Origin of the sequence: Polaribacter sp. Q13 (assembly GCF_016858305.2) — a bacterium.
Taxonomy (GTDB): domain Bacteria; phylum Bacteroidota; class Bacteroidia; order Flavobacteriales; family Flavobacteriaceae; genus Polaribacter.
This window is the reverse complement of record NZ_CP074436.1, coordinates 942747-1000417: the sequence shown is the minus strand read 5'-3', so window position 1 is coordinate 1000417 and position 57671 is coordinate 942747. Positions and strand designations below refer to the sequence as shown.

Sequence of the window (57671 nt, the reverse complement as noted above, 5' to 3'; positions counted from 1 at the left end):
TTTGCTTTATTATCAATCTGTTAAATATATAATAAGCCATCAAACCTGTAACTGCAGCAGGTAAAATATAAGCAACACTTTCTATTAATCTTTCTTCCATAAATTAAAGTAATTTTAAAGAGTACAAATATAGAACTCCTAAAAAGATTGCAATACCAAAACTTAATAAAGTACCAATTAAAATGTATTCTGTTAGTTTTCTGTCTTTAGATGACGTTAAATCTCCAAATCTAAAAACGGATTTTGCAGCCAATAAAAAACCAATAGCTTCCCAATGATTGGTAATTACAAAGGTAAATACAAACAATCGTTCTAAAATACCAATATAGCGTCCGGCTTTTGCCAGAGAATCATCGTTTTCTTTTTTATTTTCCGGATTCCATTGGGTAATAATTATTTTTATAACAATAGAAGAAACAAAAATTACCAGCAGTAAAAATACGATCAATAATAAAATTGGATCTGTTATTAAGCTTTTTGGTGATAAAGAAAAATCAACATAAAAAGAAGTAGCAAAAGCTAATAATAGTAGATGTAGTATTTGATCTATAAAAAACCAAATTCGTTTTGTGTTCTTTTTTTGAAGATAGAGTTTTAAAAGATCTATCAAATAATGAGAACAGATAATTAACAGAAAAGCAAGCCAATACTTTTTAAAATTAAACTGAAGTATCAGTACTAAAAATAGGGCATGAAGTGCAATGTGATAATATAATTTTACAGATTTGACTTTCTTTTCTTCTTTGTTTTTAACCCATTTTTCTGGTTGAAAAACAAAATCTCCTAAAATATGTGCCAACAAAAATTTTAAAAATAAGAGCATTTTATAAATGTGTTTTTTGATTGATAATTTTTCTAAAACGTTTTTCTAGTTTCATAATAGGTTCAAATCCAGCACGTTTTTGGCGTTCGCTAACACGTCCTTGTGTAATTCCTAAAATAGCAGCAATTTCATTCTGCGTACTGTTTTCCGATTCTAAGGAAATTTTAAATACTTCAGCAGAGTTTTTTGTCCAGGAATCCATAGTTAATAAGGCTAAATCAAAAGCTATATTTAGTTCTGCATCAACTTCTTGCCAAGGTGTTTTTATAGCAATAGTTTGCTTTTTTAAATACGTATCAAACGCATAACCAGAGTTTATGAAGGCTTCACCGTTAGAGGCCGTAACTTCTGGAGTATTAAATTCTTTTTCTCCAATTCCTATTCCAATTCTAACATCTATATCTACAGTAGCTTTTAAATGAGATTTCAACTTTAAAGCTGCGTAAAAAGCATTTTCACAATTTTCTATTTCTAATTGAAAACTATCTCCTCTGTAAATCTGCCAATATTTTGGCGAATCACCAAAAGTACTTAACACTTCTTTTAGCGTTTCTAACCAAAAATTATCATCCTTCTTTCTAGAATTGATGATGTCACCTGTTAAAATACTAGTCATTTTTGAATCTTAATTTTTAGCTAATATATCATTTATTAGGCTAAATAACAAAATTATCTGTCTGTAAGCAGATATTTTAAATTATCTGTCTATAGGCAGATAATTGTGTTTATCTGTTCTTAGGCAGATATAGTTGGGATTCTTATGTAAAAATTGTGAATAAATAGTATTCGTCTTCTTTTATAGAAACGAATAGTTTGGTTAATTTCACACTTTCAAATTCCTTTAAAATAAACTATTGAGCACATATTTAGATTCTTTAAACGAAGCACAGAGACAAGCTGTCTTACAGAAAGATGGACCCATGATTATTATTGCGGGTGCGGGTTCTGGTAAAACACGTGTATTAACCTATAGAATTGCGCATTTAATGCAGCAAGGCGTAGATTCATTTAACATTTTATCGCTTACATTTACCAACAAAGCAGCCAAAGAAATGAAGGCAAGAATTGCTGGTGTTGTAGGTAATAGTGAATCTAGAAACCTGTGGATGGGAACTTTTCACTCCGTTTTTGCTAGAATTTTACGAACTGAAGCAGATAAATTAGGGTTTCCAACTAATTTTACAATTTACGATTCTCAAGATTCTGTTCGGTTGATATCAGCCATTATAAAAGAGAAGAATTTAAATAGGGAACAATACAAACCAAAACAGATTTTAGGAAGAATTTCTTCCTTTAAGAACAGTTTAATTACGGTAAAAGCCTATTTTAATAATCCAGATTTACAAGAAGCAGATTTACACGCAAGTAGACCAGAAGTTGGTAATATTTACAGAACTTATGTAGACAGATGCTTTAAAGCAGGAGCAATGGATTTTGATGATTTATTGTTAAGAACCAATGAGTTATTAGCCCGTTTTCCAGAAACTTTGGCAAAATATCAAGACCGTTTTAGATATATTATGGTAGATGAGTACCAAGATACCAATCACTCTCAATATATTATTGTGAGAGCTTTGGCAGACAAATTTGGAAACATTTGTGTGGTTGGAGACGATTCTCAGAGTATCTATAGTTTTAGGGGGGCAAATATTCAGAATATTTTAAATTTCCAGAAGGATTATCCAGAAGTAAAAACCTTTAAACTAGAGCAAAATTATCGTTCTACAAGTAATATTGTAAACGCTGCAAATTCTGTAATCGAAAAAAATAAAACAAAATTAGATAAAGAAGTTTGGACCTCTAATGATCCTGGAGATGCTATAAATGTAATGCGTACTATTTCCGATGGAGAAGAAGGTCGTTTTGTGGCACAATCTATTTGGGAAAACCAAATGAACCATCAATTAACTCCAGATGATTTTTGTGTATTGTATAGAACAAACTCACAATCTAGAGCTATTGAAGATGCCTTACGTAAAAAAGGAATTGAGTATAAAATCTATGGAGGGATTTCCTTTTATCAAAGAAAAGAAATCAAAGATATTTTATCATATTTACGTATTTTAATCAACCCAAATGATGAAGAAGCGTTAAAAAGAATTATCAATTATCCTGCTAGAGGAATTGGTGCAACAACCATAGATAGGTTAACAATTGCTGCTAATCATTATAAAAAATCAATTTTCGATATTATTAAATATATTGATAAAATAGATTTAAAAATAAATGCAGGAACTAAAAATAAGCTCCGTAATTTTATGACGATGATGCAAAGTTTGCAAATAGAATCGCAAACTAAAAATGCCTTTGAAATTGCAGAAACGGTAGTAAAAAAGACCTTATTAATAAAAGATTTAGAAAAAGACGGAACGCCAGAAGCAGTTAGTAAAGTAGAAAACGTTCAAGAGCTTTTAAACGGAATTAAAGACTTTATTACCGATAAAATTGAAGAAGGTGGAGATACCTCTTTAACTACTTTTTTAGAAGATGTGGCTTTGGCTACAGATTTTGATGCTAAAAAAGATGATGATAAACCCTCTGTTTCTTTAATGACCATTCACCAGTCTAAAGGATTGGAATATATGTACGTGTACATTGTTGGTTTAGAAGAAAACTTATTTCCTTCTGCAATGAGTATGAATACTAGAAGTGAGTTAGAAGAGGAGAGAAGATTGTTCTACGTGGCCATAACAAGGGCAGAAAAAGTGGCTTATTTAAGTTATGCGCAAACTCGTTATAGATGGGGGAAATTGGTAGATGCAGAACCAAGTAGGTTTTTAGAAGAAATAGATGATCAGTATCTAAATTACATTACACCAAAAAGTACAAATCCAGCAATTAATAATTTTGTTGATAAAAGTATTTTTGATGATGCTCCAAAAGGAATTCGTTTTCAAAAACCAATTCAACGTAAAAAAATGGAGCGTGATTTGGTGAAGAAAAAAGAGATTGTTATTCCTAAAAACTTAAAAAAAGTATCTCAAGCAACCTCAAAAGCAAATTTATTTGACAGCAATATTGTGGTTGGTAATTTTGTAGAGCACAATAGATTTGGAACGGGAGAAGTAATTGCTCTAGAAGGAAATGGACCAAATAAAAAGGCAGAAATTAAATTTGGTACGGTTGGTAAGAAGAAATTATTGCTACAATTTGCTAAATTAAAAGTGATTGGTTAAAAATCATCCATAAAACTAAAAATAAATTGTTATTTTGCAACGTTAAATAACTACAAACTATAATTTGTCAGTTCTAGTATCATAATTTTTAAGTGTGATGCATCGAGAACACTTCTCAAAAATAAATAAATGACATTCGATTTAGAATACAATTCAGAAAGACCGTTAATGATAATACCAGAATACGGCAGACATATACAAAAATTAGTAGACCATTGCTTAGCATTAGAAACTAAAGAAGAACGCGATAAAATGGCGAGAGCTATTGTAGATGTAATGGGTAATTTACAACCCCATTTACGCGATGTTCCAGATTTTAAACACAAACTTTGGGATCAACTATACATCATGGCAGATTTTAAATTAGATGTAGAATCTCCATATCCTCAACCGTCTAAAGAAGAATTACAAGAAAAGCCAGAAGGACTGCCTTATCCAAAATCTGCATCAAGATATCGTTACTATGGTAACAACATTCAAACAATGATAGATATTGCTTTAAGCTGGGAAGAAGGCGAGAAAAAAGAAGCTTTGGTATTTACCATTGCAAATCACATGAAAAAGTGTTACCTTAATTGGAATAAAGATACTGTGGATGACGCCGTAATTTTTAAACATTTATATGATTTATCTGATGGTAAATTAGATTTAAGAGAAACAGATGAGGCACTTGCTGAAAGTAAAAACCTATTAAGAAAACCACGTACACAAGGTCAGGGAGCTTCTAAAACTACTTACAAGAAACCACAACACAGTAATCAAAATAAAAATAGAAAAAGATATTAGTATATGGCATCATTTAAAATTGAAGGCGGTCATAAATTAAGCGGGACCATTACTCCGCAAGGAGCAAAAAACGAAGTTTTACAAATACTTTGTGCAGTGTTATTAACACCAGAACGAGTGCTTGTAAATAACGTTCCGGATATTATTGATGTCAACAAACTAATTTTTATTCTAGGAGAATTAGGTGTAAAAGTAGAAAAGTTAAGTAGAAATTCTTACGCTTTTCAAGCGGATGAAATCAATTTAAAATATCTAGAATCTGCAGAGTTTAAAAGAGACGGAAGTTCTTTACGAGGTTCTATTATGATAGTTGGACCACTTTTAGCACGTTTTGGTAAAGGGTACATTCCAAGACCAGGAGGAGATAAAATTGGTCGTAGACGTTTAGATACCCATTTTGAGGGTTTTATACGATTAGGTGCAAAATTTAGATATAATAAAGAAGAGCATTTTTACGGAGTAGAAGCCAAAGAGTTATTTGGTGTAGAAATGTTATTAGATGAAGCCTCTGTAACAGGAACCGCTAATATTTTAATGTCGGCTGTTTTAGCTACCGGAACCACAAAAATTTACAATGCAGCTTGTGAACCTTATATTCAACAATTATGTAAAATGTTGAATTTGATGGGAGCAAAAATCTCTGGAGTAGGCTCTAATTTATTAATCATAGAAGGAGTAAAAGCTCTTGGTGGTTGTGAACATACTGTTTTACCAGATATGATTGAAATTGGTTCTTGGATAGGTGTTGCTGTAATGACACGATCTGAATTAACCATAAAAGATGTAAGTTGGGAAAACTTAGGACAAATACCAAATGTATTTAGAAAATTAGGTGTTCAACTAGAAAAAAGAGGTGATGATATTTATATACCTGCACAAGAATCTTATAAAATACAAAATTTTATAGATGGTTCTGTCTTAACGGTTGCAGATGCTCCTTGGCCTGGGTTTACACCCGATTTATTGAGTATTGTTTTGGTAATCGCTACACAAGCAAAAGGAACTGTTTTAATACATCAAAAAATGTTTGAAAGCCGTTTGTTTTTTGTTGATAAATTGATAGATATGGGCGCAAAAGTAATTTTGTGTGATCCTCATAGAGCTACTGTAATAGGTATGAATTTTGAAAGCTCGTTAAAAGCTACCAAAATGACATCGCCAGATATTAGAGCAGGAATCTCCTTATTAATTGCAGCATTATCTGCAAAAGGAACAAGTATTATAAATAATATAGAACAGATAGATAGAGGGTACGAAAATATTGAAGCTCGTTTAAAATCTATTGGTGCTAAAATTGAAAGAATTGCTGATTAAGAAAAGTTTTTTATTCATTTAAAATTACTTTTATATTATGATAAGAAGTTTGTGGAAAGAAGAGTGGAAAGATGTTAAATTTGATGAGAAAATTTCTGATGTAAAAAAATTTAAGATTTCCAATTACGGAAGAGTACTTTATTGTAAAGACGATAAAGAGTTTTTAAGAAAAAAAAGTTTTATAAATGGTTATGAAACTATTTCTGTAAAACAAGCTCTAAATAATAAACATACTAGTAGGTATGTACATAAATTAGTTGCTCAACATTTTTTAGAAAAAGAAAATGAAGAGCAAGTTTTTGTCTTACATATAAATTATGATAAAACAGATAATACCATTCAAAATTTAAAATGGGCATCAAAAAGAGAAAAAGAGTTGCATCAATTTAAAAATCCTGTGTTTGTAGAATCTATAAAGAATAAAAAAACTAGTTATAAGCTTACAGAAGGAAAAGTGAAAATTATTAAAAGGCAACTTAAAAATAAAAGAACAAGAATAACCATGATTGCCAAACGATTTGGAGTCTCGGACATGCAAATTCACAGAATTAAAACGGGTGAAAATTGGGGACATGTTGAAATTTAAAAATATAAAAAATAGTGTCAATCTGACACTATTTTTTTGTTGGCAACGTTTTTGCGTTTTAATTGAAGATATTTTAACGAATACTAAGATAATGAGTAAGAAAGATAACATCCAAGAAGAAGAAATAAAAAACGAACAAGAAACTGTTCAAGTTGAAGAAAATCAAGAGGTTGAGGCTGAAGTTGTAAAAGAAGAGCCAACACCGGAAGAGTTACTTCAAGCTGAAAAAGAAAAGTTTTTACGTTTGTTTGCTGAGTTTGAAAACTATAAAAAAAGAACATCCAGAGAAAGAGTAGAATTATTTAAAACTGCTGGACAAGAATTAATGACATCTTTACTGCCAATTATTGATGATTTTGAGCGTGCACTGACACATATCGAAGATGATAAAGAAGCAGAAGAATTAAGAAAAGGTGTTTTATTAATTTATCAAAAATTCTACAATACTTTAGAGCTAAAAGGATTGTCTAAAGTAGAAACCAATGCTGGTGATACTTTTGATGCTGAAATTCATGAAGCAATTACACAAATCCCTGCTCCGACAGAAGATTTAAAAGGGAAAATAATTGATTGTGTAGAAAAAGGATACAAATTAGGTGATAAAATTATTCGTTATCCAAAAGTGGTAATCGGACAGTAAGTTACAATTAACAATGTACAATTACCATTGATCATTGATTACTGTTAATTGATAATTGAAATAAAAATGGCAAAACAAGATTTTTACGAAATATTAGGTCTTTCTAAATCTGCAACTCAGGCAGAAATTAAGAAAGGGTATAGAAAAATGGCTATTAAATATCATCCAGATAAAAACCCTGATGATAAGGCAGCTGAAGAAAATTTTAAAAAAGCTGCAGAAGCTTATGAAATTTTAAGTGACGAAAACAAAAAAGCACGTTATGATCAATACGGTCATGCTGGTTTCGAAGGTCCACAAGGTGGTGGCGGTTTTGGCGGCGGCGGTATGAATATGGATGACATATTCAGTCAGTTTGGAGACATCTTTGGCGGCGGAGGCGGCGGTTTCGGAGGAGGCTTTGGTGGTTTTGGCGGTGGCGGTGGTCAACGACAAGCAAGAGTTAAAGGGAGTAATATGCGAATTCGTGTAAAACTTACTTTAGAAGAAATTGCCAAAGGAGTTGAAAAGAAAGTAAAAGTTAGACGTAAAGTACAAGCAGATGGTGTAACGTATAAAACGTGTACTACCTGTAATGGTTCTGGACAACAAATGCGAGTAACCAATACTATTTTAGGTAGAATGCAAACAGCTACTACTTGTGGTACTTGTTCTGGTGCTGGAGAAATTATTAATAGTAAACCAGCAGGTGCAGATGCACAAGGTTTAATTACTAAAGAAGAAACTGTTTCTATTAACATTCCGGCAGGAGTTACAGAAGGAGTTCAATTAAAAGTAGGAGGAAAGGGTAATGAAGCTCCTGGTAAGAATTCTATTGCTGGAGATTTATTAGTTTTAATAGAGGAAGTTCAGCATGAAACCTTAAAAAGAGAAGGAACAAATATTCATTTTGATTTATATATTAATTTCTCTGAAGCTGTTTTAGGTACAAGTAAAGAAGTAGATACTGTTACAGGTAAAGTAAAGATTAAAATTGATGCTGGTACGCAATCTGGTAAAATTTTAAGACTAAAAGAAAAAGGTTTACCAAGTATTGAAAGATATGGAACGGGAGATTTTTTAATTCACATTAATGTATGGACTCCACAAGAATTAAATAAAGAACAAAAGCAATTCTTTGAAAAAATGTCTGATAATGATAATTTTAAACCAAGTCCTAATAAGTCAGACAAGTCTTTTTTTGAAAAAGTAAAAGACATGTTTTCTTAATAAAGTGTTAAAGTATTTTTAAAATAGTGACTTTTTTTAAATACGTTATTTTAATACATATATTTAATATATATTTGCAGTGTTGCTGATTTTATCGGCAACACTTTTTCTTTTTCATAGCAATTTTTCCCACTCATTTATGAGTGGGTTTTTTTTATGATGAAAGAAAATATTAATATAATATAGAAATTGCAGACTTATCTTATCGTCACGCTTCGGCGTGTAGGAAAGTCCGGACACCAAAGAGTATCATAGCGGATAACATCCGTCCAACGAGAGTTGAGGACCAGTGCAACAGAAAGAATGTACAGTTAGGCTGTAGTGAAACCAGGTAAACTCTATGAGGTGCAATGCCATGTATATTAGAGCTTGAGAGCTACTCGCTCGATTCTAAAGGGTAGGCAGATTGAAGTTACGAGTAATTGTAACTCTAGATAAATGATAAGAACCTTTTTAAGGGACAGGATTCGGCTTATTAGTCTGCATTTTCTATAATTTTATTAAAACTTCAGAATTAATCAATAAAAGCTACTTTTTATTGATTAATATTCAGTCTTTTACAGAATAACTTTTTTTTATTTAGTAATTGGAGCAATCTATTATTTATCTTTTAATTTTGATATAAAAAATGTAAGTTTGTCAGACTATAATTAACAAACAATTTTACGGTAGGTTTTTAAAATTAAAAGGCTTGCTGTAACTAAAGATTTCTTTCATGAGTATTTATAAAGACTACCTTAAGCAGATAGAAGAACGAAAAGATCAGGGACTTCATCCACAGCCAATTGATGGTGCAGAATTATTAAGCAAAATCATTGAGCAAATTAAAGATTTAGATAATGAGTACAGAGAAGATTCTTTGAACTTTTTTATCTATAATGTTTTACCAGGAACTACCAGTGCTGCTGGTGTGAAAGCTAAATTTTTAAAAGAAATTATTTTAGGTGAATCAATCGTAAAAGAAATTACAACTTCTTCTGCTTTTGAACAATTATCTCACATGAAAGGTGGGCCTTCAGTAAAAGTTTTATTAGACTTAGCTTTAGGAACAGATATTGCTATCGCAAAACAAGCTGCGGATGTTTTAAAAACACAAGTTTTTCTTTATGAAGCAGATACTGCTCGTTTAGAAGAAGCGTATAAAAATGGAAGTGAAATAGCTAAAGATATTATAGAAAGTTATGCGAAAGCAGAATTTTTCACAAAACTTCCAGAAATAGATGAAAAAATAGATGTAGTAACATTTATCGCAGGAGTAGGTGATATTTCTACAGATTTATTATCTCCAGGTGGTGATGCACACTCTCGTTCAGATAGAGAATTACACGGTCAGTGTTTATTTGAACATAATAAAGAACAACAAGCCGAATTAAAAGCAGTACAAGCACAACATCCTGATAAAAGAGTGATGTTAATTGCAGAAAAAGGAACAATGGGAGTTGGATCATCAAGAATGTCTGGTGTAAACAACGTAGCATTATGGACAGGTATTAAATCGAGTCCTTATGTACCTTTTATTAATATTGCTCCGGTAATTGCTGGTACAAACGGAATTTCTCCTATTTTTTTAACAACTGTTGGTGTAACAGGTGGTATTGGTTTAGATCTTAAAAACTGGGTACAACAAAAAGATGCTGAAGGAAACACGATTCGTGATGAAAATGGAGATCCAGTATTAAAAGAAGAGTATTCTGTTGCAACAGGTACCGTTCTTACAATTAATACAAAAGAGAAAAAATTATACAACGGAGATAAAGAGTTAAAAGATATTTCTGCAGCATTTACACCACAAAAAATGGAGTTTATGAAAGCAGGTGGTTCTTACGCTGTTGTTTTTGGTAAAAAATTACAAACATTTGCTTCTAAAGTATTAAACATTGATGTTGTGCCAGTATATGCAGCATCAAAAGAAATTACTGTAGAAGGACAAGGATTAACTGCTGTTGAAAAAATATTCAATAAAAATGCGGTTGGTACAACTCCAGGTGCAGTTTTACATGCAGGTTCAGATGTTCGTGTAGAAGTAAACATTGTAGGTTCTCAAGATACTACAGGTTTAATGACTTCTCAAGAATTAGAGATGATGGCTGCTACAGTTATTTCTCCAATTGTAGATGGAGCATACCAATCTGGTTGTCATACAGCTTCAGTTTGGGATGATAAATCGAAAGCAAACATACCAAGGTTAATGAAGTTTATGAACGACTTCGGTTTAATTACTGGTCGTGATCCTAAAGGAAAATATTTTCCAATGACGGATGTTATCCATAAAGTATTAAATGATCTTACAGTAGGAGATTGGGACATTATTATTGGTGGAGATTCTCACACACGTATGTCTAAAGGTGTTGCTTTTGGAGCAGATTCAGGAACCGTTGCTTTAGCTCTTGCTACAGGTGAGGCTTCTATGCCAATTCCAGAATCAGTAAAAGTTACTTTTAAAGGAGAAATGAAATCTTATATGGATTTCCGTGATGTTGTTCACGCAACTCAACAACAAATGTTAAAACAATTTGGTGGAGAAAACGTATTCCAAGGAAGAATCATTGAGGTTCATATTGGTACATTAACTTCAGATGAAGCATTTACATTTACAGATTGGACTGCAGAGATGAAAGCAAAAGCTTCTATCTGTATTTCTGAAGATGATACTTTAATTGAATCTTTAGAGATTGCTAAAGGTCGTATCCAAATCATGATTGATAAAGGAATGGACAATGCAGGTAATGTTCTTAAAGGTTTAGTAGAAAAAGCAGAAACTAGAATTGTAGAGCTTAAAACGGGTATTAAACCATCTTTAAGACCAGATGCAAATGCGAAGTATCATGCAGAAGTTGTGATTGATTTAGATGAAATTTCAGAACCAATGATTGCAGATCCAGATGTAAATAATGATGACGTTTCTAAACGTTATACACATGATAACATCAGACCATTATCTTACTACGGAGGAACTAAAAAAGTAGATTTAGGATTCGTAGGATCTTGTATGGTTCACAAAGGAGATATGAAAATTTTAGCTCAAATGTTAAAGAACATAGAAGCACAACATGGTAAAGTAGAGTTTAAAGCACCTTTAGTTGTTGCGCCTCCAACATACAATATTGTAGATGAGTTAAAAGCAGAAGGAGATTGGGATGTTTTAGTAAAATATTCAGGTTTCGAATTCGATGATAGCGCACCAAAAGGATTAGCACGTACAAAGTATGAAAACATGTTGTATTTAGAGCGTCCAGGTTGTAACTTATGTATGGGTAACCAAGAAAAAGCAGAACCAGGAGATACAGTAATGGCAACATCTACACGATTATTCCAAGGAAGAGTTGTAAAAGATGATGGAGAGAAAAAAGGAGAGTCTTTATTATCATCAACACCAGTTGTGGTGCTATCTACAATTTTAGGTAGAACACCAACATTGGCCGAATATGAAAAAGCAGTAGATGGTATTGTTTTAACGAAGTTTAAACCTTCAACAAAACAATTAGTTAGATAATCTAAAATCTATAAATTATATTAAAAAGTCTGAGTTTTATACTCAGACTTTTTTTTGCTCTTATTTATTTAATATATTAATATACGTCTTTAATAAGGATAACCTATTTAAGGTTTTTGGGGGTTACCACGCCAAAAAAGGCGCGGTCGGGCTTTTTGTTACAATCTTTTTGTTCATGCTTCTCAAAAAGGATTTTCACTTCAATCCCTAACCCAAGCTATTAGCATTTATTGAAGTAATTGTTTATTCCGATTAACTATTTCCATCCAAATCGAGATTCGGTTAAATCCCAATGCTAAAGCATTTGTAAGTCTTCTAGTGTATCTGAGATACACCAAAATGCTTTTATCGTACCTTATAACAAAGACGAAAGTATTCTTCATTGGGCTATAAAACTCAGTATAAAGAAGAACAAGAATTTTATCAAACCAAAAATGTAGTATGGATCTTAAAAAATTTGTTCGCTTTTTTACTGCAAGCCCATCAAGGTAATTCACTAAAATGGATATCACTTCAAACTTTTTAACTTTTTTCTCTGGATTTCCATTTTGTTTTTACAACCACTAATGAAAATGGTTGTAAAACTAGGATAGAAACTAACTTAGTTCTATTCCTTTTTTATAATGGCATGGATTTTTTGATAAAATTTATTGGAAAAGCGTACTGTCTCGCAATTCTTCCCACTTTGATTTTTCCCAAGCTACTGGGGGTGGAAAACCGGAAGATTCCTTAAAATATTCCTTGGCCATAACTTTGACAGTATCTGGGAATCGTTCTGCAAGGTTGTGTGTTTCAGCGGGGTCATTTTTTATATTATATAGTTCCACAACAGGCCCTCGACCCTCCATATTGTCATAATAGATCCCTTTTTCCAAAATGCCGGTATATCTCAACAAATAATCACCTTTGATCACTACCCAGGCCGGAGGGGCAAATTTTTGTTCGGTCCCATGAGTCTTGGTGGATTTAGTGATTAAATATCCCCATCGATAAGAATGTATGCCAGCCCAAATCAAATGATCATGAATTGGTTTTTCTCCTTTTCCCATAAGGATGGGCAGAAGACTTTTCCCATCTATTTTATTTGGAACTTTTAAGCCAGCCGCATCAATGGCTGTAGGTAAAATATCCATTGTAGAAACCAGTTGTCCCGAACGCTTGGAATTGTGTATTCCACTTGGCCAATATATAAACATTGGAACCCTAAAACCTCCTTGGTAATAATTGCCTTTAGTTCCCGAGAAAGGCGTATTCCCAGGAAGAGGAGATCCCGATTTGAAACCATCATAAGAACCGCCCGCCATGGCTCCATTATCTGAAGTAAAAATGATGATCGTGTTATCAAGGGCGTTTTTGGACTTGAGAAAATCTACTATTCGTTTTACATTGGTGTCCACAGCATTTATATGGGCATAAAAATTATTCAGTGTATAGGAATCGGATTTAAACTTGTTAAAGTATTTGGCAGGAGCTTTGGGTTCGACCGAATCGTGAACAGCGTGGTAGTGCAAATCCACATAGAACGGTTTATTGCTCGCAACAGATTCTCTGATAAAGTTCAATGCCTTATCCGTAAAAACATCAGTGTTATAACCTTTCTGTTTTTCAGCATGTTTAAAATTTTCCCATACAAGATTGGAATTATAGTATTGGCTTGCCCAATAATTATAGCCGAAATAATAGTCAAAACCATTGTTCAGAGGGTTTTGCTCGTCCACCACAGATCCCATATAACCACTTTTATCAATTTGAGCATATACTTGCGGTTGTGATTGTTCCAAAACATAAGGATTTAGATTCTCCTCTAAACCATTTTTTCGAAGAATATCATTTAAAATTTTGTCGTTTCTTCTTCCTATATGCCATTTTCCAATATGCGCGGTTTTATAACCATTCTTTTGTAATATTCCTGGTAGAAGCGTGCCTGGTGTAAACCCTTTTTTATCAACATCTTCTATGATATACATACCGTATTTATTTTGATTGTTACCAGTCAATATACCCATACGTGATGGAGCACAAACATTACTAGATGTATAGGCTTTGGTGAAAATTACACCGTCTTTTGCCAAAGTGGACAATGTTGGAATTGCAGTTTTTGAGAATTCTAGGGATTTATCTACGGAATACCCTTGCAGGCTGTCTACTAAATGAACAAAATAAGGATCAAAATCTCCTGTCGTAATTGTATCGTTATTAACACCAAATTGTCCATAACCCAAATCATCCATCAAGATGAACAAGACGTTAGGCTTTTTTTCTATGGTTTCTGAGCAACCATAGATAAGAACAAGAACAAGTAGAGATATAAACTTAAAGATTTTTTTAAAATAGATAGCTTTCATGATTATATGATTTTTTACACAGCAAGATACAAAATTTAGATAATATGATTGAGATATATTATAAAAAGTAAAAAATAGATGTGTGAATATATTTTCATAAAATTTTTAAAACAAGTAGGGTAAATGAAATCAAGTTTGTATTACAATTGATTTCTAAAAGAAAAACCTATTATGATAAGAAAAAAGTTTTTTTCAAGAGTTAGTTTTTGCCCTTTAGATTCTTTAATGGGAGCTTTTTATACTGGTTTAGATTCAAGTTTTAATACTTTTAAAACGAATGGCTTTTCCACTACAACACTTGTTTGTATATCTCCTTAGACAATTCTCAGAATTAATATTTCAATTTTCATTACATTGTTAGCAAAGGCTTAAATGTGATTTTATATTGATTCTGCCAATCAATTTTTAAAATCATATTAAACCAACAATTAGAATACTGGGTTTATTACATATTTATTTCAATAAGCTCGTTTAATGTTGATTTTAATGAGCATAAATTAAATACCTAAAAAATGAAAAAAATAGTAATCATAGGCGTTTTAGTGACTATTCTTTTGGGGGTTTCAAGTTTCCATCAAAATTCTTTATTTCACTATCAGTATTAAATCTTTTCTAAGTAGAATTCAGTTATAAAACTAGTAGATATTTTGTACCTTAGTCTACTCATAAATTATTAACAACTAAATTATATATAAATCTTATGGCATTTGATATTAATATGATTAAAAAAGTGTATTCAAACGTTGTAAAACGTGTAGATGCAGCTCGAGAACTTACAGGAAAACCTTTAACTTTAGCAGAAAAGATACTGTACTCACACTTGTGGGACAAAACATCTAACAAAGCATTTGTAAGAGGTAAAGACTATGTTAATTTTGCACCAGATAGAATTGCATTGCAAGATGCAACTGCACAAATGGCATTATTACAATTTATGCAAGCAGGAAAAAGTAAAGTTGCAGTGCCAACAACAACGCATTGTGATCACTTAATTCAAGCTAAAAACGGGGCAAGTTCAGATTTACAAACGGCTTTAAATACTAGTAATGAGGTTTTTAACTTTTTAGAATCTGTTTCTAATAAATACGGTTTAGGATTTTGGAAACCAGGTGCAGGAATTATTCACCAAGTAGTTTTAGAAAATTATGCATTTCCTGGAGGAATGATGATTGGTACAGATTCTCATACTGTAAATGCAGGTGGTTTAGGAATGGTAGCAATTGGAGTTGGTGGTGCAGATGCCGTAGATGTAATGGCAGGTATGGCTTGGGAATTAAAGTTTCCTAAATTAATAGGAGTAAAGTTAACCGGAAAACTATCTGGTTGGACAGCACCAAAAGATGTAATTTTAAAAGTAGCAGGTATTGTTTCTGCAAAAGGAGGAACAGGTGCTATTGTAGAATATTTTGGAGAAGGAGCAACTTCTATGTCTTGTACAGGTAAAGGTACCATTTGTAACATGGGAGCCGAAATAGGTGCAACTACTTCTACTTTTGGTTATGATGATTCAATGGAGCGTTATTTACGTGCAACCGATAGAAGTGATGTTGCAGATGCGGCAAATAAAGTAAAAGAATATTTAACTGGTGATGCAGAAGTGTATGCTAACCCAGAAGAATATTTTGACCAAGTTATAGAAATTAATTTATCAGAATTAAGTCCTTTATTAAACGGACCTTTTACGCCAGATTTGTCTACAAAAGTAGGTGCAGATATGACAAAAGCTGCTAATGATAATGATTGGCCATTAAAAGTAGAATGGGGTTTAATAGGTTCTTGTACCAACTCTTCTTATGAAGATTTATCGAGAGCATCTTCTATTGCGCAACAAGCTCTTGATAAAGGTTTAAAAATAAAATCGGAATTAGGAATTAATCCAGGTTCTGAAAAAGTTAGATATACTGCAGATAGAGATGGTATTATTGGCATTTTCGAAAAATTAGATGCGAAGATATTCACCAATGCTTGTGGACCTTGTATTGGGCAATGGGCTCGTTATGATGATCCAAAAAATGCGCCAAAAAACTCTATAATTCATTCGTTTAATAGAAACTTTGCAAAACGTGCAGATGGTAATCCTAATACACATGCTTTTGTAGCATCACCAGAAATGGTTGCAGCTGTAGCAATTGCAGGTCGTTTAGATTTTAATCCAATGAAGGATACCTTAATAAACGAAAACGGAGAAGAAGTAATGCTAGATGAACCAACAGGATGGGAATTACCACCAAAAGGTTTTGAGGTAAAAGATGATGGATTTTTAGCTCCAGAAGAAGATGGGAGTGGAGTGGAAATTAAAGTAAATCCAACTTCAGAAAGATTACAGTTATTAGAACCATTTACACCTTTAGGAAATGATTTAACAGGGGTTAAATTACTAATAAAAGCATTCGGAAAATGTACTACAGACCATATTTCTATGGCGGGACCATGGTTGCGTTATAGAGGTCATTTAGATAATATTTCTAACAACTGTTTAATTGGGGCCGTAAATGCATATGGTAAAAAAACAAACTTTGTTAAGAACCAATTAACAGGTGAGTTTGGTGGTGTGCCAGATACTGCAAGAGCATATAAAGCTGCAGGAATTAAAACTATTGTGGTAGGAGATCATAATTATGGAGAAGGTTCTTCTAGAGAACATGCGGCAATGGAGCCAAGACATTTAGGTGTTGCTGCTGTTTTAGTAAAATCTTTTGCTCGTATTCATGAAACCAACTTAAAGAAACAAGGAATGTTAGGTTTAACATTTGCTAATGAAGCAGATTATGATTTAATTCAAGAAGATGATACGTTTAACTTTTTAGATTTAAATAAATTTGCTCCAGGTAAACCTTTAACTATAGAGGTTGTGCATGCAGATGAATCTAAAGATACTATTATTGCAAATCATACCTATAACCAAGGACAGATTGAATGGTATAATGAAGGTTCTGCTTTAAACTTAATTAAAAAGGAGAACGCAGAATAAAGTTTATAAATCTTAATTTTAAAAAGCGTTAATTGAAAAATTAGCGCTTTTTAATTTTATAACAAAAAGTATGATAAAAAATAAAAGTACAATAAAGAATATCGTTTATGTAATAATAATTGGATTGTTAATTATACCAAAAACAAGACAACAAATTCAAATAGGTTTGCAAACAGTTATTGCAAAATTAAGTCCAAGTATAGAAAAAGCAGATGAAGCAAAATTAGTAAGTGGTTATAATTGGAAGTTGATAGATTTAGAAGGCAATACCTATAATTTTAATGAAGCAAAAGGCAAAGTTATATTGGTGAATTTTTGGGCAACTTGGTGCCCTCCTTGTATTGCAGAAATGCCTTCAATTCAAGAATTGTACACAGATTATAGTGATAAAATTGAATTTGTTTTGGTGTCTAATGAAACACAAGAAGTTATAAATTCTTTTTTGAAAAAGAAAAATTACAATTTTAAAACCTATAGACCTTTAACAGCACCTCCAACAACCTTTAATGTAAAAAGTATTCCAAGAACTTTTTTATTAAATAAAGAAGGTCAAATTATTATAGATGAATCTGGTGCTGCAAATTGGAATAGTGAAAAGGTTAGGGCTACTATAGATGAATTGTTAAAATGATGGAGTTTACTCTTTATTTAAATCAGAATTTATTAAAAAAGTAGTTATTCGGAATGTATAAAAATTTCGTCAAACGTTTTTAAATCATATTGAAACCTTTAAGAAAATGCATTATATTTTAAGTCTTTAAATATAAAACTTTTGATGTATTTCAAAAGTTTTTTTGATCTCTACACAAACTATGAATATAGAAAAATTCAATCATTTATTAAATCAAATATCAAAAGAACCAATACAAGTTATTGATTCAAATATTGCTATTGAAGGTTATGTGCCAATAGCTATTTCATCAAAAAATAAAGATTTATTAAAATTTGATATTTCATCTTCCACTGCGTGGGAAAAATATTTAGAAACCTTTCTAGCTAAAAATAATGCTAAAGTAGCTTTTGGAGGCTATTTAGAAAAAAGAAATATTTATGACAGAAGTGATTATTTTAAAAATCAATCTAAAGAAAAACAGCGAAATATTCATTTAGGAATTGATTTATGGTGTAAAGAAAACACCAAAGTGTTAGCGGCTTTAGATGGTGAAATTCATAGTTTTAATTTTAATAATAATTACGGAGATTATGGTCCAACAATTATTTTAAAGCATCAATTAGAAAATGAAATTTTCTATAGTTTATATGGACATTTGTCTTTAGCTTCTATAGAAAATATAATGATTGGCGATACTGTTTTACAAGGAAATTGTATAGGATATTTAGGAGATTCATCTGTAAATGGAGAGTATGCACCACATTTACATTTTCAAATTATTAGAAATTTAGAAGATAATTATGGTGATTATCCTGGAGTATCATCCGAAGAAAATATTGAGTTTTATGTAAATAATTGTCCGAACCCTAATTTATTATTAAAATTGAAGGCGTAATTGCTTGTTTTCTGTAAGTAATTCCTTAATTTATAGACTTATTGAATAACAAAAATTAAAATATTTTTTTATGAATAACTTATGGTTTTTTGATAACGTAAACCTGTTCAACTTACTTTGTCCGCATAAATTTAAAGAATATAAAAAGGGGCATTCTTTTGATGCTTATAAAAAAAGTGATTACATCTATTTTGAAGAAGACGCGGCAAGTAAAATTTACCTTATAGAAAAAGGAAAAGTTAAGTTAGGGTACTATAATGAAGATGGTACGGAGGTAGTGAAAGCTATTTTAACAAAAGGAGAGTTGTTTGGAGAAAAAGCCATTTTAGGTGAAGAAACAAGAAATGAATTCGCTCAATCGGTGGATGCTTCTACTTCAATCTGTCCGATAGGAGTAGACACTATGCACGATTTAATGCGTGATAATAAAACTTTTAGTTTAAAAATTTATAAGTTTTTAGGACTTCGTTTTAAAAAGCTAGAAAGACGATTACAATTAATTTTATTTAAAGATTCTAAAACTAGGTTTTTAGAATTTATGAAAGAATTATGTGAAGAGTTTGGCCATGATTGTGAAAAAACAGGAGATAAAATAATAGAACATCCTTATACACAAAAAGATATAGCTTCATTAATTGGTACTTCTAGATCTAACTTAAATGTATTAATGAATGAATTAAAAGAGGAAAATATTATCACTTTTAATAGAAAAGAAATAAGATTACTTCAAAAAATAGCATAAGTGTTAGCTAGCTAACATTTCAGTACTTATTAAACTTATAATTTTGTCATCAACATTAACATAAATATTAATAAGATGAAAAAAATTTTAAATTTAGCAATCGCAATTGCAATCGCAACAACATTTGTAGCTTGTAGCGATGATGACAACAACAGTACTTTACCAACAACAGGAGATTTAACAGTAGATTTTACAGGTTTAGAAGCATTAGGTGCAGATTATGTGTATGAAGGATGGTTAATTGTAAATGGAAGCCCAGTAAGTACTGGTACTTTTACAAGTGTTACTTTTCCACAAACATATACTGTTGCAATAGATGATTTACAAGCGGCAACAACATTTGTTTTATCTATTGAGCCAGCAGGTGAAACAGGAGCAGATGCGTTAGCACCAGCAGCAACTAAGATTTTAGCAGGAGATTTTTCTGGAAGTTCTGCAAGTGTAACTTCAGCAGGTATTGTTGGAGATTTTAGTACTTCTTGGGGTAAATATATTTTAGCAACACCAACAGATACTGATAGTACAAATGAAGCAAGTGGAATTTGGTTTTTAGATAACGCGAACCCTCCAGCAATTGCAGGTTTAGGTTTACCAACTTTGCCTGATGGATGGAAATATGAAGGATGGGTGGTTTTAAACGGAACACCAGTTAGTACAGGTACATTTACAGATGTAAATGCTGCAGATGATAATGCTGCAACTTCACCTTATAAAGGATCTGCAGGAAATGGACCAGGTTATCCTGGAGAAGATTTTGTTACAGGATCTGCTGCAGGAGTAGATTTTCCAACAGATTTAAAAGGAGTTACTGTAGTTATTTCTGTAGAGCCTAGTCCAGACAATAGCCCAGCACCTTTTACTTTAAAACCTTTAGCACATGAAGTTCCTGCGGATGCAATGAACGGTACGGTAATAAATATGGGATCAGGACCACAAGTATCTTTAACGGGAAGTGTAATAAGATAACAGAAAAAAATACAATCTACTATTATGTTAATGGTTGATTTATTTAAAGGGTAATTATTTTTTAATAATTGCCCTTTTCTGTATAAAAAGGACTAAATATTATTATAAGGAATGAACTTTTATTGTTGTCTAACTTATTGAAATTCGTTCTTCATAAGAATCTAAAATAACTTAAGATTGACAAAAAAAATCATTTTATATAACCTCTTTTCTGTTTTTATTTTCGGTTAAAATTTATAGTAAATTGCTTTATTTTAGAACTTCATCAATAGTTTTTAAAATGATATTACAGCCTTTTATAATTTCTTCATCAGAAATATTCAAAGGAGGCGTAATTCTCATGGCTCTAGTTTCAAATAATAAAAAGAATAGAATTAAACCGTTCTCTAAACATTTTAAAACTACCTTTTCATTTAATTCCGCAGTTTCTAAAATAGCAGCTAACATGAGTCCTCTTCCTCTAATTTCTATAATGGAAGGATGTACCAAATGTTTTCTAATAAGCGCTTCTTTTCGTAAAGATTCTTTAATAAAGTTATTTTCAGTAATTTCTTTTACAGTGGAAACACCTGCGGCAGCAATTACCGGGTGACCTGCAAATGTAGAAATATGTCCTAATTTAGGATTGTCTTTTAATAAGCTCATTTTTTGGAAATCAGCAATAAATGCGCCAATTGGCATTCCGCCCCCTAAACCTTTGCCTGTAATTACAATATCTGGAATTACATTATAGTTTTCGAATCCCCAGAACATACCTGTTCTACCAATTCCTGTTTGTATTTCATCTAAAATTAATAACGCTCCAACTTCTAAACAACGTTGTTTTACTTTTGATAAAAAACCATTTTTAGGCTCAATAAAGCCAGCTCCACCTTGTATGGTTTCTAAAATAACAGCAGCAGTTTTAGTGGTAATTTTATCAATTTCATCGTCATTATTGAATTCAATAAACCTTGTTCCGGGAATTAAAGGTCTAAACGCTTGGTTTTGTTTTTCTACCCCAGAAACGCTCATAGAACCCATTGTGTTTCCATGATAAGAATTTTTGGCAGCAATTATTTCGGCTCTATTGGTAACTCTTTTGGCTAATTTTAAAGCGCCTTCTGTAGCTTCTGTTCCAGAATTTGTAATGTAAACTGCGTTTAGATTCTCAGGAGAATTTTGTGCTAATAACTTACATAATTCTACTTGTGGTTGCTGAATAAATTCGCCGTAAACCATAACATGTGCATACGCATCTAATTGGTTTTTAATAGCGTCTGTAACTTTTGGATGATTATGACCTAAGCTATTTGCAGATACACCTGCCACGAAATCTAAATATTTTTTACCAGAAGTGTCGTAAATATAACTTCCTTTTGCTTTGGCAATTTCTATAGCAAATGGGTGAGGTGAAGTTTGTGCTTGGTACTTAAAAAAATCTGTTTTCAAGATTATTGTTTTTTAGGAGATCTATTAGGTTTAGGCTTTCCTTTTGTTTTTACTTTCTTTTTTTTATCAAGATTAACAGAAGGTTTTTTGCTTTTTACTTCCTCTTTAAGAGGTTTTTTACTTTTATCATCATGTATAAAAATATCTTCCATTTTTTTTGGTTGTTCATCTTCTCGCCAAATAAAACCTTTTAGCTTTCTAACATCATCTGGTAGTTTAGATGGAGGATAGGTGTTACCATCAGATTTTTTTAAATATTTGATAGTTTCAATCTGTCCTTGTTCTAAAGTGAATTCGATATTACTAGATATTTCTTTAGTAATCGTTTCTAAAACTTGAGTATCTTCATTTCTGTTGAAATAAACAGATTCGGCATTTCCTTTAACCAAAAGTAAGTGCAATTTATTCTCTCTAAACTTCCCAAACATATTTCTACCTTTAATTTGGTTGAAATCTTCTTTAGAAATAGAATCTTTAGAAACGATAAAAGAGTTATTTAATACTTTTAAAGAATCTAATTTTTCTGTTTCTACATTAGAAAGTAAATGAATGGTATCTCCTGTAATTTGATTTTGATCAGACCAAATTACCGGATTTTTAAACATTCTGGTTAATCCATTTACTTGATTTGTATGTATAGAATCGCACTTTCCTTGTAAATCAGATTTAAAAATTTTTACATTATGATAGATTCGTACAATTCTTTTATCAGGTTTGCCTGTAACTAAAATAGTATCTCCATGAATAAACATAGAATCTTTGTCTATAATAGAAATGGCTAAGGCTTTTTTAATAATATACAATGAATCTTTCAATTCAAATATTTCTGCGTAATTTCCTCTTGTTATAAAATTCTGTACAGTATCTATAACTTGAATATTATTGGTTGCAGAAGCAAAACCTTTTCTTTTATCATAATACAAACTATCACCTTCTACAGTCCTTTCTTTTAAATAGAGTTTTGCGTTTTTTACAAAATGAGAAACATCTGTTTTTGTATTATAAAACCCTTTTTCACAATAAATTCTATTGTCATTTTGGGTATTTGTTATCGTAGACGGACCGTATAAATATGCAATTCCAGAGTTGGTATAATAGTCTAAATGATCAGATTCTAAGTGATGTTCTGGGTTTACAACAGTAACCCTTGTGGTTGCAGTGAATTTTTTATCGGCTAAATAAAAATTTCCATTTTTACTTTTTAAAGTATTTGTTTGGTCTTTTATGGTAGCGTAACTTCTGTAATATAATTTTTGGTTTAGTCTGTCAAAATGCAACGTATCTGTTGTTAAGGTCATTGTTGGATCTTTTAAAACCACATTTCCCCAAGAAAGAGCCTGCATAGAATTGGCATCGTAATCTGTATAATTACTAGTCTGTGTTATGGTATCTCCTTGTTTAATCAACACATTTCCAATGGCTTTAAAGAAGTTTTTATCTTTATAGTATAATGCTTGTTGGCTGGTTAAAATAATTCCATCGTGAATCATTTTAACGTTTCCAATTAACAATGTTGCTCCAGGATATTTTTCTTCATCAGCTTCTTGCTGTTCGGCATAATATTCAATTTTTCTTTTTTCTTGCGAAAAAGAAACGAAGGATGAAATAACAAGCAATAAAAAAAGGATTCTTTTCAAAATAATGAATTTATCGCAAAAATAATGAAAAGAAAATGGCTACCTATTAAAGAAAAGTGAAAATTAGTTGAAATAAATTTAGGAAAGGAAAAGTAAAGATTGTTCTAACTTTTTTGCTTTCGGAAATAATATATTATTTTCTATATGAATATGATTATTTAATAATTCTTCAAACTGTTGTAGCTTAAGATACAGTACTTTAAAAGAGATGCAAGCATTTTCTGGTATTTTGTAATTATTAGTTAATTCAGCAATTTTCTTAAAAGTTTTACTTACTTTTTCGTGATCATCTTCTATAACTTCAATAGGTTCATTTAAAGGTGAATTACTAGTATTAATTACAATCTTTTTATTTTTAGCATTTATAAGTTTCTTAATATATGGAAAAATAGTGCTTTCTTCATTTTTCATGTGCTCAAGAATACCATCTGCTATTCCTTGTATTAAAAGATTAATTTCTATGAGTTCTTTATATTCTTGCCCATAAATATTAGCTACTTTTTTACCATATTCTTTTAAGAATAGTGTATTTTCTTCTTTGTATTCGTGTTGTATTTTTATTAAAAAATCTATTAAGAAATCTAATTTCCAAGAATTATAATCTTTTAAATAATAAACCTTATTATTCACCGCTTTTAAATCTCTAATAATATGTTTTAAATTGGTGTTTTTTTCTTCACAAGCTTTATACAAAAGCATGTTTCCATGAATACTAAAATCTATTTTATATTTTTTTAAAACAGCTGCAGTATTAATGTTTTCTATAACAATAGTAGCAACACTTTTATTCATTAGAGTTATCACAATAAGAGACTTAGAATTTATTACAAAATTGATGTAGTTTTTAAGAATAAAAAATGACTTTTGTCACTAATTTAAATAATTATAATTTTTTTTGTAAAAATGATATGATTTTCGGAAAAGTAAGCGTTAAATGATGAATAAATTACATTTTAATAAAGTTTAAGACCGGAAGAAATATATTTATTATTATAGATATAATTTGGTTTCTATGATTAATATAATTTTAAGTTAATGTAATTTGCAGCAAAATTAAAATTTAATGAAATCACCTTTTTATTTAACAAAAGAAGAAATGCAGTCTTATGGCTATAAAATAGTAGATATTATTGTAGACCATTATATAGAAGAAGAAAGTAAAAAACCAGTAATTAAAGCTTCTAGAAAAGAAATGGATACAATGTTTTTAAGCGAAGCTCCAGATAATGCAACTCCTGCTGATGAAGTTTTAGATTTTGTGTCTAAAAATGTATTACCAAATAGTAATATATCTACGCATCCTAAATCTTTTTCTTTTGTGCCAGGCCCAAGTAACTTTATAAGCACTATGGCAGACTCTTTAGCAACTGGATTTAATATTTTTTCTGGTGGATGGATTGTTTCTCCGGCTGCAGCAGAGCTAGAAATTGTTACTTTAAATTGGTTGTTAAAAATGTTTGATTTTCCTGTTACAAAAGGAGGAGGGATTTTTACAAGTGGTGGTTCTATGGCTAATTTAACAGCTTTAACTACGGCTAGAAGAATAAAATGTGGTGATGATTTTTCTAAATCCATTATTTATTTATCAGACCAAGCACATTCTTCAAATATTAAAGCAATTGGGGTTTTAGGTTTTAAAAAGGAACAAATAAAAATAATTCCTACAGATTTAGAATTTAAGTTTAGTATGAATAAACTTAAAAATGAAATAGCGAAAGATAAGTTAGAAGGGAAAAAACCATTCTGTATTATCGCTTCTGCAGGTACTACAAATACAGGTACTGTAGACCCTTTAGATGATTTAGCAGATATTTGTGAAAAAGAAAATCTGTGGTTTCATATAGATGGTGCTTACGGTGCTGCCGCAATTTTATCTAAAAAAGGTAGTAGAGTTTTACGCGGAATAGAACGTGCAGATTCTTTAACAGTAGATCCTCACAAATGGTTTTTTCAACCTTATGAAATTGGTTGTTTATTAGTAAAAGATGCCTCTTGGTTAAGTAATACATTTAGTGAAAAACCAGAGTATTTAAGAGATATTGAAGGGAATGAGTCTGAAATTAATTTTTATGATTACGGAATTCAATTAACAAGAAGGTTTAGAGCTTTAAAATTTTATATGTCTATAAAAACATATGGTTTAAATGCTTTTAAGAAAGCAATTTCTTACAACATAGATTTAGCAGATCAAACAGAAGATATTCTTAGAAGAAGTAAAAATTGGGAAATTGTTTCTCCTGCTACTTTAGCAATTATTAATTTTAGATATAATCCGTTAAATAAAGACTTAACAGAAGAAGAATTAGATCTTTTAAATCAAGAAATTTCTACGAGAGTAGTAGATTCTAGAGAAGCATTTTTAGTAACTACAGTTTTACAGAACCAGATTGTAATTAGAATGTGTTTAATCAATCCTAAAACTACTTTAAAACATGTTACAGATACTTTAGATCAATGTGAAGAATTTGCTAGACAGGTTCTTTTAGAGTGGAAAAAGTAGGTTTTATATTAGAAATAAATATTCCTAAAACTCCAATTGGCATAAATGCAGAAATGAGTACTAAAACAGTATAATAATTATTGATAATTGAAAACTGTTGCCAATTGCAAAAACCTTTGTAGAAGATTAATATTTCAGAAAAAATAAAACCAAATAAGTACAGATACATCCAAACTTTTGGTAATTTTAAAAGTTTGTTTTGATGTAAAAAAAAGAAGATACTTAAACTAATAATTCCTAAAAAGACAAGGTGTAAATATCCTATAACAAAATCTCTTATTTGATAGGATAAGGTTGCAAAATAAGGAATTACTGTAAGAGTTTGCATCAGAATTTTTAAAGAAAATAACACGAAAATAAAGCTGATTAATCGGTAGAAAAAAGGTGTTATTTTCTCTTTTAAAAATGTTTTTTGAAGCTTTACTATTTGATAAAACTGTATTAAAGTAATTAGTTGAGTAATTGCACCTAATGCTGCTAATATATAAATAGTTAAAGGTGGTTTTATCCAAAGAAAAGATAAGGCTAAAGTAAAGATACAACTGAATACCATCCATCTAAAAAAAACAATCATTTTATTCTTTAAAATTGTTTTATTATTTTTTTCTAGAAAAGAGAAAAAAAGTCCCAGTAAACAAAAAATAAACCATCCATTATATTGAAAATGTAAATAGAAATAAATAGCATTTTTATACCAATGAGAAGTGCTTCCTAAGGTGTTCATAATAATTCCTAAAGCCCAAGGGCCAATGCTAGAAATAATCATAAAAATAAGAGCAGCATTTATAAATTTGAAAGCATAACTGTCTTTATTAAAATTATTGTTTTTTCTAAAGAAAGCATAAAACCAATAAGAGCAAAGTATAAATAGTGTAGAAAAAATGATGGAAAAAAGTGCATAACCCGTTATCGGGAAACTGAATAGCATTCCTAAAATAGTAACTTGAGTAATTAAAAATAATTTTGTGTATTTTTTTTTGGATTCCTCTTTAATAAATAAATGAAAAATTAATGTGGTTAATCCTATATATACCCAACCTAAAAGAGCCACGTGAGAGTGTGCATGTACAAAAAATTTATAATCAATATTTATATCAATAATAGGAAAAAGACGTAATAAGAGTCCCAAAGAGGAGGCTATTAAAAAATATATAAGTGCCACAAAACTTTGTGTTTTGGCTTTTACCATTATTATAAAGTATTTATAATATTCTTATTTTCAGCATATTCAATAGACATTTCTAAAATAGTTTTCTTTTTTAACTTAGAAATTAACTTATTTTTAAAGGGAACGTATAAATGATGAACAACACAAGGATTGGTATCACTGCACTCTAATTGACCTAAATAACAGTCATTAAATTTATCTGCACCATCTATACATTCTATAATATCAAATAGTGAGTTTTTTTCATCTGTTTCTGATAGATAAAATCCACCATGTGGTCCTTTTACAGAACTTATGATGTTCTTTTTAGTTAATTCTTGCAGTGTTTTAGCTAAAAATGGAGCCGGCATTATTAGGTCTTCTGCAATTTTTTTTGAACCAATTTTAAGATCTTTAGATGCTTTTTCGGTAAGGTAAAGTACAGCTCTAATTGCGTATTTACTAGAATTTGATAACATTATATTTTTTATACAAAAATATAAAGATAAAATTATCTTTTAGTATGATATATGTCATGTTTTTAATTAACAATCATTAATATTTTTGCTATATAAAAAGATGAATAGGTCTTTTATTATCAACTAAAAACAAAAAACCGAAAAAATGAAATTATTAAAACCAGTATTTTTATTAATTGTTGCAAGCTTATTGCTGACGAGCTGCAAAGAAGAATCTAAAAAAGAATTAGCAAAGGTAGATAGCTCAACTATTTATATTAAAGGAACTATGGATGCGGAATTAACTTCGCCACCTTTTGTACCCGAACCTGTAGGAAATAGAACAGCTAAAAAGCTGTTAGTTAATATGGAAATTCTTGAAAAAGAAGGTGAAATGACAGATGGTGTTAAATATGTTTATTGGACTTTTGGAGGTTCTGTTCCTGGTAGTTTTATTAGAACTAGAGTAGGAGATGAAATAGAATTTACATTATCTAATCATCCAGATAATAAATTACCACATAATATAGATATGCATGCTGTAACAGGTCCTGGAGGAGGAGCAACTTCTTCTTTTGTAGCACCAGGTCATAATAAAACGTTTTCTTTTAAAGCATTAAACCCAGGGTTGTTTGTGTACCATTGTGCTACTGCACCTGTAGGAATGCATATTGCAAACGGAATGTATGGTTTAATTTTAGTGGAACCAGCAGGAGGTTTACCAAAAGTAGATAAAGAATATTACATTATGCAAGGAGATTTTTACACAAAAGGAGCTACGGATGAAAAAGGATTACAACCTTTTGATATGACAAAGGCGATAAAAGAAGATGCTGATTATGTTGTCTTTAATGGTAAAGTAGGTGCTTTAACAGGTGATAATGCAATTACTGCAAATGTAGGAGAAACGGTTCGTTTATTTGTTGGTAATGGTGGACCAAACTTAACATCATCTTTTCATGTTATTGGAGAAATTTTTGATAAAGTACATGTAGAAGGTGGAGATTTAATCAATACAAACGTACAAACTACATCAATTCCTTCAGGTGGTGCAGCAATTGTAGAATTTAAAGTAGAAGTTCCTGGAACATTTATTATTGTAGATCATGCTATTTTTAGAGCCTTTAATAAAGGTGCTTTAGGAATGCTTAAAGTAACAGGAGAAGAGAATAAAAAATTATATTCTGGTATTAAACAAGAAGGAATTTATCATCCAGAAGGAGGTACAATTCAAACAATGCCAAATGATAATAAGGAAAAAGTAGTTGTGAGTACTACAGAAAAGCCTTTAGCTAAAAAAATAGCAGATGGAAAACAATTATACATGACTACTTGTTTTGCTTGTCATCAGGCAGAAGGACAAGGAATTCCAAATGCATTTCCTCCTTTAGCAAAATCAGATTATTTAAATGCAGATGTTAAAAGAGCTGTGGGTATTGTATTACATGGAAAAACAGGAGAAATTACTGTAAATGGTAATAAATATAATAGTGTAATGACCAAACAAACACTTTCTGAAGAAGAAATAGCAGATGTTTTAACTTATGTTTATAATTCTTGGGGAAATAATAAAACTAATGTTTCTATTAAGACAGTACAAGAAGTAAAAAGCAGTCACTAATAATTTTAATTCAAATTCAATGAAAACTATTTTAAGATTGACAATTTTTTTAATCCTCCTAAATGTAACTTATACAAGTTGTCAATCTAAAATGGTATCAATTAAAGGAGGAGAATATATTCCTTTATATGGCAGAGATTCTATGAAAGTTAAAATAAATGATTTTTTAATGGACGTGTATCCTGTAACCAATAAAGAGTATATAGATTTTGTAAAGAAATATCCAAAATGGCAAAAAAGTAAAGTCATAAAATTATTTGCTGATGAAAGCTATTTACGAGCATGGAAATCGGATACTATTTTAGGTGAAAATCAAAAAGAGCAATCTCCAATAACCCAAGTATCTTGGTTTGCTGCAAAAGAATATTGTGAATGTCAAGGAAAAAGGTTGCCAACAGTAGATGAATGGGAATATGTAGCGATGGCTAATAAAACAATACCAGATGCTAGAAAAGAAAAAGAGTACAATGCTTTTATTTTGGGGTGGTATGAAAAACCTAAAACCTTTAATCAAACGATAGGTTCTACGTTTAAAAATTATTGGAACGTGTATGATTTACATGGCTTGGTTTGGGAATGGACTTCCGATTTTAATTCGGTGTTAATTTCTGGAGAGTCTAGAAAAGATGTAGATACAGATAATAATCTATTCTGTGGAAGTGCAGCTATAAACGCAACGGATTTAATGAATTATGCAGCCTTTATGAGATATGCCATTAGAGGAAGTTTAAAAGCAAAATATACCATGAAAAACCTAGGTTTTAGATGTGTAAAAGATAATAAAAAATAGAAAAATGAAAATATTTAAATACATATTGGTACTGATGGTTACAATTACTACGTTAAGTTCGTGTAATAAAGCAGCCTCTAAAGAAAGTAGTACAGTAGCTTATCAATGTCCCATGAAATGTGAAGGAGATAAAGTATATGCAGCAGAAGGCTCTTGTCCGGTTTGTGAAATGAAATTAAGACCAACTTCAAAAATTGTAAAAAAGGTTTTGTCTACCATGATTTCTGATGAATCTATTTTCAACCTAACTTCAAAATGGAATACGCAAGATGATAAGGAAATTGAGTTAAAAGAACTAAAAGGTAAAACTTTAGTAATGGTAATGATTTATACTACGTGTAAAGCTGCTTGCCCAAGGTTAACAGCAGATATGAGAAATATTGAAGAAAAAATTCCTACGGATTTAAAAAATGATGTTGAGTTTGTTTTGGTAAGTATAGATCCTATAAATGATACGCCAAAAAAGTTGAAAGAGTTTGCTAAAGAAAATTTTCTTGCCGGTAACCAATGGACTTTATTACAAGGTACAGAAAGTGGTGTTAGAGAGTTTGCAAATGTTTTAGCCGTAAAATACAAACAGATTTCACCTTTAGATTTTTCGCACTCTAATATTATTAGTGTTTTTAATCCAGAAGGAGAATTAGTACATCAACAAGAAGGTTTAGGTGTTGATAATAAGGAGACAATTAAAAAGATTATAGAAACAATTAAAGCATATTAAAATGAAAATAACAAAAGACAATACAGTCGCAGAAGTAGTAACTTACAATATTAAAACAGCAGATGTGTTTAAAAAGCATGGAATAGATTTTTGTTGTGGTGGAGGAATTTCTATAGAAAAAGCATGTAAAAAACACAATGTTTCTTTTGAAGAAATGGAACAAGAACTATTAAACATAAATAACCCAACCTCTAATGCTTATAATTATGATGGTTGGAAACTAGAATTTTTAGTAGATCATATTATAAACATTCACCATGCTTATGTACAAGAAAGTACACCTATAATATTGCAATATGCGGCTAAAGTGGCAAAAGTACATGGACATCATTATACAGAAGTTATAGAAATTAATAAACTTTTTATTGAGGTAGCAAATGAATTAGCAGCGCATCTTAAAAAAGAAGAAAACGTATTATTTCCGTTTATTAAGCAATTAGTAAAGGCAGAGAAAGAAGGAGTAAAAACACCAAAACAACACTTTGGTACGGTAAATAACCCTATTAGAATGATGGAAGAAGAACATGAAAGTGCAGGGGATATTTTAAAAGAAATAAAACGACTTTCTAATAATTATACACCACCAGAAGGAGCGTGTAATACGTTTAAAGCTTTGTATGCTAAGTTAGATGAGTTTGAGCAAGATTTACATCAACATATACATTTAGAGAACAATATTTTATTCCCTAAAGCCATTCTCTTAGAAAAGAAAATTAATTAATAAAATTATCTTATTCCCCCTAAAACGTACCGAAAACTGATTGTTAATTTATTGATAATCAGTTTTTTTTATAGTGTTTATTTCTTTAAAATGATAATAGTCATATTTTTAAAATGCAAATAATTATAAATTGCGAGCTTAATTAAATTTAGTTAAACATTTAAATTAAACAATGAAAAACGCACATTCATTTCATATCCCAGTAATGGGAATTGGGTTTACGATAGATTCACCTTTAAAAGTAGCGCAATTTGGTATAGATTCTGTTATTTCTTTAGTTGATGATATTCTTGTAGAAAAAATGCGAAAAATTTACAGCGAAAAATTTGAACTTCCTTATAAAGAAATTTCAGATAAAGTAGATGATTTTAGAGCAAAGAGAATTACTTCTTATTTAGATTTATTACATGATCAAACAGAAATTAAATTTAACCAACTTAAAAATATAACTTCAGAAAAAAGCAAAGCTTTAATGGATTATATTCACATGTTACCAGAATATTCTTCATTAAAAAAAGAGTTTTTAAAACTGACTGAAGATGGGGTAGATTTTTCTAAGATTAAAGATTGGGCAAATAAAAATTTATCAAAGGGTAGTATTGATGTTAATATTATGACCAAAATTGATAAAGGAAATTATGTAGACCAAGAGTTACTGCCTATAGAATACAATGATGCACATGCGGCATTAAGAGGGTATTCTAATAGTAAATTATCTTCGTCTTTAATTCTTTCTGCAGGTATGAATCCTAGATTATATACTTACATGAGTAATTTTGATGATTTTTATCCTGATACAAACGGAAACATCAAAAAGAAGATTATTTTAAAAGTAAGTGATTACAGATCTGCTTTTATTCAAGGAAAATTTTTGGCTAAAAAAGGATTATGGGTCTCTGAATATAGGGTAGAATCTGGTTTAAATTGTGGAGGACATGCTTTTGCAACAGAAGGTTTTTTAATGGGCCCTGTTTTAAAAGAATTTAAAGAAAACAAGGAAACTTTAATAAGTCAAACAAAAGAATTAATGCTGCAAGCTTTACAAGATGCAGATAGAATAGTACCTACAAAAGATTTAGAATTAAAAATTACCACCCAAGGTGGTGTTGGTACAGGTGAAGAACATTCTTTTTTATTAGAAGAATACCAATTAGATTCTGTAGGGTGGGGAAGTCCGTTTTTACTGGTTCCAGAAGCAACGAGTGTAGATAAAAAAACAGTAGCACAATTAGCCAAAGCAAAAGAACAAGATCTATATTTAAGTAACAGTTCTCCTTTAGGAGTTCCTTTTAATACCTTAAAAGGAAATACAAAAGATGTTCAAAGACAAATGCTTATAGACAAAGGAAGACCAGGTACTTCTTGTCCTAATAAATTTATCGCCTTAAATCATGAGTTTAAAGAAACGGGTTTATGTACTGCTTCTAGAGAGTATCAGCATTTAAAATTAAAAGAAATAGATGCTTTAGAAATTTCTTCAGAAGAAAAAGAGAAAAAAATAAATCAGGTTACAGAAAAGTCTTGTATTTGTGTTGGTTTAGGTACATCAACACTAATTTTGAATAATATGAGTACAAAGAAAACGGGCGATGGAGTTTCTATTTGCCCTGGACCTAATATGGCATATTATGATCAGATAATGAGTTTGGGTGATATTACAGACCATATTTATGGTAGAAAAAATATGATAACTAGAAACGATAGACCTAATGTTTTTGTAAAAGAATTATCTCTTTATATAACTCATTTACAAGATAAGGTAGATGAAGCTAGAGGAATAATTGATAAAAAACAATTGAGATCTTTAACAAAGTTTAAAAAGAATTTAGAAGCAGGAATTACTTATTATAATGAGTTGTTTTTATCGAAGAAAGAAGCTTTTATTGATAGTAAAGAAGCATTGCTAAATTCACTTAAAATAGAGGAACAAAAATTAGAGTTAATAGGTTTAGAAATAGAGAATCTATAAGGAAGTATATTTATCATGAAAAAGTCTCTTTTAATATTAAAAGAGACTTTTTTTATGTTTATAAACGAAGTTGTTTTCTTTATCTATAATTGAATAATTTACATATGAATCTTGTTATTAATGGATTATATTGGGTTTGTTTTAAAGGAATAGTTGGTTTTATAAAAGAGAAAAAAGTCTTTTAAATGTGATAATAGTCATGTTTTTTAGCTGTTTACTTTTTTAAATTTGTTAGGAATAAGACAAATGAACTAGCAACGAAAAGTTTTCTAAAAACTAGTAACTATATAAAAATAACAATTAACCCTTAAATAAATAAAAAATGAAATTAAGAAGTTTAGTAGCAGTGCTTTCCGTATTACTATTTGTTGGTTGTGGAGGCAATGAAAAAAAGAAATCTACAAATGATATGCCTGTTAAAAAAGCTGCTGTTAAAAAAGCACCTGTAAAAGCAGAAAAAACGAAAGTTGTAAAAGAAAATGCAATTGCAGTAGATTTAAGTAATAAAGGAATTGGTCCTGTAAAATCTTTAACTTTAGGAGCAGTAGATCAAAAAATGGCAGGAGAAGGAAAATTATTATTTAAAAATAAATGTTCTTCTTGTCATAAGGCTAATAGAAAATTTATAGGACCTAGTCCTGAAGGAATTTTAGATAGACGTTCTCCAGAATGGGTAATGAATATGATTTTAAATCCTGAAGAAATGGTTAAAAGTGACCCAATTGCAAAAGCATTGTTAATTCAATTTAAGGGTGTACCAATGGCTAATCAACATTTAACTGAAAAAGAAAGTAGATTAATTTTAGAATATTTTAGAACTTTATAATATAAATCTTAATTAATAGGTTCTCCTAATATAGTCTAAGTAGAACTATTTTAATTTAGGTTAATATCCTTTTATAAAAAAGCATCTTTCAAAAGAATGAAAGATGCTTTTTTATTTATTAATTTGTCTCATCAAGAAATAGTGCTACAACTTAAGCTATTTATTTATGGAGCTACAAGAAAGAGTCTTGATTGTTTTCTAAAATAGGTATTTGTAATTTACAGTATAAAATATTGAAGTTTAACGATTTAATTCTTGAATTAAGTGTTGAAAATCTCTTTTATAAAAAGAGGTCTATTTAGCTTTTATTAAGAGATGTTTAGCGTATTAATGAGTAAAACTTATTAACATTTTTTTATTTCACTTCTTAATTTTATATTAAAGTTCTTTAGTGATTGATTTACAGGTAATTAACCTTAAGTCTGTAAAAGTATATTGTTGATAATTGAACTATTTATAAAAGGCTGTTTTCTATGTTTTAAGGTAAGTTTGAGGCTTAATTTCAACTTATTATAATGAAAAAAATTACTACTCTTTTTGCTTTTTTTACAGTTGTCACTTTAAGTGCTCAAAATTTTCAAGGTCACTATGATTTAGCACGTGAACATGTTACTTTAACCTTTGAAATGTTTAAACCCGATAACTACGGAAACACTTACACTTTTACCGATTTTGATTTTAATGCCAATAATGGAATTAGTCAAGCGTATTTTGAAATTGCACGTGTTTTAAAAACTAAAAAAATGCCTGTTGGTTTGCACGTGGAATATAATGGTGGATTAGGAACTTTTGAAGTTGGAGAAAGTTTAAATGGTTATACCATAAATAATGCTTGGATTTTTGGAGCTAACTACAGTAAGTCAAATGCCGTTTGGGGATTTTCTACATATGCTGGTTACAAAACATTTAAAGGTACTAGTAAAGGAAACTACCAAGTAACAGGAACTTGGTATTGGAATATCATTGCTAACAAATTAACTTTTTCTGGATTTGCAGATTTATGGTCTGAAAATGGATTAAGTGATAAAACGGTATTCTTATCAGAGCCTCAATTATGGTATCACTTAAATAAAACTTTTTCTGTAGGAGGTGAACTTGAACTATCAAATAACTTTGCAAGTACTTATGCTTTTAAAGGAAGACCTACTTTAGCTGTTAAATGGAATCTATAATAAAATAACGAAAAGATGTTAGATAAATATTTTAAAATTACCGAAAATAAATCAACTTTAAGAACTGAGATTATTGCAGGTATCACTACGTTTATGACAATGGTTTACATTTTAGCTGTAAATCCAAGTATTTTAAGTGCGGCAGGTATGGATAAGGATGCTGTTTTTACAGCAACTGCCTTGTCTGCAGTAATTGCAACATTAGTAATGGCATTAGTGGCTAAATTACCTTTTGCATTAGCTCCCGGAATGGGGCTGAACGCATTTTTTGCATTCACTGTAGTTTTGGGAATGGGGTATACATGGGAATTTGCTTTAACGGCAGTGTTTTTAGAGGGAATTGTATTCTTATTATTAACAGCATTTAATATTCGTGAATTGATTGTAAATTCAATACCATTAAATTTAAAGCACGCCGTATCTGTTGGTATTGGGTTATTTATTGCTTTTATAGGTTTAAAAGGAACTGGTGTAGTTGTAGATAATTCTGCAACATTAGTAACTTTAGGAAATATGAAAAACCCAGCAGTTTGGGTGGGATTAGCAGGTGTATTAATTATTGGTGTTTTATTGGTAAAAAAAGTGAAAGGAGCCATTTTAATCGGAATTCTATCCTCTACACTTATAGGCTTAATTGTTGGAGTTACTGTTATTCCAGAAAATTTCACATTCGTTAGCTTACCTCCATCAATTGAACCTATCTTTTTTAAGTTTGATTTTTCTCAAGTATTTACAATAGATATGCTAATAGTATTATTTACATTCTTATTTGTGGATATGTTTGATACCGTTGGAACCTTAGTAGGTGTATCTTCAAAATCTGGAATGTTAGATGAACAAGGAAGAGTGCCAAGAGTAAAACAAGCATTATTTGCAGATTCTATAGGTACATTTGTAGGTGCAATTTTAGGAACTTCTACAGTAACAACGTATGTTGAAAGTGCTGCAGGTGTTGCTGAAGGAGGAAAAACAGGTATGACCGCTTTAACGGTTGCTATTATGTTTGCGCTTTCATTATTTTTTGCACCAATATTTATGATTATTCCTGCTGCAGCGACAGCTCCAGCTTTAATAATTGTTGGTTTAATGATGATAACTCCTATTACAAAAATTGATTTAGAGGATTTTACGGAAGCAATTCCTGCTTTTTTTACTATTATTATGATGCCCTTAACGTATAGTATTGCGGAAGGAATTGTATTTGGTATGTTGTCTTTTGTACTGTTAAAATTATTTACAGGAAAATATAAAGAAATAAAGCCTATAATGTACGTGATTTCAGTGTTATTTATAATTAAGTTTATGATGTAATTCTAAAAATTTAGTATAAAAAAAGCCTTTTAGAAATATTTCTAAAAGGCTTTTTTTATACTAAATTATATTTCATTTATTCTTCGTGACTTCCTTTTATAGGTGTTGATTTATTTGGTAAAATTAGGTTTAATAGTACACCTACAATCGAAGCTAACCCAATTCCTGCCAATGAAAAATTACCATAAGAAATTTCAGCTCCTCCAATACCAATCGTTAAAATAATAGAAACAATCACTTGATTTCTAGTTTTACCAAAATCGGTTTTAGCATCTACTAATGTTTTAATTCCAATACTGGCTATCATCCCAAATAAAAGTAGCATAATTCCTCCTAAAACAGCTTCTGGTATGGTTTTTAGTACTGCGCTTATCTTTCCAACTAATGAAAAAACGATTGCTGTTACAGCAGAAATTCGTAACACACGAGGATCCACTATTTTAGTTAAAGCAACAGCTCCAGTAACTTCGGAATAAGTAGTGTTTGGAGGTCCTCCTAAAAAACCAGCAAAAGCAGTGGCAACACCATCGCCTAATAATGTTCTATGCAATCCTGGATCTTTTACAAATTTTTTGTTTGCAACACCACCAATAGCGTACATATCGCCAATATGTTCAATAATAGGAGCAATGGCAACAGGAATCATATAAATGATGGCTCCCCAATTAAATTCTGGTCTTGTAAATTTAGGTAACACAAACCAAGCTGCTTCATTAACTGATGAAAAGTCAACCAATCCAGAAATTATAGAGATAAGGTATCCTACAACAATTCCAATAAAAATAGGAATCAATTTTACAAGTCCTTTAGAATAGATAACAATAACAATAGCTGTAACTAATACAGAAAGAGCAATAAGCCAGTTTGTTTTAGCCATATTAACTCCAACAGGAGCTAGAGATAATCCAATAATCATAATTACAGGACCAACAACAATGGAAGGGAATATTCTTTCAATAACTCGTAATCCCCAAAGTTTGATGATTGCGGATACAATTCCGTATACCAAACCTACAGCAATTAAACCTCCTAAGGTTCCGGCGTAACCATATAATTTAGTAGCCGCTATAATTGGAGCAATAAAGGCAAAACTACTTCCTAAAAACACCGGGACTTTTCCTTTTGTAATTAAATGAAAAATTAGTGTTCCAACACCTGCAGTAAATAAAGCAACAGATGGGTCAATATCTATTAAAAGTGGTACTAATACAGTTGCTCCAAAGGCAACAAATAAAAATTGAATTCCAACAAGGGTTCTCTTGATAGGATTGTCTAGATTAATAGTTTCTAGTTCTTCGGTATTTTGCATTACGAGGGTTTAATTTTTTTTAAAAGTAATCATAAAAATTAAATTAAAGAAACTTACTGTTAGAGAATTGTAGGTAGTAATGTTAGTGATAATTTGAAGGTAAAAAGGGGGAATTGTGAGCTGAATGGCTGCAAAAGGTAGCGTTCATAATTCTGGTATTGAACTAGATTACTTTTCTAATAGTATTGGATAAAAGTAGAATTAACCGAGTACTATGACCTTAATAAAAATAAAAAAGCATCTTTCATTTCTGAAAGATGCTTTTCATTTATTAATTATAGATTATTATCTATTAATTGTTTGCTTTCTATCTGGACCAACAGAAACGATAGATACAGGAACTCCAGTTTCTTTTTCAATAAAAGCAACATAGTCTAGTAAATTCTGTGGTAATTGATCTGCAGAAGTCATTTTAGTTAAATCTTCATCCCAACCTTTAAATTCAGAATAGTTAACAGAAACGTTTTCTGGTTCAATGTTATAAGGTAAATGGTTAATTTCTTCTCCTTTATAATTGTAAGAAGTACATACTTTTAAAGTATCGAATCCAGATAAAACATCACCTTTCATCATCATTAATTTAGTAACACCGTTTACGTCTACTGCATATTTTAAAGCCACTAAGTCTAACCAACCACAACGTCTTGGTCTACCTGTTGTTGCTCCAAATTCATGACCAATTCTAGCCATATCTTCACCATCCTTATCAAATAATTCTGTAGGGAAAGGTCCTGAACCAACACGAGTAGTATACGCTTTAAAGATTCCAAATACTTCACCAATTTTATTTGGTGCAACTCCTAAACCAGTACAAGCACCTGCTGCAGTAGTATTAGAAGATGTTACAAAAGGATAGGTACCAAAGTCTATATCTAATAATGAACCTTGTGCTCCTTCTGCTAAAATTGTTTTTTTATCTTTTATAGCTTGGTTTAAAAACTCTTCACTATCAATAAATGCTAATGTTCTTAATTTATCAATTCCTCTAATAAATTCTGCTTCTAATTCTTTTAAATCATATTCAACCTGAACATCAAAGAATTCTAACATTTTAATGTGCTTTTCTGTTAAAGCATCATATTTTTCTTTCCAGTTGTCTAATTCTAAATCACCAACTCTCATTCCGTTTCTACCGGTTTTGTCCATATAAGTTGGGCCAATTCCTTTTAATGTAGAACCAATTTTAGCTTTTCCTTTAGAAGTTTCTGATGCTGCATCTAATAATCTATGCGTTGGTAAGATTAAGTGCGCTTTTCTAGAAATTAACAATTTAGATGTATAATCTATTTTGTGTACGTCTAGATTTTCTAATTCTTTTTTAAAGATTACAGGGTCTATTACAACTCCATTACCTACTACATTTAAAGCAGTTTTATGAAAAATTCCAGAAGGAATTGTATGTAAGACATGTTTATGTCCATCAAAAATTAAAGTGTGTCCCGCATTTGGACCTCCTTGAAAACGTGCAATGATATCATAGTTTCTTGTAAGTACGTCTACAATTTTACCTTTTCCTTCATCTCCCCATTGTAATCCTAGTAATAAATCTACAGCCATTATAGTTGTGTTAATTGTTGTTTATGTTGTGTTGTTAATTAAGATTTGTTCTTTTTTGTTCCGTAAAAATACAGTGAATGATTCTGAATGTCAATATCAAAAACGTCTTCTATGGTTTTCTTTATAATTTGAATTCGTGGATCACAAAATTCTTTTACTTCTCCAGAATCTGTAAAAATAACGTGGTCATGATTTTTATCAAAATAACTTTTTTCATAACGCGCCATAGATTGTCCATCAAACTGATGTTTTCTAACCAAACCGCAATCTAAAAGTAGGTCTATGGTATTATAAAGTGTAGCTCTACTAACTCTATAATTTTTATTTTTCATTTTAATATAGAGAGATTCTATATCAAAATGCTCATCAGCAACGTATATTTCTTGAAGAATAGCATAGCGTTCTGGAGTTTTTCTATGCTTATGTTCCCCTAAATACGTAGTGAAAACTTTTTTTACGATTTCTTGATTTTCAAGAGAATTACTCATTTGTGAATGATTTTTTACAAAAAACAAATTTACAGTTAATTCTTAATAAAATAGGCCTTTTAATGAAAGGATATTTACAAAGTATTAACACGATCTACTTTTTTAACTCCTTCTATTTTAAGAAGGTTTTTTATTAATTTATCTAATTGTGAACTATTTTTAACATTTATAGCGAGTTTTCCTTCAAATACACCTTCATCTCCTTTAATATTTATGCTATTAATAAAAACACCCATGTTATTAGAAATAGTACGGGTTACATCATTTGCCATCCCTTGATTGTCAACGCCTGATATTTCTAATATAACTTTAAAATCTTTTTGTGAAGAATCTATCCATTTTGCCTGCATAATTCTATAGGCATAATTAGATTGTAAGGAAATAGCATTCGGACAGTTCATTTTATGAACCTTTATGCCTTCATTAATTGTTAAAAATCCAAAAACCTTATCTCCCGGAATAGGATTACAACATTTAGAGAGTTTATAGTCTAGTTTTTGCTCTTCTTTACCAAAAACTAAGGAGTCATACTTATTGGTAACAGTGTCTGAATCTACGTATTCTTTTTCTGAAGTATTTCTACTTAACTTAGATTTAAAGAAATTTAAAATTTTACTGTTTCGTTGAGAAACAAAAGCTTTTAATTGTGTATTATCAATAGTACCACTTCCAACTCTAAAAAATAAGTCGAAACTTGTTTTTAGCTTAAAATAGTTAACAAGTTCATTTATGGTTTTATCATTAAAAGTAATTTTTAAATGGCGTAACTTACGGGTTAAGATGGCTTTTCCTTCTTCTGCAATTAATTTTTCTTCTTCATTTAAAGCCGCTCTAATTCTTGCTTTTGCTCTTGCGGTAATTACAAAATCTAACCATCTAGCATTTGGTTTGTTAGAAGCAGTAGTAATTACTTCTATTTGGTCACCACTTTTTAATTGATGACTTAAAGGCATTAACTTTCCGTTTACTTTAGCACCTCTACATTTTAAACCTACATCTGTGTGTATTGAAAAAGCGAAGTCTAAAGCGGTTGCGTTTTTTGGAAGTGATTTTAAATCGCCTTTAGGTGTAAAAACATAAATTTCTTTTGAATATAAATTCAGTTTAAAATTTTCTACAAAATCTACCGCATTTAAACTCTGTGTTTCTAAGGTTTCTTTTAATTTATTTAACCAATCTTCTAATCCGTTGTCTTTAGTTACACCTTGTTTGTATTTAAAATGTGCCGCATATCCTTTTTCTGCAATTTCATTCATTCTACTAGAACGAATTTGTACTTCTACCCATTGAGAATCAGGACCCACTACCGTAATATGTAAGGCCTCATAACCTGTAGATTTTGGTTGAGAAATCCAATCTCTTAAACGCGTAGGATTTGGTTTAAAGTAGTCTGTTACAATGGTATATATTTTCCAAGCATCAAATTTATCATCATTTGTGTTGGGTTTATATATAATTCTAATAGCGTATTTGTCATAAACTTCATCAAAAGTTACATTTTGATTGATCATTTTTCTACGAATAGAATAAATAGATTTAAACCTACCTTTTATTTCATATTCGAAGTTTTCTTTATCTAAACCCGCTTTTAAGGTATCTTCAAATTGTTGTAAATATTTTTGCTGATCTTCTTTACTTTCTTTTATCTTACCTAAAATACCATAGTAGGCTTCGGGTTCTGTGTATTTTAAGCCTAAATCTTCTAGCTCGGTTTTAATATTATACAACCCTAATCTATGCGCCAAAGGAGCATAAATATATAATGTTTCCGATGCTATTTTAACCTGTTTGTGGGCAGGCATTGCATCCATTGTTTGCATATTGTGCAGTCTGTCTGCAATTTTTATCAAAATAACTCTAACATCATCATTTAATGTTAAGAGCATTTTTCTAAAATTCTCTGCTTGTATAGAAGCGTCTTGTTCTTTGTTTAAACGAGATATTTTGGTAAGTCCGTTTACTATTTTTGCAATGGTTTCACCAAAAAGATTTTCTATGTCTTCTATCGTGTATTCTGTATCTTCCACAACATCATGCAGTAGGGCAGAAGCTATAGAAACGGCATCTAAACCAATTTCATAAGCAACAATTTTTGCAACGGCAATTGGGTGATAAATATAGGGCTCTCCCGTTTTTCTACGTTGGTCAGAATGTGCATCTACGGCAATATCAAAGGCTTTTCTTATGAGTTCTTTATCTTCTTTAGATAAAATTTCATAAGTACCTTTAAGCAAATCTTTGTATCGTTTTGCTATTTCTTTATTTTCCTCGTCTATGGTTGCTGTATATTCCAAAAAAATGATTTTAATATAGGGGTTAACTTAAAGTGAATTTAGCAATAAGAATTTTAACATACAAATATTTTGTTTTCTAAATGTAATTATTTCTTATTTTCGCCAAATGAAGAAAATTGGTGTCGTTTTAGTGGTTTTATTTTTAAGTTTTAATCATTATTCTCAAAACACAAACTCTCTTTTTGAACTTCAAAAAAGGAAAGTAGAAATTGATATAGATAGGAATGTTTTTACAAATGTTACTACAAATATGTATGTGTCAAAAAATCCGGATGCTTTAATTATAGCTTTATTTTTACCTATTTCTTATAAGGATCAAAAAGCAAAAATAAATAGAAAACCGATTGTAAAAGGATTGGAATTTAAAGGAGAAAAAAAGTTAAATAACAAAAATATTTTATTGTTATCTGGTAAAGTTATTAAAAAAGGAACTGAATTTACAAAACAAAAATATTACATAAAACAAGATAAAAACACCTGTATAGAGTTAACTACCATGCTTGCTGTTAACGCAGATGCTAAAGATAAAATGATGCTAACAGAAATAGTGAATTCTGTTATAGAAAAAAATTAGTTTTCTAAATTAGTAATTCTTTCCAACAAAGTTGGATGTGAGTAATGTGCAAAAACATACGCCGGATGTGGCGTTAAGTTACTCAAACTATTTTTTGATAATTTTTTAAGTGATGTAATTAGTGCATTTCCTTCAAAAGTTTCTTTGGCAAAATTATCTGCCTGATATTCAAATTTTCGAGACATATAATTCATGAACAGTCCTGTTATTTCAGATATGGGCGAATATAAAATTCCGAATGCAATTAAACCAATATGAAAACTGGGTATGGAAACGCCTAATGCTTCTGATAAAAGAGGTGTATTAATAAAAAGTGATAAAATAAACAAAGTAAATCCGGTTAATAAAATCGATGAAATTAAATTAAAAATAATATGTTTTCTTTTATAATGGCCTACTTCATGTGCTAAAACAGCAACAATTTCATCTGTATTTAAATCGTTAATTAACGTATCGTATAATGTAATTCTTTTTTGAGAACCAAAACCAGAAAAATAGGCATTTGCTTTTGTAGAACGTTTAGAACCATCGATCACAAAAATATTATTGATCGTAAAACCAACACTTTTAGCATATTTTTCTATAGCCGTTTTTAATTCTCCATTTTCTAACGGACTTTGTTTGTTGAATAAAGGAACAATTAATTTTGCGTAAAACATGTTCATAAACAAAGAGAAAACAGCCACTAAAGCCCAAGCATAAATCCAGAAGTTTTCTCCGGTTAATTGATAAAACCAAATAATTAAAGCTAAAATTCCACCACCTAATAAAACACTCATGAGTGCACCTTTTAGTTTATCTAACCAGAAAGTTTTCTTTGTCGATTTGTTAAAACCAAACTTTTCTTCGATAACAAAAGTACTATAATAGGAGAGAGGTGTGGTCAATATTCCTGATCCCAACATAATAACTCCAAAGAAAATTAAAGCTACTAAAATTGGGTTATCTGTATAAGTTCTTGCAAAATCATCTACATATTTAAATCCGTCTGCAAAAAAGAATACTAAGGTTAATAATGTAGAAAACAATGAAGTGATGTTCGAAAATTTAGCACTTGTCTTTTTATAAGCTTGCGATTTTTTGTATTCATCTTCATCATAAACATCTTTTAGTTTCTCCGGAATTTCAGCATCAAAACGTTTCTCATTTAAGTAGTCTAATATTTTATCAATAATAAAACTGATAATTAATATGGAGATAATGATGTAAAATAAGGTGGTTGGTTGCATAAATATGTTGAAAAATTTCTTAATCTATTTGATTCTAATTATTGTCTAGAAAATTACTTTTTAAAAGTGCATTTTCATTCCTTCATGAGTCGCTTTAAATCCTAAATCTTCATAAAATTTAATGGCTCTAGGTCTTTTTTTATCCGAAGTTAATTGTACTACATGTACCTTTTTTTCTTTGGCTCTGTTTATTGCCCATTCAAAGACTTTTTTTCCAATTCCGAGTCCTCTTTGATCACTTCTAATAAATACATTTTCTATTTGTGCTCTAGTTCCGCCACAATAACTTAGGTATTGAATATAAGTAATTTGTAAAGTTCCGATAACTTCTAAGTTATTATTTTCTACAACAATAAGTTCTTGATTTTCATCAGCATCTATCTTTTTAAATGCTTCTAAATAGGAGTTAGGTAAAGGATTCTGAAAGCTTTCTCTTTTTTTTCCTAATATATCATCAGCCATCATTTCAACGATGATTGAAATGTCGTTTTTGGTTGCTTTTCTAAAGTTCATTCTAAATTAAATTATGCGCTTTTGTCTAATTCTAAATCTGTAAGTAGGTGTATTGTGGATTGAATAACGAGAAATATTTGGTCTACTATAACTTTTTTTATTTCTTATGTTTTTTATGAGCAAACATTGCTGCGCCAATAATACCTGCATTATTTTTAAATTCAGCAACTTCTATAGGTACATCTACCGTTAAGTGTTTTTTAAATTCATCATATCTTTTACTAATTCCTCCACCTAAAATAAATAAAGTAGGAGTGTGCAATGTTTTCACATGATTTAAAAAAATATCAAATCTTTTAGCCCATTCTGTTAAAGTTAATTCTTCTCTCTTTCTCGCAGAATCTGCGGCAAATCTTTCTATAATTTCCCCGTTAGTATGATAAATTCTACCCAATTCTACATTCGGTATCAATTTACCATCATAAAATAGACCAGAGCCAAGTCCTGTACCAATTGTAATTACAAAAACTTTTCCTTTTACATCTTTTCCTGCACCTAAACTCATTTCAGCAACTCCAGCTAAATCAGCATCATTACTTACGTAGAACTTAACTCCGTCGCATGCTTTTTTAAAGAGTTTATTTACTTTAACATCTACCCATTCTTCACTTAAATTTCCATGATGTTTGCATTGTCCATCAACAATAATAGTAGGAAAACAACAACCAACCGGACCTTTCCAATCAAAATGTTTTACCATTTCTTTAATAACCTTTGCAACCGCTTTAGGTTCTGCAGGTTTTGGCGTATCAATTCTATGTCTTTCAGAAAGTAATTCTCCGTTTTTTGTGTTTACAATTGCGGCTTTAATTCCAGATCCTCCAATGTCAATTCCTAATACTTTCATTCTTTATTTTTTAAATTTTCTTTGTCTTTTTGCTTCAAACAAAATAATAGCAGCAGAAACAGAAACATTCATAGAATCTATTTGTCCTTGCATAGGTATGTTTACGTTTTGTGTAGCAGCTTCTCTCCAAACATCTGTTAAACCTGTTGCTTCTGTACCTACAACAATTGCGGAGCTTTCTGTATAATTTTCTTGGTGATATTCATTTGAATTTTGCAAGGTAGCAGCGTATATATTGATATTTTTTTCTTTTAGAAAAGAAATTATTTCTTCGGATGTTCCTGTGGCAATTTGATTGGTAAAAACACAACCAACACTAGATCTAATAATATTAGCGTTGTACAAATCGCTTTTAGGATTTGCTATTAATACAGCGTCTATATTTGCTGCATCGGCTGTTCTTAATAAGGCTCCAATATTTCCTGGTTTCTCAACACCTTCTGCAACCAAGATTAAAGGGTTTTTATTTTCAAAAAGAATATTATTTAAAGAGAAATCTTTTGCTTTTGTAACCGCAATAATACCTTCTGTAGAATCTCTATAAGCTAATTTTTGATACACTTCTTTTGAGATTACTATTCTATTTACATTTGAATTAAAAAGGTGTAAAATTTCATTTTCTGAAATTAAATCAGGATAAAATAGAATGGTATCAAATTGATAATTAGCCGTAATTGCTAAAGATATTTCTCGTTTTCCTTCAATAATAAATAACGCTTGTTTTCTTCGTTCCCTTGCTTTTTCTTGAAGTTTTAGCAGGTTTTTTATATACGAGTTGTGAATACTACTTATTTCTTTCATTAGTACAAATATACCTATTTATGGGTATTGACTAAGAAGGAAATAATAACAATATTTGTATTTATAAACCAAACTATTTATTTTTTACGATTAAATGCGCTTTAATTTAAGTTTCTACGAAAAGGATAACCGAAATTTGGTTTATTGTTAACTATTATAATAAAAAAGGCTCGCAAATAGCGAGCCTTTTTTATTATCGTAAAGTTTTTCTTATTTACGACTGTTTAAAATCTAATTTAAAACTAACTATTTTAAACTAGCTAATAATTTTTCTGCAACTAATTCTGATGATGCAGGGTTTTGACCAGTAATTAAATTACCATCTTGCACGGCATAAGGTGCCCAGTTTTCTCCATTAGAATAAAATGCGCCACTTTCTATTAGCATATCTTCTAATAATAAAGGTACAATTTCTGTTAAACCAACAGCTGCTTCTTCTTTATTAGAAAAACCAGTTACTTTTTTACCTTTAACTAATGCTTTTCCTTCTGCATTTTTAACATCTTTTAATACAGCTGGTGCATGGCATACAAATGCAATTGGTTTGGCTTGATTATTAAATTTCTCTATCAATGCAACAGATACTTTATCGTTGGTTAAATCCCATAAAGGTCCGTGACCACCAGGATAGAAAACAGCATCAAAATCGTCTGCATTCATATCTGCTAATACTTTTGTATTGGCAATTTTAGATTTAGCATCTGCATCATTATTATAACGATCTGTATCTGCTGTTGCTGCATCTGGAGCATCACTACTTGGATCTATTGGGGCAGCACCACCTTTTGGAGTTGCAATGGTAATCGTTGCACCTTTATCTAACAATGTGTAATATGGGTTTGCAAATTCTTCTACCCAAAATCCTGTTTTTTTTCCTGTATCACCTAATTTATCGTGTGATGTTAATACAAATAATATATTCATTTTTTTATCTTTTTTAATGGTTGTTTTTACTTCTGAAACTTTTTTAGAAGTTGCTTCTTTTTCTGCATTTTTACAACTAGAAGCTGTAATAATTGTAAGCGTTAAAGCTATAATTTTTGTAATCTTCATATATAAAATTAGTACGCCATTTTTACAATTTTTTCTACTTTATCTGGCGATAAGTTTTTGTGCTCACCTATACCTAACCAACCTCTATCTGTAAAACGTTTTGCTATTTCTTCGGCAGTTCCTTTATAATCTTCGGTGTAATCAGATAATTTTGTATCGATACCTAATTTATGGAAAAAGGCTTCTGTTTTCTCAATGGCAGCTTGCGCTCTATCGTCTTTGCTTCCTTCTTTTATTTTCCAAACACGTTCTCCGTATTGTGCTAATTTTTCTTTTTTAGCTTCAAAATTAAATCTGTAGTGACTTGGTGCTATTACAGCTAAAGTACGAGCGTGATCGATACCAAATAAAGCGGTTAACTCATGGCCCATTGCATGAACAGCCCAATCTCCAGGAACTCCTTTTTGAATTAATCCATTTAAAGCCATGGTACAACTCCACATATAATTAGCCGCTGCATTATAATCTGTTGGATCTTTTAATATTTTTGGAGCCACCTCTATAATGGTTTGTAAAATACTTTCGGCAAAACGATCTTGCAATAATCCATCAACAGGATACGTCATATATTGCTCTAAAACGTGTGTAAAAGAATCCATTAATCCGTTTGCCAATTGGCGTTGTGGAATAGAACTAATTACCTGTGGATCTAATATTGAAAATACAGGAAATAAACCAGGACCTCCCATAGCTAATTTTTCTTTGGTTTCTCTTCTGGTAATTACCGCTCCAGAATTCATTTCAGAACCTGTAGCTGGCATTGTTAAAACAGTTCCAAAAGGCATTCCAATTTCTGTTCTTATATTTTTTGTTAAAATATCCCAAGGAGTTTCACCTTCAAATACAGCAGCTGCAGATAAAAATTTAGTTCCATCTATTACAGAACCACCACCAACAGCTAATAAAAAAGTAATACTTTCTTCTTTTATTACTTGTAAAGCTTCTATTAAGGTTGCGTACTCAGGGTTTGCAGGTATACCGCCAAACTCAACAATATCAAATTTTGATAAAGCCGTTTTTACTTGGTCGTAAATACCATTTTTCTTGATGCTTCCTCCACCGTAGAGTAATAATATTTTAGCGTTTTTAGGAATTTCGGTTTCTAATTGTTTAATAGTATCCTTTCCAAAAATGATTTTGGTTGGGTTTTTAAATTCAAAATTTTCCATTTTTTTATTTTATTTAAATTTTAACGATCATTTTTCCTTTGTTTTTACCTTCAAATAAGTCGATAAAAGCATTTGGTATATTATCGAAACCATCTACGATAGTTTCTGTGTAAGTAAGTTTTTCTTCTGATAACCAACTTGATAATTGTTTTATAGCTTCTGGGAATTTATCTGCATAATTAGAAACAATAAAGCCTTGCATTAAGGCACTATTTTTAACTAAAAATGGTTGTACACTTACCCCTTTTGGAGTTTCTGTATTGTTGTAAACAGAAATTGCACCACAAATAATCATTCTAGCAAAACGGTTAATATTAAATAATACTGCATCAGATATTGGTCCGCCTACGTTATCAAAATAAATATCTACTCCGTTTGGCGCCAATGTTTTAATATCAGCACTAATATCTTTACTTGTGTTGTAATTAATACCAGCGTCAAAACCAAACTTGGTTTTAAGCATTGCTATTTTTTCATCAGTACCAGCAATTCCAATAACTCTTAGTCCTAATATTTTAGCAATTTGTCCAACTACAGAACCTACAGCTCCAGCAGCACCAGAAACCACTATGGTTTCTCCTGCAACAGGTTTCCCTATTTGGTGTAAACCTAAATACGCAGTTAAACCAGTCATTCCTAAAATGCCTAAATAGGCACTTAATGGTGCTTTAGAACCATCGACTTTTAAAAGACCTTCTCCATTAGAAACTTGTTGTGTTTGCCAATTTAACATCCCAGAAACATAATCACCCTCTTTAAAGTTTTCGTTTTTAGAAGCTATTACTTTAGCAATTACTCCAGAATGTACTGGTTTGTTTAATTCAAAAGAAGGAACGTATGACTTTGCAGCACTCATTCTTCCTCTTAAATAAGGGTCTACGGAAACGTAAGTAGCTTCTAAAAGAATTTCTCCATCTTTTATTACCAATTGCGTGTCTTCTGTAACAAATTCAAAATTAGAAGTTGTTGGTTTTCCTACGGGTCTATTATTTAATAAAATCGTTTTCATTTTACTTTTTTTTATTCAATTACAGTAACTAAATCTTTCATAGGTTTTCTAACTTTTACCAAGTTTACCAACCAATCTTTATCTTCTGCTCTATAACCTAATGGTAATAAAACAGCGCTACGCAAACCTTTTTCTCTCAAGCCTAGAATTTCATCTACCGCATTAGGGTCAAAACCTTCTAAAGGAGTAGCATCTACGCCTTCATAAGCAGCCGCTGTAATTGCGTTGGCAAAAGCAATATATGCTTGTTTTGCAGCATGATTAAAGTTTTCTTCTGCATCTCTTTGAGGATACATGCCTAATAACATTTGACGATAATCTTCCCAACCTTCGTTTTTAAAACCACGAATTTCATTGGTTAAATCGAACATATAATTAATACGCTCTACTGTATAGGTGTCCCAAGCAGCAAAAACGAGTAGGTGAGAACAGTCTGTAATTACAGATTGATTCCAAGCTATAGGTTTAATTTTTTCTTTAATTTCTTGATTTTTAATTACAAAAATCTCAAAAGGTTGTAATCCACTAGACGTTGGTGATAAACGTGCAGCTTCTAAAATACGTTCTATTTTATCTTCAGAAACTTTTTCTCCATTCATTGCTTTTGCAGCGTATCTCCAGTTTAATTTATCTAATAATTCCATATTTAATCTTTATTTATTTTAATGAAAGTGTTTTTATTTGGTTTGAAGTAATTATGACTTCGGCATTATTTGTATTATTTGCTAAGTTGATCATTGCTTGCGCAATACTTTCTGCATTTATTATTTTATATTCTTTTAATTTTCCGATAAATAAAGGTTGAATTATTTTAAACACAACCAACCCAATTTTTTCTAAAAATCTACGTTCTTTTCTTTCCCCACCAATTAATGAGGGTCTTAAAATGAAGGTGTTCTTAATGTTTTGATTTAAAACATCGCGTTCCATTTCACCTTTTGTTTTATTATAAAAAACAGTACTTTTTGCATTCGCTCCCATGGCAGAAATCACCAAAAAAGTATCAATATTATTTTCTTTTGATAGTTTTGCAGCAGCAACCGGAATACCATAATCTATTTTTTTATAGAGTGATTTGTCTGGTGTTTTTTTTGCGGTAGTACCAATGCAGCAATACACTTCATCTGCCGTAAAATCTGCTTTAAAATTTTCTAGATTTAAAATATCACCTATATACTGTGTAACTTTTTTAGGTAGACCTTCAATTTTAGAACGAGAAAATAATTTAATAACTTCATAGTTTTCGTCTTCAATTAATTTATGAAGAATACTATTTCCAGTTAAACCAGTTGATCCTAATATGATAGCCGTTTTCTTCATCTTATTTACAAAGTTTTATACTGCTCCAAGCGGCTTGAAACGCCTCTTCTATATTTTCTTTAGTTAATTTAAAAGACCCACGATTTTGTGTCATCATTAAAAAGGATAACGGGTTTATAGCATAAGCATAAAGCAAATAATCTGATATTGGTTTTATAATTCCTTCTTTTTTACCGCGTTCCCAAAGGTCGAGTAGTGGTTGTAAATGTTTAATGCCTTCTTGTCTAATTGCTTCATCAATAATTGGTGTATTATCACATTGGGCCAAAAACATGGCTTCTTCACATTCATTTAGTTTAAAGTTAGAAATTCGTTTCCAAATAATTTCAAAACCGTAGGCTACAGACATTGAACTATCATAAGTTTCAAATGCATATTTTGTGTATTCTGCTTTTACATCAATATATGTTTGGTTTAATAAATCTTGTTTATTTTCAAAATATAAATAGATAGTAGCAGGAGAAACCTTTGCCATTTTTGCAATTTTACTCATAGGTGTTGCATGAAACCCATTGTTATTAACAAGTTCTATAGTTGCCTTTACAAGGGCATTACGTTTGTCTATACTTTTTTGAAGCTTTGCCATATTGTTTTTAATTCTGATGCAAATATACGTAAAAATGAACGTTCATTCTTTTTTTTAACAAAGTTTTATACTTATACTCTTATAGAAATAATTGATACCACAAAAAATGAATAATTATTCTTGGATAGGGGAGATATGCCAGATGTTTTAGAATTAATTACATTTAGAAATTGGTATCTTTGAAATCTTAATCTTTAGAAATAAACCCATTGCAAACACCTTTTATTAAAAACTTTACTATTAACGACGTTGTTAAAATTATTGGTGATAAACCACAAATAAATACAGATTTACACATTCATTTATCTAAAAATAATTTCAACGAAACTCCTTTTTTAGAACCATTTAGAGCGGGTAATTACACGTTTTTATTGATTCTTAAAGGTACCCTAAAAGTGCAATTAAATTTAATTACGCATCTTTTAGAAAGTAGTGAAATGATTGTTGTAAAACCCCAAACGGTTTCTCAAATTATAGCAACTAGTAGCGATCTAGAAATTATTGGCGTTAGTTTTACGGTAGATTTTATTTTTAAAATACTTTTAAAAAAAACAGAATTTGATGCCATCGATTTTTTAACAGCAAATAGTTTTCCGAAGTTAAAATTATTAGAAGAAGAAAAGGAAACTTCTATAATTCTTTCTAAATTATTAGCAAAAAACAATAATGCAGAAGCACTTTCTTTACCTTTTAGAAATGAAATTATTATGCATTCTTTTGGATTGCTATTATATCATTATGGATCTATTTTTAAAAGAGAGCACCCAGATTTAGATGCACATTTAAATAGGCAACAGCAACTAACGCTTAAATTTTTAACCATATTAAATGATCATTTTAAAAAAGAACGTTCTGTAAACTTTTATGCAGATCGTATGAATTTAACCTCAGCCCATTTATCTAAAGTATTAAAAGAAATATCGGGTAAAACGGCTGGTCAATTAATTGATGCTACTGTAATTATGGAGGCTAAATTATTATTAAGCAATCCTTTGCTAAGTGTTTCTGAAGTTGCTAATGAATTAAATTTTAGCAATCTCTCTTTTTTTGGTAAATACTTTAAGAAGAATACTGGTGTATCACCTTCCTACTTTAGAAAAAATATATAACACGAGATCTATAATTAATTGTTAAACTTTTATAAAAACGTATTATAGACCAATACATCCCATTTTTCGACTACATAATTCTGCTAACTATTTTTTATCTTTGGATATAAACCAACTATTTAAATTATGAGTATTATAGTAGCCACAAATTTTTCTAAGTTATCTGAAAACGCTGTTTTATACGCTGCGGCATTAGCCCAATATAGTAAAGTAGAACTTATACTTTTTCATGCTTATAAACTGCCTGTTCATGCCGCAAATAGTAGATTATCTGCAGCATCAATAGATAAGTTATTTGAAAAAACCAAAAACAAATTAAAAGATAAAGCTTCTAAATTAAGTGAAAAATTCAAGATTAAAGTAACTTATAAAGTTAGTTATTCTAGTTTAGGCGATGAAGTAGATTTTTTAATGAAAGAACATAAATCTCGTTTTTTAGTGATTGGGATGTCACCAAAATCTATGGAACAAAATTTATTAGGGAATCCTACGACAAGCGTTATTAGTATGAAAGAATTTCCGGTGTTGGCAATTCCCATCAACGCTAAATTTAAGGAGGTAAAACAAATTCTTTTTGCTTGTGATGTATTACAAGATATTCCTTTAAAAACATTAGCAAAACTACGTCAAGTTGCTTTAAGTTTAAAAGCAGCCGTTACTGTTTTTTATGTAGATGAAAAAATTGAAGAGTTAAAAAGTGAGATAACAAGCAATCTAGATAAAAATCTAGAAGATGTTACATTGTTCTATAAAAATGTAAAATCGAATTCTGTAATAGAAGCGATTGAAAATGAAATCAAAAAATCGAACTCAGAACTTTTGGTTATGATGCCTAAAAAATATGGATTTTGGGAATCTATTGTACACAAAAGTAAAACTAGGGTGATGGCTTCTGGGCAAAATATTCCGTTGTTATCAATACCTATTGAGTAAAATATAGCAGCATTAGTGTCCACTAAAAATATCATTTTGCTCAATCAACTTTATGAAATTCAATTTGTTTAGATAGAAGTTATTACGTGAAGAGTTGAATTGGAATATTGCATTTCGAATGAAAATATTTTTTTTAAACGACCTTATAATATACAAAACAGATAAAAACAGTAAATTGAGAAAGTCTTGTTTCTTGTGTCTTTTAGCAGAGCGGTCTTAAGTCTTTTTAGTGGACACTAGTCATATAATAGATTTTTAAAGGTTGTCTGAAAAGTATAAATCTTATCAATCTCAATTTGTTTCAGTTTCTCAACTTATGGAAGTTTACTCTTCATAATAATCTGAAATTATTTCAGATTGAATAAAAAAACTTTCTTTTTAGAAAGTTTTTTTATTTTACACCTATTTAGTTATCTAAATAAGGCATTAAAAATTGCACGATTTTTTATAGCGGATAAATTTGTCCTTTATAAAATAAAATATATATTTGCTCCATCAAATAAAGAAAGAGGATGTTTTCTAAAACTTGCGAATACGGATTAAGAGCAGTGCTATTTATAGCACAAGAAAGTGCGAATGGTTATAAAGTAAGTATGAATACTATATCTCAAGAAATAAACTCACCACAAGCTTTTACGGCCAAAATTTTACAACAACTTAAAAGAAATAATATTGTTAAATCTTTAAAAGGACCTTATGGAGGTTTTACCATAGAGGAGGAGAAGATGGATACTAAATTAAGTGAAATTGTAAGTATTTTAGACGGTGATGCTATTTACAAAGGTTGTGGGGTAGGACTAAAACAATGTGACGCAACATCTCCTTGTCCGTTGCATTTTAAATTTGTTGATATCCGTGAGAGTCTAAAAAATATGTTAGAAAATACTTCTATAAAATCCATCATAGATGATATGTCATTAGGAGGCTTCATATTAAAGCGCTAAAAATTTAACCATATAAAAGATATTAAGATCTTTTACTAATTTATAAGATAATCAAAACCAAAAATAATGAAAACAGTATCTATCACAGAAAACTTAATCTACGGAGAAGACAAACCTGCAATAACCGTATTAATAAAAACCGCAACTACAAAAGAGATAAGAATCCTTATGAAAAAAGGACAACAAATGAAAGAGCACAAAGCACCGTTTCCTATTGTGATAGAATTATTTGAAGGAGCGATAGATTTTGGAGTAGAAGGAGAAAAACAAGCATTAAAAAAAGGAGATTTAATTGCGTTAGACGCAAATGTTCCACACGATTTATACTGTACAGAAAATTGTATCATAAGACTTACGGTTTCTGTGGCAGACAGTGTACAAAGAGTAAAAGACGTAGTATAATTTATTAAAAAAACAACAACATGAAAAAAGTTTGGATTGCATTTACTAGTGTGGTAACACTATCCTTTTTAGTACTTATTTGGGTGGGAACAGAAGTTTATCAAACACAACCACCTATACCAGAAACCGTTATAATACAGGAAACAGGAGAAGTCTATTTAACCAAGGCAGACATACAAATAGGTCAGAATGTTTGGGAGTCTATTGGAGGAATGGAAGTAGGTTCTATTTGGGGGCATGGTAGTTATGTAGCACCAGATTGGTCTGCAGACTGGATACATAAAGAAGCTGTTTTTATGCTTAATGCCTGGGCTAAAAAAGATTTTAATTCAACCTATGAAAACTTAGATGTAGAAAATAAAGCAGCCTTAAAAGCACGATTAATTCAGCATATTAAAACAAATACGTATAATGCAGAAACGGGTAGTATTACTATTTCTAAAGATAGATATACCGCTATTCTAGAAAATCAAAAGCATTACACAGATATTTTTTCTAATGGGTATGAAAAATACGCTATTCCTGAAGGTGCATTGGTAGATACCGAAAAACTAGCACAGTTAAATGCTTTTTTATTCTGGACTTCTTGGGCAGCAAGTACTAACAGACCAGAAAAGGATTATACATATACTTCTAACTGGCCACATGAGCCATTAATTGATAATACAATTACTCCAGATTCTCAAGTTTGGTCAGGGTTTTCAATTGTACTTCTATTATTATTTATTGGAGGATTAGGGTATTATTATATCCGTAATCACGAAAAAGGTGAAGCAGTCATTCATCCAGATAAAGATCCTTTAGATACTTTAATTCTTACAAAATCTCAAAAAGCTGTATTAAAATACTTTATTGTTATTTCTTTATTAATAGCATTACAGGTAGTTTTAGGTGCTCTAACAGTGCATTATACCGTAGAGGGACAAGATTTTTTTGGTATCAATTTATCTAGTATTCTTCCATATTCTATTACCAGAACATGGCACACACAATTGGCTGTATTTTGGATTGCTGCTACTTGGTTGGCAACAGGATTATTCTTAGCACCAATGATTAGCGGCAAAGAAATGAAATATCAAATATTTGGTACCAATTTTCTATTTATAGCACTAATAGTAATTGTATTGGGTTCTATGATGGGAGAATGGTTGGGTGTACACCAGTTTTTAGATTTAACAACTAATTTCTTCTTTGGACATCAAGGATATGAGTACATGGATTTAGGTAGGTTCTGGCAAATTTTCTTAGGAATCGGATTGGTGTTATGGGTGTTTATGGTTGGTAGACACATCATCTATGCGATTAGAAAAAATGATGATTCTAAACATTTATTAATCATATTATTGATTTCTGTTATTGCGATTGGAATGTTTTTCTTCTCAGGATTAATGTATGGAGAAAACAGTAGTTTACCCGTAATTAACTATTGGAGATGGTGGCTAGTGCACCTTTGGGTAGAAGGTTTCTTTGAAGTTTTTGCAACCGTAGTTATTGCTTTTATCTTTTTAAGAATGAAAATTTTATCAGCAAAAACAGCAGGAAAAGCGTCTATTGCTTCTGCAACCATATTTTTAGCAGGAGGAATTATTGGAACTTTACACCATTTATACTATTCTGGAACACCTGTACAAGCAATCGCATTAGGAGCAACATTTAGTGCTTTAGAAGTAGTGCCATTAACCTTAATGGGATTTGAAATTCGTGAAAATTGGAATCTTTTAAAATCGAACGAATGGATTCAGAAATACAAATGGCCTATATTTTTCTTTATTGCCGTGGCATTTTGGAACATGGTAGGAGCAGGTGTATTCGGTTTCTTAATTAACCCACCAATTGCGTTGTATTATATTCAAGGTTTAAATACTACGGCAGTGCATGCACATACTGCGTTGTTTGGTGTGTATGGTTTATTAGGTATGGGATTCATTATTATCTGTTTGCGTTTTTATTCAGACAGAGAATGGAGTTCTGTAAAATTAAAAAGAGCTTTTTGGTTTTTAAACATTGGTTTAGTAGCTATGGTCTTTTTAAGCATGCTGCCTGTAGGAATTATACAAGCCTACACGTCAATTACAAAAGGATACTCTTTTGCAAGAGATGCAGAATTACTATATTCTCCAACAGTACAAACCTTAAAATGGATGCGTATGATTGGTGACGTAATTTTCTCTGTAGGTATATTCTATTTTTGTTGGTTTACCATACAAGAAACCATTTATTGTATCAAAAAGAAAAATTAATTTTTAAATGTATATACAATCAGCATAGGCCTTTCATAGGTTTGTGCTGATTTAATTTTTTATAAAATGAAAGAAATAGAAAACAGAGCAGATATAAATCTATTGGTCATTACTTTTTATAATGAAGTTAGAAACGATGCTTTATTAGGTCCTATATTTAATCATCATTTAAAAGCAGAACAATGGCCTCCACATTTAGAGAAACTAACCGATTTCTGGGTAACAGCTTTATTGGGTGATGTTTGTTTTAAAGGAAATCCTACAAAAGCACATTTAAAAGTAGATAAACATTTAAAGCATACCATGAGTCAGGAACATTTTGGACAATGGTTACAGATTTGGTTTCAAACAATTGATTCTTTATATGTTGGTGAATTAGCACAAAGAGCCAAAGATGCATCTAGAAGAATGGCAACAGGTCAGTATTTGAA

The 57671-nt window shown here is 30.5% G+C and carries 51 protein-coding genes and 1 other RNA gene (2 of these 52 cut by a window edge); 29 read left to right on the top strand and 23 right to left on the bottom strand.

The features are described 5' to 3' along the window. The 3 genes in view from JOP69_RS04080 to JOP69_RS04070 are tightly spaced (at most 3 nt apart) and all read right to left on the bottom strand, a layout consistent with a single transcriptional unit that may run on beyond the window. Positions 1-100 carry the 5' portion of a hypothetical protein gene (locus JOP69_RS04080; protein WP_203392361.1) on the bottom strand. The gene continues 413 nt to the left of window position 1, outside the view, so the window shows 100 of its 513 coding nt (coding positions 1-100); it begins with the start codon at positions 98-100; the stop codon falls past the left edge of the window. 3 nt (positions 101-103) lie between these two features. Next, complete coding sequence (locus JOP69_RS04075) at positions 104-823, bottom strand: DUF3307 domain-containing protein (protein WP_203392362.1); 720 nt, start codon at positions 821-823, stop codon at positions 104-106. Between the two features lies 1 nt (position 824). Then, positions 825-1439, bottom strand: coding sequence for a SatD family protein (locus JOP69_RS04070; protein ID WP_203392363.1), 615 nt, complete (start codon positions 1437-1439; stop codon positions 825-827). Positions 1440-1677: 238 nt separating this feature from the next. On the opposite strand from JOP69_RS04070, the gene JOP69_RS04065 reads away from it, so the two are divergent. From JOP69_RS04065 to JOP69_RS04030, 8 genes are all read left to right on the top strand, one after another. Next, entirely contained in the window at positions 1678-3999 is a 2322-nt protein-coding gene (locus tag JOP69_RS04065) for an ATP-dependent helicase (RefSeq protein WP_203392364.1), read from the top strand. Positions 4000-4128: 129 nt separating this feature from the next. After that, entirely contained in the window at positions 4129-4785 is a 657-nt protein-coding gene (locus tag JOP69_RS04060) for a DUF4290 domain-containing protein (RefSeq protein ID WP_203392365.1), read from the top strand. A 3-nt stretch (positions 4786-4788) separates the two neighbouring features. Next, positions 4789-6099, top strand: coding sequence for a UDP-N-acetylglucosamine 1-carboxyvinyltransferase (murA, locus tag JOP69_RS04055; RefSeq protein ID WP_203392366.1), 1311 nt, complete (start codon positions 4789-4791; stop codon positions 6097-6099). Between the two features lie 37 nt (positions 6100-6136). Further along, entirely contained in the window at positions 6137-6685 is a 549-nt protein-coding gene (locus JOP69_RS04050; protein WP_203392367.1) for an HNH endonuclease, read from the top strand. 91 nt (positions 6686-6776) lie between these two features. Then, positions 6777-7325, top strand: coding sequence for a nucleotide exchange factor GrpE (locus tag JOP69_RS04045; protein ID WP_203392368.1), 549 nt, complete (start codon positions 6777-6779; stop codon positions 7323-7325). A 66-nt stretch (positions 7326-7391) separates the two neighbouring features. Beyond that, the gene (dnaJ, locus tag JOP69_RS04040) at positions 7392-8534 is read left to right on the top strand and encodes a molecular chaperone DnaJ (RefSeq protein WP_203392369.1); all 1143 of its coding nucleotides are present in this window, start codon (positions 7392-7394) and stop codon (positions 8532-8534) included. Between the two features lie 188 nt (positions 8535-8722). Further along, an RNA gene (gene rnpB, locus JOP69_RS04035) (RNase P RNA component class A) lies at positions 8723-9025 on the top strand. 224 nt (positions 9026-9249) lie between these two features. After that, on the top strand, positions 9250-12027 hold the full coding sequence (locus JOP69_RS04030) for a bifunctional aconitate hydratase 2/2-methylisocitrate dehydratase (RefSeq protein ID WP_203392370.1): 2778 nt from the start codon (positions 9250-9252) through the stop codon (positions 12025-12027). 647 nt (positions 12028-12674) lie between these two features. On the opposite strand, the gene JOP69_RS04025 is transcribed toward JOP69_RS04030, so the two are convergent. Then, entirely contained in the window at positions 12675-14372 is a 1698-nt protein-coding gene (locus JOP69_RS04025) for a sulfatase (protein WP_203392371.1), read from the bottom strand. Positions 14373-15072: 700 nt separating this feature from the next. On the opposite strand from JOP69_RS04025, the gene JOP69_RS04020 reads away from it, so the two are divergent. The 5 genes from JOP69_RS04020 (at position 15073) to JOP69_RS04000 (ending at position 20559) form a co-directional block, all read left to right on the top strand. Beyond that, positions 15073-17343, top strand: coding sequence for an aconitate hydratase (locus tag JOP69_RS04020; RefSeq protein ID WP_203392372.1), 2271 nt, complete (start codon positions 15073-15075; stop codon positions 17341-17343). Between the two features lie 70 nt (positions 17344-17413). After that, positions 17414-17974, top strand: coding sequence for a TlpA disulfide reductase family protein (locus tag JOP69_RS04015; RefSeq protein WP_203392373.1), 561 nt, complete (start codon positions 17414-17416; stop codon positions 17972-17974). 181 nt (positions 17975-18155) lie between these two features. After that, positions 18156-18851 carry a peptidoglycan DD-metalloendopeptidase family protein gene (locus JOP69_RS04010; protein ID WP_203392374.1) on the top strand — a complete coding sequence of 232 codons (696 nt, stop codon included), beginning with the start codon at positions 18156-18158 and terminating at the stop codon, positions 18849-18851. 70 nt (positions 18852-18921) lie between these two features. Further along, the gene (locus JOP69_RS04005; RefSeq protein ID WP_203392375.1) at positions 18922-19593 is read left to right on the top strand and encodes a Crp/Fnr family transcriptional regulator; all 672 of its coding nucleotides are present in this window, start codon (positions 18922-18924) and stop codon (positions 19591-19593) included. A 75-nt stretch (positions 19594-19668) separates the two neighbouring features. Further along, positions 19669-20559: an anti-sigma factor gene (locus JOP69_RS04000; protein WP_203392376.1), complete on the top strand. Its 891-nt coding sequence runs from the start codon at positions 19669-19671 to the stop codon at positions 20557-20559. A gap of 249 nt (positions 20560-20808) precedes the next feature. On the opposite strand, the gene JOP69_RS03995 is transcribed toward JOP69_RS04000, so the two are convergent. From JOP69_RS03995 to JOP69_RS03985, 3 genes are all read right to left on the bottom strand, one after another. Next, positions 20809-21990 carry an aspartate aminotransferase family protein gene (locus JOP69_RS03995; RefSeq protein ID WP_203392377.1) on the bottom strand — a complete coding sequence of 394 codons (1182 nt, stop codon included), beginning with the start codon at positions 21988-21990 and terminating at the stop codon, positions 20809-20811. 2 nt (positions 21991-21992) lie between these two features. Then, a complete protein-coding gene (locus tag JOP69_RS03990; RefSeq protein ID WP_252191184.1) occupies positions 21993-23627 on the bottom strand; it encodes an OstA-like protein in 1635 nt (544 codons plus the stop codon). Positions 23628-23705: 78 nt separating this feature from the next. Further along, positions 23706-24419, bottom strand: coding sequence for a DUF542 domain-containing protein (locus tag JOP69_RS03985; protein ID WP_203392378.1), 714 nt, complete (start codon positions 24417-24419; stop codon positions 23706-23708). Between the two features lie 271 nt (positions 24420-24690). Here JOP69_RS03985 and JOP69_RS03980 point away from each other — a divergent pair, with 271 nt between their 5' ends. After that, positions 24691-26127: an aminotransferase class V-fold PLP-dependent enzyme gene (locus tag JOP69_RS03980; protein ID WP_203392379.1), complete on the top strand. Its 1437-nt coding sequence runs from the start codon at positions 24691-24693 to the stop codon at positions 26125-26127. Here JOP69_RS03980 and JOP69_RS03975 read toward each other — a convergent pair. Beyond that, on the bottom strand, positions 26096-27316 hold the full coding sequence (locus JOP69_RS03975) for a hypothetical protein (RefSeq protein WP_215602652.1): 1221 nt from the start codon (positions 27314-27316) through the stop codon (positions 26096-26098). The genes JOP69_RS03980 and JOP69_RS03975 overlap by 32 nt on opposite strands. A gap of 2 nt (positions 27317-27318) precedes the next feature. Next, positions 27319-27753, bottom strand: coding sequence for an Rrf2 family transcriptional regulator (locus JOP69_RS03970; protein WP_203392381.1), 435 nt, complete (start codon positions 27751-27753; stop codon positions 27319-27321). A gap of 145 nt (positions 27754-27898) precedes the next feature. Here JOP69_RS03970 and nirK point away from each other — a divergent pair, with 145 nt between their 5' ends. From nirK to JOP69_RS03930, 8 genes are all read left to right on the top strand, one after another. Further along, positions 27899-29353 (top strand): copper-containing nitrite reductase, encoded by a 1455-nt coding sequence (gene nirK / locus JOP69_RS03965; protein WP_203392382.1) that lies wholly within the window; start codon positions 27899-27901, stop codon positions 29351-29353. 91 nt (positions 29354-29444) lie between these two features. Then, complete coding sequence (locus JOP69_RS03960; RefSeq protein ID WP_368378201.1) at positions 29445-30143, top strand: formylglycine-generating enzyme family protein; 699 nt, start codon at positions 29445-29447, stop codon at positions 30141-30143. A 4-nt stretch (positions 30144-30147) separates the two neighbouring features. Then, positions 30148-30864 carry an SCO family protein gene (locus JOP69_RS03955; RefSeq protein ID WP_203392384.1) on the top strand — a complete coding sequence of 239 codons (717 nt, stop codon included), beginning with the start codon at positions 30148-30150 and terminating at the stop codon, positions 30862-30864. A gap of 1 nt (position 30865) precedes the next feature. After that, positions 30866-31585, top strand: coding sequence for an iron-sulfur cluster repair di-iron protein (ric, locus tag JOP69_RS03950; protein ID WP_203392385.1), 720 nt, complete (start codon positions 30866-30868; stop codon positions 31583-31585). 172 nt (positions 31586-31757) lie between these two features. Next, positions 31758-33554, top strand: a complete 1797-nt coding sequence (locus JOP69_RS03945; RefSeq protein ID WP_252191183.1) for a hypothetical protein — start codon at positions 31758-31760, stop codon at positions 33552-33554. A 322-nt stretch (positions 33555-33876) separates the two neighbouring features. After that, the gene (locus tag JOP69_RS03940) at positions 33877-34380 is read left to right on the top strand and encodes a c-type cytochrome (RefSeq protein WP_203392386.1); all 504 of its coding nucleotides are present in this window, start codon (positions 33877-33879) and stop codon (positions 34378-34380) included. Positions 34381-34895: 515 nt separating this feature from the next. Beyond that, positions 34896-35552 carry a DUF5020 family protein gene (locus JOP69_RS03935; RefSeq protein ID WP_203392387.1) on the top strand — a complete coding sequence of 219 codons (657 nt, stop codon included), beginning with the start codon at positions 34896-34898 and terminating at the stop codon, positions 35550-35552. A 15-nt stretch (positions 35553-35567) separates the two neighbouring features. Further along, the gene (locus tag JOP69_RS03930) at positions 35568-36863 is read left to right on the top strand and encodes an NCS2 family permease (RefSeq protein WP_203392388.1); all 1296 of its coding nucleotides are present in this window, start codon (positions 35568-35570) and stop codon (positions 36861-36863) included. 76 nt (positions 36864-36939) lie between these two features. Here the strand turns inward: JOP69_RS03930 and JOP69_RS03925 are convergent, their stop codons facing one another. The 4 genes from JOP69_RS03925 to JOP69_RS03910 form a co-directional block, all read right to left on the bottom strand. Then, a complete protein-coding gene (locus JOP69_RS03925; protein WP_203392389.1) occupies positions 36940-38172 on the bottom strand; it encodes a uracil-xanthine permease family protein in 1233 nt (410 codons plus the stop codon). Positions 38173-38457: 285 nt separating this feature from the next. Beyond that, the gene (locus tag JOP69_RS03920) at positions 38458-39729 is read right to left on the bottom strand and encodes an adenylosuccinate synthase (RefSeq protein ID WP_203392390.1); all 1272 of its coding nucleotides are present in this window, start codon (positions 39727-39729) and stop codon (positions 38458-38460) included. A gap of 38 nt (positions 39730-39767) precedes the next feature. Next, a complete protein-coding gene (locus JOP69_RS03915) occupies positions 39768-40217 on the bottom strand; it encodes a Fur family transcriptional regulator (protein WP_203392391.1) in 450 nt (149 codons plus the stop codon). A 74-nt stretch (positions 40218-40291) separates the two neighbouring features. After that, positions 40292-42511 carry a bifunctional (p)ppGpp synthetase/guanosine-3',5'-bis(diphosphate) 3'-pyrophosphohydrolase gene (locus JOP69_RS03910; RefSeq protein WP_203392392.1) on the bottom strand — a complete coding sequence of 740 codons (2220 nt, stop codon included), beginning with the start codon at positions 42509-42511 and terminating at the stop codon, positions 40292-40294. Between the two features lie 106 nt (positions 42512-42617). Between JOP69_RS03910 and JOP69_RS03905 the strand changes: the two genes are divergently transcribed. After that, complete coding sequence (locus tag JOP69_RS03905) at positions 42618-43085, top strand: hypothetical protein (protein ID WP_203392393.1); 468 nt, start codon at positions 42618-42620, stop codon at positions 43083-43085. Here the strand turns inward: JOP69_RS03905 and JOP69_RS03900 are convergent. The 10 genes from JOP69_RS03900 to JOP69_RS03855 all read right to left on the bottom strand — a co-directional run bounded on the left by JOP69_RS03900 (position 43082) and on the right by JOP69_RS03855 (position 51612). Next, positions 43082-44314, bottom strand: coding sequence for a M48 family metallopeptidase (locus JOP69_RS03900; RefSeq protein WP_203392394.1), 1233 nt, complete (start codon positions 44312-44314; stop codon positions 43082-43084). The genes JOP69_RS03905 and JOP69_RS03900 overlap by 4 nt on opposite strands. 60 nt (positions 44315-44374) lie before the next feature. Further along, entirely contained in the window at positions 44375-44827 is a 453-nt protein-coding gene (locus JOP69_RS03895) for a GNAT family N-acetyltransferase (RefSeq protein WP_203392395.1), read from the bottom strand. A 97-nt stretch (positions 44828-44924) separates the two neighbouring features. Continuing rightward, positions 44925-45674, bottom strand: a complete 750-nt coding sequence (gene ppgK / locus JOP69_RS03890; RefSeq protein WP_203392396.1) for a polyphosphate--glucose phosphotransferase — start codon at positions 45672-45674, stop codon at positions 44925-44927. A 3-nt stretch (positions 45675-45677) separates the two neighbouring features. Then, on the bottom strand, positions 45678-46475 hold the full coding sequence (locus JOP69_RS03885) for an RNA methyltransferase (protein ID WP_203392397.1): 798 nt from the start codon (positions 46473-46475) through the stop codon (positions 45678-45680). 246 nt (positions 46476-46721) lie between these two features. Then, positions 46722-47528 carry a type 1 glutamine amidotransferase domain-containing protein gene (locus JOP69_RS03880; RefSeq protein WP_203392398.1) on the bottom strand — a complete coding sequence of 269 codons (807 nt, stop codon included), beginning with the start codon at positions 47526-47528 and terminating at the stop codon, positions 46722-46724. Between the two features lie 8 nt (positions 47529-47536). Next, positions 47537-48697, bottom strand: coding sequence for an iron-containing alcohol dehydrogenase (locus JOP69_RS03875; RefSeq protein WP_203392399.1), 1161 nt, complete (start codon positions 48695-48697; stop codon positions 47537-47539). 13 nt (positions 48698-48710) lie between these two features. Beyond that, positions 48711-49706, bottom strand: coding sequence for an NADP-dependent oxidoreductase (locus tag JOP69_RS03870; protein WP_203392400.1), 996 nt, complete (start codon positions 49704-49706; stop codon positions 48711-48713). 11 nt (positions 49707-49717) lie between these two features. Continuing rightward, positions 49718-50350, bottom strand: coding sequence for a nitroreductase family protein (locus JOP69_RS03865; protein WP_203392401.1), 633 nt, complete (start codon positions 50348-50350; stop codon positions 49718-49720). 13 nt (positions 50351-50363) lie between these two features. Continuing rightward, positions 50364-51026 carry an NAD(P)H-binding protein gene (locus JOP69_RS03860; protein WP_203392402.1) on the bottom strand — a complete coding sequence of 221 codons (663 nt, stop codon included), beginning with the start codon at positions 51024-51026 and terminating at the stop codon, positions 50364-50366. 1 nt (position 51027) lies between these two features. Then, positions 51028-51612, bottom strand: coding sequence for a TetR/AcrR family transcriptional regulator (locus tag JOP69_RS03855; RefSeq protein WP_203392403.1), 585 nt, complete (start codon positions 51610-51612; stop codon positions 51028-51030). Between the two features lie 209 nt (positions 51613-51821). Between JOP69_RS03855 and JOP69_RS03850 the strand changes: the two genes are divergently transcribed. The 6 genes from JOP69_RS03850 to JOP69_RS03825 all read left to right on the top strand — a co-directional run. Next, positions 51822-52721: an AraC family transcriptional regulator gene (locus JOP69_RS03850; RefSeq protein ID WP_203392404.1), complete on the top strand. Its 900-nt coding sequence runs from the start codon at positions 51822-51824 to the stop codon at positions 52719-52721. Positions 52722-52847: 126 nt separating this feature from the next. Continuing rightward, complete coding sequence (locus JOP69_RS03845) at positions 52848-53654, top strand: universal stress protein (RefSeq protein WP_203392405.1); 807 nt, start codon at positions 52848-52850, stop codon at positions 53652-53654. 512 nt (positions 53655-54166) lie between these two features. Beyond that, positions 54167-54598 carry an Rrf2 family transcriptional regulator gene (locus tag JOP69_RS03840; protein WP_203392406.1) on the top strand — a complete coding sequence of 144 codons (432 nt, stop codon included), beginning with the start codon at positions 54167-54169 and terminating at the stop codon, positions 54596-54598. A gap of 66 nt (positions 54599-54664) precedes the next feature. Next, positions 54665-55000, top strand: coding sequence for a cupin domain-containing protein (locus tag JOP69_RS03835; RefSeq protein ID WP_203392407.1), 336 nt, complete (start codon positions 54665-54667; stop codon positions 54998-55000). 20 nt (positions 55001-55020) lie between these two features. Next, positions 55021-57240, top strand: a complete 2220-nt coding sequence (locus tag JOP69_RS03830) for a nitric-oxide reductase large subunit (RefSeq protein ID WP_203392408.1) — start codon at positions 55021-55023, stop codon at positions 57238-57240. A gap of 66 nt (positions 57241-57306) precedes the next feature. Then, a protein-coding gene (locus JOP69_RS03825; protein WP_203392409.1) for a group III truncated hemoglobin crosses the window boundary here: on the top strand, positions 57307-57671 show its 5' portion. Its footprint extends 25 nt past the window's final position; only the first 365 of its 390 coding nucleotides appear in the window; the start codon lies at positions 57307-57309; its stop codon lies beyond the right edge, outside the window.

Coding starts and splice junctions, on each gene's coding strand:
- JOP69_RS03960 (WP_368378201.1), top strand. CDS start 29,445: ATGGTATCAATTAAAGGAGGAGAATATATTCCTTTATATGGCAGAGAT.
- JOP69_RS03955 (WP_203392384.1), top strand. CDS start 30,148: ATGAAAATATTTAAATACATATTGGTACTGATGGTTACAATTACTACG.
- JOP69_RS03940 (WP_203392386.1), top strand. CDS start 33,877: ATGAAATTAAGAAGTTTAGTAGCAGTGCTTTCCGTATTACTATTTGTT.
- JOP69_RS03920 (WP_203392390.1), bottom strand. CDS start 39,729: ATGGCTGTAGATTTATTACTAGGATTACAATGGGGAGATGAAGGAAAA.
- JOP69_RS04020 (WP_203392372.1), top strand. CDS start 15,073: ATGGCATTTGATATTAATATGATTAAAAAAGTGTATTCAAACGTTGTA.
- JOP69_RS03895 (WP_203392395.1), bottom strand. CDS start 44,827: ATGAACTTTAGAAAAGCAACCAAAAACGACATTTCAATCATCGTTGAA.
- JOP69_RS03945 (WP_252191183.1), top strand. CDS start 31,758: ATGAAAAACGCACATTCATTTCATATCCCAGTAATGGGAATTGGGTTT.
- JOP69_RS04000 (WP_203392376.1), top strand. CDS start 19,669: ATGAAAAAAATTTTAAATTTAGCAATCGCAATTGCAATCGCAACAACA.
- JOP69_RS03905 (WP_203392393.1), top strand. CDS start 42,618: ATGAAGAAAATTGGTGTCGTTTTAGTGGTTTTATTTTTAAGTTTTAAT.
- JOP69_RS04005 (WP_203392375.1), top strand. CDS start 18,922: ATGAATAACTTATGGTTTTTTGATAACGTAAACCTGTTCAACTTACTT.
- nirK (WP_203392382.1), top strand. CDS start 27,899: ATGAAATTATTAAAACCAGTATTTTTATTAATTGTTGCAAGCTTATTG.
- JOP69_RS03925 (WP_203392389.1), bottom strand. CDS start 38,172: ATGCAAAATACCGAAGAACTAGAAACTATTAATCTAGACAATCCTATC.
- JOP69_RS03900 (WP_203392394.1), bottom strand. CDS start 44,314: ATGCAACCAACCACCTTATTTTACATCATTATCTCCATATTAATTATC.
- JOP69_RS03875 (WP_203392399.1), bottom strand. CDS start 48,697: ATGGAAAATTTTGAATTTAAAAACCCAACCAAAATCATTTTTGGAAAG.
- JOP69_RS04015 (WP_203392373.1), top strand. CDS start 17,414: ATGATAAAAAATAAAAGTACAATAAAGAATATCGTTTATGTAATAATA.
- JOP69_RS03935 (WP_203392387.1), top strand. CDS start 34,896: ATGAAAAAAATTACTACTCTTTTTGCTTTTTTTACAGTTGTCACTTTA.
- JOP69_RS03975 (WP_215602652.1), bottom strand. CDS start 27,316: ATGGTAAAAGCCAAAACACAAAGTTTTGTGGCACTTATATATTTTTTA.
- dnaJ (WP_203392369.1), top strand. CDS start 7,392: ATGGCAAAACAAGATTTTTACGAAATATTAGGTCTTTCTAAATCTGCA.
- ric (WP_203392385.1), top strand. CDS start 30,866: ATGAAAATAACAAAAGACAATACAGTCGCAGAAGTAGTAACTTACAAT.
- JOP69_RS04045 (WP_203392368.1), top strand. CDS start 6,777: ATGAGTAAGAAAGATAACATCCAAGAAGAAGAAATAAAAAACGAACAA.
- JOP69_RS03840 (WP_203392406.1), top strand. CDS start 54,167: ATGTTTTCTAAAACTTGCGAATACGGATTAAGAGCAGTGCTATTTATA.
- JOP69_RS04010 (WP_203392374.1), top strand. CDS start 18,156: ATGAATATAGAAAAATTCAATCATTTATTAAATCAAATATCAAAAGAA.
- JOP69_RS03855 (WP_203392403.1), bottom strand. CDS start 51,612: ATGGCAAAGCTTCAAAAAAGTATAGACAAACGTAATGCCCTTGTAAAG.
- JOP69_RS04030 (WP_203392370.1), top strand. CDS start 9,250: ATGAGTATTTATAAAGACTACCTTAAGCAGATAGAAGAACGAAAAGAT.
- JOP69_RS03930 (WP_203392388.1), top strand. CDS start 35,568: ATGTTAGATAAATATTTTAAAATTACCGAAAATAAATCAACTTTAAGA.
- JOP69_RS03985 (WP_203392378.1), bottom strand. CDS start 24,419: ATGAATAAAAGTGTTGCTACTATTGTTATAGAAAACATTAATACTGCA.
- JOP69_RS03865 (WP_203392401.1), bottom strand. CDS start 50,350: ATGGAATTATTAGATAAATTAAACTGGAGATACGCTGCAAAAGCAATG.
- JOP69_RS04060 (WP_203392365.1), top strand. CDS start 4,129: ATGACATTCGATTTAGAATACAATTCAGAAAGACCGTTAATGATAATA.
- JOP69_RS03860 (WP_203392402.1), bottom strand. CDS start 51,026: ATGAAGAAAACGGCTATCATATTAGGATCAACTGGTTTAACTGGAAAT.
- JOP69_RS04070 (WP_203392363.1), bottom strand. CDS start 1,439: ATGACTAGTATTTTAACAGGTGACATCATCAATTCTAGAAAGAAGGAT.
- murA (WP_203392366.1), top strand. CDS start 4,789: ATGGCATCATTTAAAATTGAAGGCGGTCATAAATTAAGCGGGACCATT.
- ppgK (WP_203392396.1), bottom strand. CDS start 45,674: ATGAAAGTATTAGGAATTGACATTGGAGGATCTGGAATTAAAGCCGCA.
- JOP69_RS03830 (WP_203392408.1), top strand. CDS start 55,021: ATGAAAAAAGTTTGGATTGCATTTACTAGTGTGGTAACACTATCCTTT.
- JOP69_RS03845 (WP_203392405.1), top strand. CDS start 52,848: ATGAGTATTATAGTAGCCACAAATTTTTCTAAGTTATCTGAAAACGCT.
- JOP69_RS03915 (WP_203392391.1), bottom strand. CDS start 40,217: ATGAGTAATTCTCTTGAAAATCAAGAAATCGTAAAAAAAGTTTTCACT.
- JOP69_RS03980 (WP_203392379.1), top strand. CDS start 24,691: ATGAAATCACCTTTTTATTTAACAAAAGAAGAAATGCAGTCTTATGGC.
- JOP69_RS03880 (WP_203392398.1), bottom strand. CDS start 47,528: ATGAAGATTACAAAAATTATAGCTTTAACGCTTACAATTATTACAGCT.
- JOP69_RS03885 (WP_203392397.1), bottom strand. CDS start 46,475: ATGAAAGAAATAAGTAGTATTCACAACTCGTATATAAAAAACCTGCTA.
- JOP69_RS04025 (WP_203392371.1), bottom strand. CDS start 14,372: ATGAAAGCTATCTATTTTAAAAAAATCTTTAAGTTTATATCTCTACTT.
- JOP69_RS03970 (WP_203392381.1), bottom strand. CDS start 27,753: ATGTTATCAAATTCTAGTAAATACGCAATTAGAGCTGTACTTTACCTT.
- JOP69_RS04050 (WP_203392367.1), top strand. CDS start 6,137: ATGATAAGAAGTTTGTGGAAAGAAGAGTGGAAAGATGTTAAATTTGAT.
- JOP69_RS04075 (WP_203392362.1), bottom strand. CDS start 823: ATGCTCTTATTTTTAAAATTTTTGTTGGCACATATTTTAGGAGATTTT.
- JOP69_RS03870 (WP_203392400.1), bottom strand. CDS start 49,706: ATGAAAACGATTTTATTAAATAATAGACCCGTAGGAAAACCAACAACT.
- JOP69_RS03835 (WP_203392407.1), top strand. CDS start 54,665: ATGAAAACAGTATCTATCACAGAAAACTTAATCTACGGAGAAGACAAA.